Genomic DNA, 57,671 nt, shown 5'->3' on the forward strand with positions numbered 1-57,671 from the left:
TCACGACCGGGACGTGAACGCGGCCAGAAACATTCTCGCGGCCGGGCTGGTCGAGAGGTAAAACGCCTGCGGAGGGCCGGTAAGACCGGCCCCGGAGTCTTCCGGGGAGGCACGGCCCGATGAAACAGGAAACCCCTGGGGCGACCCTGGGAATCCTCTCCCTGCAGGGAGGGGAGAAGGTCGAATCAATCCGGCGCGTGGGCGCGCTCGCCGTCGCGCTGGCCGTGGCCCTCGCCGTCGCGCCGGGTCTCGCCGGATGCGGGAGCGGGGGAGGGAGCCGGGGAGCCGGGACGCCGGGCGGGCCCGTCCCGGCGGTGAGGGCCTACGACATCAACCCGGTCGCCCGTGACCGGGTCGCGGACGGGGGCGTGCTCCGCTGGGGACTCAACGAGTATCCGTCCAACTGGAACCTCAACCACATCGACGGCAACCTGGCGACGGTCAAGCGGGTCATGGACGCCATGATGCCCTCCCCCTTCCGCTCCGACGCCAAGGGGAAGATCTCTCCGAACACCGACTATCTGATCGAGGGCAGGGTCACCTCGCGCCGGCCCCGGCAGGTCGTCACGCTCACCCTCAACCCACGCGCCAGATGGTCCGACGGCACCCCGATCACCTGGGAGGACTACCGTGCCCAGTGGCAGGCGCTGAACGGCCGCGACGCCGGCTACCGGGTGGCGAGCACCACCGGCTACCAGGACATCGAGAAGGTCGTCAGGGGCGGGGACGACCACCAGGTCGTGGTGACCTTCGCCAAGCCCTTCGGCGACTGGCGCTCGCTGTTCGCGCCGCTGTACCCCCGGAGCACCAACGCCACCCCGGAGGCGTTCAACACCGCCTGGCTGAACCGCGTCTCGGTCACCGCGGGCCCGTTCGCGTTCGTCGCGTTCGACCCGACCGCCAAGACCGTCACCATCAAGAGGGACGACCGCTGGTGGGGGGACCGGGCCAAGCTGGACCAGATCATCTACCGGTCCCTGGAGAGCGACGCGCTGGTCGGCGCCTTCAGCAACGGCGAGCTCGACACCTTCGACGTCGGCCCGTCCGCGCCCGACTACGCGCGGGCCAGGAGCACCCCGGACGCGATCGTGCGGCAGGCGGCCGGACCCGACTTCCGGCACATCACGATGAACGGCGAGAGCGCCGTCCTGTCCGACCCGAGGGTCCGCAGGGCCGTCGCGATGGGCATCGACCGCCAGGCCATCGCGCAGTCGGACCTCCAGGGCCTCGACTGGCCGATCGTCCTGCTCAACAACCACTTCTTCATGAACACCCAGGAGGGCTACCAGGACAACGCCGGTGAGATCGGTACCTACGACCCCGGCAGGGCCGGGCGGGAGCTGGACGCCGCGGGCTGGAAGCTGGAGGGCCGGACCCGCAGGAAGGACGGCAGGGAGCTGAACCTGCGCTTCGTCCTGCCGTCCGGCCTGCAGGTCGCCAAATCCGAGGCCGAGCTCGTCCAGGACATGCTCGGCCGGATCGGTGTCGGGGTCACCCTGCAGTCGGTGCCCGGGGACGACTACTTCACCAAATACATAATTCCCGGTAATTACGACATCACCGCGTTCGCGTACGTGGGCACGCCCTTCCCCGTCTCCAGCTCCTACGGCCAGTACGCCGACGCCGTCAGGCGCCCCGACGGCACCAGGCAGTGGAACGCCAACCTCGGGCGCATCGGCTCCCCGCGGATCGACGCCGCGATGAGAAAGGCGACCGCCGACCTCGACGACGCCAGGGCCGTCGCCGACACCAACGCGGCGGACAAGCTCATCTGGCAGGCGGTCAACGTGGTGACGCTCTACCAGCGACCACAGAACATCGCGGTCAAGAGCAACCTCGCCAACTTCGGCGCCCGCGGCTTCTACGACCTGAGATACCAGGACATCGGCTTCGTCAGGTAGTCCCGGTAGTCCTCAGCGGGCCGCGTTCTGTCGGGGAGGCGGTGTAGAAAGTCGGTCATGGCTATCTCGGTGACCTGGCCCCAGGTGCTCGCCTGGCGGCTGAGGCGGCAGTTCGTCGACCCGGCCGACGGGCCCGACGCGGTGTCCGTGGTGCGGAGACTCGCCGGGGTGCAGGCGCAGGTGGCCTCCTCCGCCGCCCTCGCGGTGGCCGTGCGGAGCGCGCGGCCGGATCCCGGCGAGATCGACCGCGCGCTGTGGCGAGATCGCGACCTGGTCAAGACCTGGACGGCGCGCGGCACCCTGCACCTCGTCCCCGCCGACGAGCTGGCCTGCTACGCGGCCGTCCTCGGCTCGTTCCGCCTCTGGGACAAGGGCTCCTGGCAGCGCGGCCACGGCGTCACCGCCGCCGAGGTCGCCGCCATCCTCGACGCCGCGCCCAAGGCGCTCGCGGGCCGGGTCCTCACCCGTGAGGAGCTGGTCGACGGGGTGATCGAGGTGACCGGCGACGGCCACCTGCGGGAGGCGCTCACCTCCGGCTGGGGCGCCCTGCTCAAGCCGCTGAGCTTCCTCGGCGAGCTCTGCCAGGGCCCGCCGCGCGAGGGCCGGGTGACCTTCGCCAGTCCCCGGGACCAGGTGCCCGGCTGGCCTGCGGAGCTTCCCTCCGCGGAGGAGGCCGGGGTGCGCCTGCTCCGTTCCTTCCTCGGCGCCCACGGCCCCGGCACCCCCGAGACGTTCGACGGCTGGCTCTACCGGGGGGCCGGCCGCAAGGCGACGCTGCGCGGCTGGTTCCGCGACCTCACCCCCGAGCTGGCCGAGATCGAGGTGGACGGCCGGCCGATGGTCGTGCTCGCCGAGCACCTCGACGACCTGGCCGCGACCCGGCCCGCCACCGGGGTCCATCTCCTGCCCGGCTTCGACCAGTACATCCTGGCCGCCCCGCGCGACCTGGAGCCCCTCCTGCCCGCCGAGGCGAGGGCGAAGGTCAGCCGGGCCGCGGGCTGGATCTCCCCGGTCGTGATCCACCAGGGCCGGGTGGCCGGGGTCTGGGAGGCGAAGGAGGGGAAGATCACGGTCGATCTCCTGGAGGAGGTCCCCGCCGCCGCCCTCGCCGCCGAGGCAGAACGGGTCTCCGCGCTCCTGCGCTGACCCGGTCCGCCGGGCGAGGAGGGCGATCCCTGCGCTGACCCGGTCCGCGGGCGAGGAGAGCGATCCCTACAGCGGTTCCGCGAACTCCCAGCCCCGCTCCAGCAGGGCGTCCACCGCCCGTACGGCCCGCGACAGCCGGACCTCGGGCGGCCCGGTGACGATCAGGTGGGGCAGCCCGCCCGCGGCCAGTTCCTCGCGGAGGCGGGCGTCCATCCGGTGCCGGATCGCCTCGCCGTCGCGCCAGCCGTCCTGCTCGAAGGGCACGCCCTCCACCGAGGTGTGGATCCACAGGTCGTGCCGGGCACGGCGATGCACGGCGGAGACCTCCTCGGAGAGCTCGCCGAGATAGCGCTCGTGCCACAGCGAGGTGGTGAAGGCGTCGGTGTCGCACACCAGCAGCGGCGACCCCGTCCTGGCCGCGGCGTCCTCCCACGCGAGCTGGCGCTCGGCGATCACCCCGAACTCCGGCGGCTCCCACCCCAGGTCGTCCAGCCACGGCTCGGGAAGCCCGCCGAGCTTGGCGCGCCGGCGGGCCAGGGCGAGCTTCTCCTCGCAGTACGTCCTGCCGTACTCGGGCACCCAGCGCGTCGCCGCCCACGGCCCGCCGCGAGCCGCGTAGTGGGCGGCCAGGGACCTGGCCAGCGTGGTCGTTCCGCTGGACTCCGCGCCGACGACCACCACGCGCCGCGCCAGGTGGCCGCGTACGGCCGGGGAGAGATGCTCCCAGCACGACACCGGGTCGTTCCTGACCATCGTCCCGCTGACCGGGAACCGCTCCCGGTCCGCGTCGACGCCGACATGCGCGGCGCCGAACCGGTGGGCCAGCTCGGGTCCGTACGCCTCGGAGGAGAACACCGCGTCGATCTCCGGCACCTGGCCGTGCGCCTGGGCGAGGCCGTACCGGAACACCTCGACGTGCGCCGACCAGATCTCCGGATCGTCGTAGTCGATCTCGACGTCGTCGACCACCGGGGCGATCGTCACGTGGGCCTGGGGGTGCGCCTCGCGCAGCCAGGCGGCGCGCAGCGCCAGCGGGAGGGTCTCCGCGGTCGACGCGGCGACCACGACGCTCACCCGGGCGCACCGCGCGGCGGCGGTGTCGATCAGGTGGTGGTGGCCCGCGTGCGGCGGGTAGAACTTGCCGATCACCAGCCCGTGGGCGAAGGTCCCGCCGCTCACCGGCACACCCTCCCCTCCGTTGTGCCCGCTCACCGGCCCACTCCCCGTCCGACATGCCCGCTCACCGGCACATTCTCCCGTCCGGCACACCCGCTCAGCGGCACGCCCTCCCGCCGGGCACGTCCGCTCACACCGCGACCGGGACGGAACGGGACGCGAGCTCCGCGCGCCAGGCCCGCAGACCGGCGGCGCACAGCGCCAGGAAGACCACGTACAGGACGGCGGTCAGGTGGAGTCCCTTGTAGGCGTAAAGAGGTATGTAGACGACGTCGGCCGCGATCCACAGCCACCACGACTCGACCAGTTTCCGGCTCTGCCCGTAGGTCGCGGCCAGGGACAGGGCGGTGGTCAGGGCGTCCCAGACCGGTACGGTCGAGTCGGTCCAGGTGGCGAGGGCGAAGGAGAGGCCGACGGTGGCCGCGATCCCGAAGGCGGCGAGCGCCGCCCACTCGGCGCGCCCGGTGCGCCGGATCGCGAGCGGGGTCCGGCCGGCCCCGCCGTACAGCCACTGCCACCATCCGTACAGGCCCAGCACGACGTAGACGATCTGCAGCGCGGCGTCCGCGTAGAGCCCGGCGACCAGGAAGACCGCTCCGAGCAGGATCACGTTGGCGATCCCGATCGGCCAGTTCCAGATGTTCCTGCGGACCACCAGCCAGACCGTGAGGGCGCCGGTGGCGAAGCCCAGGAGCTCCGCCCAGCTGGTCGGGGTCCCCGCGACGGTGAACGCCGGTCGCAGGAGGGGGGCCAGTATCTCGGCGAGCGACATGGGATCTCCTCAATCGTCGCGATGACGATAATGGGTCGCCCCGGTCCGGTCACGCCCGGGGCGCCCGCACGAGGCCCGCCGGTCGCCCCTGGCCAGGCCACGCGCGGGCCGCCCGTACGCGCCGGTGCCCGTCCTCACGCGGGGAGCGGTGGACGGCTCGGTACCGTACCCCGGATCGCCGCCCGCGGGGTCCGGCCGCCGGGCGGTCAGGCGAGGCGGAAGCGCACCCGGTCGCCGGGGCGGAGCTGGGCGGCCCCGGCGAGGCTCGCCGAGGTCAGGACGGCGATGACCGGGTAGCCGCCGGTCGGCGGATGGTCGGCGAGGAACACGATCGGCTGGCCGCTGGGCGGCACCTGCACGGCCCCGGCCACCATGCCCTCGCTGGGCAGCTCCCCCTCCCGGGCCCGCTCCAGGCGGGGACCGCGCACCCGCACGCCCACCCGGTTGCTGTCCTGGCTGACCTCGTACGGCTCCGCGCACAGCGTGGCCAGGGCTCCGGGGACGAACCAGTCGTCCCGGGGGCCGGGCAGGACCCGCAGGACACCCGTCCCCGGCCGGGGACGGGGCGCCGCGTCCACGGTGATCGGCGGCAGTCCGCCGGTCGGCCCCACCGGCAGGACCGTCCCGGCGGCGAGCGGGGCGGGGCCGAGCCCGGAGAGCGAGTCGGTCGAGCGGCTGCCCATCGTGACGGGCGCCTCCACACCGCCCCGGACGGCGACGTAGGTGCGCAGGCCGGTCCCGGGCATGCCCAGCCGCAGCTCGCCGCCCGCCGGGACCCAGAAGGGCGCGCACATCCCCTGCGGGACCGTCACACGCCGGATCGTCTCGCCGGGGGAGGCGTCGCCGGTGGACGCCCCGCCCACGGAGCCCACAGAGCCCACAGAGCCCACAGAACTCACAGAACTCACGGACATCCTGCTCACGGAGCTCACGGACACCCCGCCCGCGGCGGCCGGGACCGTCCCGCCCGGGAGCGCCGCACGCGGTCGTACGAGGTCCAGAGGGCAGGCGGCGCCGGTGACGGCGGCCCAGGCGCCGGTGGTGAAGCGCAGCCGGGCACCGCCGAGGGTCAGCTCGATCCCCGCGGCCCCCTCGGGGTTGCCGACCAGGCGGTTGGCCAGCCGCAGGCTCGGCTCGTCCGCGGCACCCGAGCGGGGCACCCCGAGATGGGCGTACCCCGGCCGGCCGAGATCCTGCACGGTGGCGTACGGCCCCGGCGCGATCACCTCGATCATGGCGCGCCGACCGCCTGGAACCGCACCCGCGTCCCCGGGGTGAGCAGGGCGGGCGGCTCCGCGGCCACGTCCCACACCGCCGTCGCGGAGCGGCCGAGCAGCCGCCAGCCACCGGGGGAGGCCGAGGGGTAGACCGCCGAGTAGGGGCCGGCGACCGCCACCGCCCCGGCGGGCACCGAGGTCCGGGGGGTGTCCAGCCGGGGGACGTGCAGCGCCGGGTCCAGGCCGGTGAGGTAGGCGAACCCGGGGGCGAAGCCCAGCCAGCCCACCACCAGCTCCCGGCCGGTGTGCCGCTCGACCACCTCCCCGGGGGAGAGCCCGCTCAGCGCGGCGACGTCGTCGAGGTCGGCGCCGTCGTACACGACGGGAAGGACCACCTCGGGCGCGTCCGCGGTCACCGTCGCCTCCGCGGCGGACGCCGTGTCCAGCAGGCGGGAGAGCGCGTCCCGCAGGCGCGCCGGGTCGGCTCCGGGCGCGGTGACGAGGACCGTGACGGGGCCGGGCACGATCTCGGTCACCCCGGCGGGCCGGTCGGCCCGCAGCAGGGAGTCCAGGCGGTGGGAGACCTCCAGCGAGCCGGTCTCCACCAGCAGCGCGTGCTCCCCGGCCCGCCGGATCCTCACCTGGGGGACCTCCCGGATCCTCACGTGAAGGACCTCAGCGTCACTCCGGCCTCCACCAGGCGGTCCCGGACGGCGCGGGCCATCAGCACGGCCCCGGGGGTGTCGCCGTGCACGCAGATCGAACGCGCCTCGACGGGGACCCGCGAGCCGTCCACCGCCTCGACCACCCACTCGGTCGCCATCAGCACGGCCCGGTCCGCGACCGTGCCGGCGTCGTGCAGCACCGCGCCGGGGGAGCGGCGGGAGACCAGCGTTCCCGCGCCGGTGTACGCCCGGTCGGCGAAGGCCTCGACGACGGTGGTGACCCCCTCCCCGGCGGCGATCTCGTGGACGACGGAGCCGGGCAGGGTCAGCAGGGGCAGGCTCCGGTCGTAGTCGGCGACCGCCGCCACGACGGCCCCGGCCTGCTCGGGGTCGCGGCAGATCCGGTTGTACAGCGCGCCGTGCGGCTTGACGTAGGAGACCCGGCCGCCCATCGCCCTGGCGATGCCGTCCACCGCCCCCAGCTGGTAGAGGATCTCGGCGCAGAGCTCCTCGGGATCGACGTCCATCTCCCGGCGGCCGAACCCGGCCAGGTCCCGGTAGGAGACCTGGGCGCCGATCGCCACTCCCCGGTCGACCGCCGCCGCGCACGTGCGCCGGATGTTCAGCGGGTCGCCCGCGTGGAACCCGCAGGCGACGTTGGCGCTGGTCACGACGTCGAGGAGGGCCTCGTCGTCGCCCAGCCGCCAGATCCCGAAGCCCTCACCCAGGTCGGCGTTGAGATCGATCACCATGGCTCACCTACACCGGGGGTTCGTCGGGAATGTCCGCGATGTCATCGAGGGCGATGGCCAGTTCCTCGGGGTCGTCCCCGATGCGCTCGGCGATCTCGATCAGCACGTGCAGCACGTCGTGCCGGTCGTGCCCCAGGTCCAGCAGCCGCTGCGCCGCCTCCCAGAGCTGGGGCGGGTCGCCCTCCCAGAGCCGGGCGGCGATCTCCTCGTGCCAGGCGAGGTGCTCGTCGTAGTCGCGCCGGTCGAGCTCACCGGCGTGGTCGATGCCCAGCAGGATCCGCCGGTCGGTGTCGTCGGCCGGGTTGAGCAGGCTGAGCTTGATCTCGCCGTGCGTGCCCTGCAGGAAGGGGAACGCGAAGACCCGCCTGGCCAGAGCCGACAGGTCGCCGTCCGGCAGCAGCCGGTCGAGCAGGTCGCGGTCGAGCCCGAAGGTCGTCGGGTCGCGGTAGGACTCCGCGAACTTGCCCGTCGCCTCCCAGACCGCGTCGAGCGTGGCCCGCAGCCCCTCGTCGGGCAGCCCGGTCCGGCCGGCGGCGAACCGCGCCCACGCGCCCAGCACGTGCGGCACCGCCTCCTGCTCGGCGGTGGTCAGCATCACCTTGCGGGGCAGCCAGTCGAGGAGGAACGTCTCGCACTTGGTCGGGCTCACCCGGAGCGGGCGGCCGAAGTCCTGGTCGCAGCCGTAGTCGATGATGTGGTCGGCGCACCGGGAGGCCGCAGAAGGGTCGGACAGGTGCTCGGCCGCGTCCGAGGAGAGGAACTCGGCCGCCAGCATCGCCCGGCGGTCGCGGCTGTAGGGGGCCTCGCTGTGCAGCGGGGCCGGTCGCTTCCTGCCGGGCGGCAGCGCCTTGATCCGGGACCTGGCGAAGGCGTGGTAGGCGCTGTAGCTGTCGCTGACCGGCGCGGCCGTCCTGCGCTGGCCGTACTCGTCGGTGGCCTTCATGGCCGATTCGAGCAGCGCCCTGGCCTGCTGCGGCTCGATCTCCCCGAACCTGAGCATCGGGTTGCCCTCGGCCTCGGCCCTGGCCTGCTCCAGCAGCTTGTCGACGTGCGAGGAGACCCAGGCGTCACGGGCGATGCCGCGCATGTTGTAGTCGACGATCACCACCAGCGCGTGCCGGTCCTCGACGCTGTCGGCGCCCCGGTAGCCGAAGGTGCACACCACGGTGTCCTGGTCGCCGTAGGCGTCGCGGGAGACGAAGCAGCCGTTCGTCTTGACCACGCCCAGCCGGTCGGCCCAGCGGGGCCTGGCCACGTCGCGCTCCATGAGCGCCAGCGCGGCGCCCTCGGCCTTGGCGGCCTGGCGGGCCGTGCCGAGGTAGGCCAGCGCGATCAGCAGGGTGAGCGCGGCGGGCGAGCCGGCCTTGGCCGCGTAGTCGACCAGGCCCTCGCCGAGGACCTGCTCGGCGTCCCCGCGGCGCAGCCGGCGGCCCCACCAGGCCCCGACCATGTCGGAGACCATGAGCTCGGCGTCCAGCGGGCTGCGCACGGCCAGCAGCTCGCGAGCGGCGAGCAACATCTCGGAGAAGACCGCCTCGGGGGACTGGCTCTCCCTGGGGTCTCGACGATGTCGCCGGCTCAAGCAGCCTCCCCCGTCGGGCGCGCGAGCCCATCGCGGACGCCGCCGCCGTGTCGATTGGCCCGCTCGCTTCCCTCGCTCACGCCCCAACCTTCTCGCATTCCCGGTCCAAACGGTGCGTAGAAGACGGCCGGGTGCCCCCGATGCTACCGGGGACCGCGGGGCGGCGGCGCGGAGTTGACGAGGGCGAGCAGATGCTCGCGGGCGACGCGCTCGACGATCTCGGCCGTCGCCTCGATGCCGAGATGCTCGGCACAGGCGCAGACATCGGCCACGCATCTGTCGACGGTGTCGACCGGAACCGTCAGGAACTCGGCGGCCAGGTGGGAGGTCACCGGCTCGCGGAGGACCGCCGAGGGCGTCGGGGACGCCGAGGACGCCGAGGACGCGGCGAGGGTCGGAGAAGGCCCGGCGAAGCGGGTAGTTAGAACGGGCATGGATGTCGCATTCCTCCGGAGTTTCCCGGGGGCATCCCCCGGATGTGTCGGCGAGGACGTGCGTTTTCATTCCACAACTTATCTCGGGAGTGTCAACCCTCGGCGCCGTGATATGGAAAGCTGGCCCCGTGTCTTGACTGAATCCTGCAACAGGGGAGTAAGTGAGTGTCCCCGAACAGGGAGCCGAATTGACGGCGAGTCAGTAGCCTGATCTCGCCTGCAAGCCCGACGGAGATGAGGTGGGCAGTTGCCGGGACGGTCCGGCCCGATCCTGCTATGGTCCTGGCCGCAAACGTTCGGAGGCACAACGCCGGCCGGTCGGCGCCCGTGCGGGAGCCCCCTCGCGCCGGCGCGAGGGTTCCGGTCATCGGAGCGGCGGGATTCCCAGGGTTCCCGGGGTGCGCGGACCGCATCCTGGGCGGGGCTTCCGTCCGCACCTGCCCATCGCCGATGATGTACTCCAGGATCCGGTCCCCCGGAGCCGCGCTACGCCAATTCGCAAGTTTGGAGATGTGCCTCGTGGGAGACCCTGGCACGCGACGGAGGTGCCGACCATGAGCGCCGAAACCTCCGTGCCCCGTCCCCGGGAGTCGGGTGTGGACATCTCAGACTCCGGCCTGCTGCAGGGCCTGCTGTCACAGTCACCGTTCGCCTTCGCGTTCTTCGACCCCGGTGGCCGTTTCGAGCGCGTCGACGAGGTCTTCGCCGACGTGGTCGGCCTGCCCGCCGAGCGCCTGGTCGGCCGCGCCCCCGGCGAGCTGCTCTCAGCCGACCTGACCGCCCTGATCGAGGGTTCGGTACGCGGCATCGTCGCGGGCTCCGAGGTCGAGGGCGACCAGCGGATCCGCGTGCGCACCGCCGGCGGCGAGACCCACCACTGGTCGCTGACCTTCTCCCCGATCCACGACGACAAGGGCGCGCTTCGCGCGATCTGCCTGGTCGGCGTCGACATCACCGACAGCAGGCAGGTCGAGGAGGACCTCAGGCGCAGCGAGGAGCGCTACCGCTCGCTGGTCGAGGCCCAGTCCCAGCTCGTGTGGATCACCGCGCCCAACGGCGTCGTGGAGGAGGACGCGCCGCAGTGGCGGGCGATCACCGGCCAGGGGCTGGAGGAATACCTCACCCACGGCTGGCTGGAGGCCGTCCACCCCGACGGCCGCCCGCACACCGAGGAGGCGTGGCGCGAGGCGCTGCGCGGCCGGATCATGTTCGAGTGGAGCTACCGGGTCCGCACCCGGGCCAGCGGCTACCGGCACTTCGAGGTGCGCGCCGTCCCGATCATCCGGCACAACCGGGTCGTCGAGTGGGTGGGCGCCAACACCGACGTCACCCCGCAGCGCGAGGCCGAGGAGATGCGCGGCCGCCTCACCGACCAGCTCGGCGCCGCGGCCCTGCGGACCGCGCGCCTGCAGGGCGCCACGGCGATGCTCGCCGAGGCGCTCACCGTCGAGCAGGTGGTCCAGGTCATCATCGACGTGGGCCGTACGGCACTGGCGGCCGACCGCTCGGCCGTGGCGCTGCTCGACGTCGACCGGGCCGCGCTGAAGCTGGTCAACAGCGGCGGCATCCCCGACGTTCCCGGCGCGCCGGGCGAGGAGATCCCGCTGTCGCACTCCAGCGTGATGACCATGGCGGTCAACAGCCGGCGCCCGGTCTTCGCCGAGTCGCCGGAGAGCCTGCGCTCCCAGCTGGTCGACGCGGGCGGCGACAACGAGGCCATCACCGGATTCATCGCCCACAGCGACGAGCGGGCCTGGGTGGGCCTGCCGCTGCTGGCCGCCGGTCGCGCGCTCGGCGCGCTGAGGTTCTCCTTCACCCGCCCGCAGAAGATCTCCCAGGAGGACGGGGTGTTCCTGGAGGCTCTCGCGGGGCAGTGCGCCCTCGCCGTGGAGCGGGCCACCCTGTTCGAGCGCGAGCACCGCACGGCCGAGACGCTCCAGCGCAGCCTGCTGCCCGACCGCCTGCCGGTGGTCCGGGGCCTGGTCCTCGCCCAGCGGTTCCGCTCGGGAAGCCGCCACGTGCAGGTCGGCGGCGACTGGTACGACGCGTTCGTCCTCCAGGACGGCCGGGTCGCGGCGGTGGTCGGCGACGTCATGGGCAAGGGCGTCAAGGCGGCCGCCGGGATGGGCCGCATCCGCAACGCCATGCGGGCCCTGGCGCTGACCAACCCGCCGCCCGCGGCGGTTCTCACCGGCCTCGACAGGGTCTTCGAGGCCACCGAGGAGGAGGAGCAGGTCACGACCCTCGCCTACATGGTCGTCGAGCCGGGCACCGGAGAGGGCACGCTGGCGCTCGCCGGTCACCCGCCGCCCCTGCTGGTCTCCCCGCAGGGCGTGCCGCTGCTGTGCGACGGCGAGCCGGGCACCCCGCTGGGCTGGCCCACGAGCCGCAGGCAGTTCAGGTTCTGCGTCCCGCCGGGCCACACCGCTGTCCTGTATTCGGACGGTCTGGTGGAGAACCGGAAGCGTGGCCTCGATGCCGGACTTGCCGATCTTTGCTCGGTTGTGACCGAAGCGCCGGCCGAAGTGGTGGGAAGTCCCCACATGTTGCTAGATTTTCTTGTCGACCGCATGCTGTCCGGATATGAGCAGGACGACGACGTCACGGTGCTCGCGATTCACGTGCCCCTCGCCACGAAGAGTGACTGAATGAAACAGTCATAACGGTTGCTTTCGGGTATCGGTGCCTCGCTTCCGTACGCACTACTCTCTTGGTCGGCCTAGGGTGGAGGGCAACCGCCAGGAGGCGGCCGTATGGATCACGGTGTCATGCCACAATGCTGGACAGGTGCGTCGCGGTTCGCGCGGCCTCGTTAATCACAACTAGAGGTAAAACTGCCCCTAGTTGGGCATCTGGGTCCATTCTCGTCACGCTTTCCTTCGAGAGGTGTTCGTGTCGCCTGCAAGTTCGACTCGCTCGAAGCCATCCGAGCTGAACGAGCCCGTCATTCAGCAGCTGATGGAGCGGGGGCGCTCGCAGGGGTTCCTCGAGTCCGAGGATGTCCGCAAGGCCGTCGAGGAAGCGGACATTCCGATGGCGCAGGTCGCTGGAATCCTGCGAAGCCTCAGCAAAGAGGGCATCACAGTACGACTGACCGCCGAGGACTCCGCGGCTCCCAAGAAGCCCCGCACTCCCGCCAAGCGCCGCACTGCCCCGGCCGCGCCGGCCGCGGTCAAGAAGACCAAGACCGCCGCGGCGGCCAAGGAGCAGCCGGAGACCGTCACCGCGGTCGTCAGCGGCTCCGAGCCCGCCACGGCCGCGGCCAAGAAGCCGGCGGCTCCGGCCAAGGCCGCCCCGGCCAAGAAGGTCGCTCCGGCGGCCAAGAAGCCGGTTCCCGCCCCGCCGCCGAAGAAGGCCGGTCCCGCCGGGGCCGCCGTTCCGGCTCCCGCGTCCGCGCCGAAGCCGGTCACCGGTGACGACGACGAGGTCATCGACCTCGAGGACGTCGAGATCGAGGACTTCGACCTGGAGGCCGTGGCCGAGGTCGAGGTCGAGGTGGAGGTCGAAGCCGAGGTCGAGGTGGAAGCCGAGGCCGAGGAGGAGCCCAAGGTCGAGGCCGTCGAGGTGAACGAGGACGAGGTCCTCATCCTCACCGACGACGACGATGACGCCCCGGTTCCCCAGGTCGCCGCCGCCGGTGCCACCGCCGACCCGGTCAAGGACTACCTCAAGCAGATCGGCAAGGTTCCCCTGCTCAACGCCGAGCAGGAGGTCGAGCTCGCCAAGCGCATCGAGGCCGGCCTGTTCGCCGAGGAGCAGCTCGGCACCGACGGCGAGAAGCTCCCGGTCGACGTCCGCGCCGAGCTGGAGTGGATCGCCGAGGACGGCCGCCGGGCCAAGAACCACCTGCTGGAGGCGAACCTCCGCCTCGTGGTCTCGCTCGCCAAGCGCTACACGGGGCGCGGCATGCTCTTCCTGGACCTGATCCAGGAGGGCAACCTGGGCCTGATCCGCGCGGTCGAGAAGTTCGACTACACCAAGGGTTACAAGTTCTCCACCTACGCCACGTGGTGGATCCGGCAGGCGATCACCCGCGCCATGGCCGACCAGGCGCGGACCATCCGCATCCCGGTCCACATGGTCGAAGTGATCAACAAGCTGGCCCGCGTCCAGCGGCAGATGCTCCAGGATCTGGGCCGCGAGCCCACCCCGGAGGAGCTGGCGCGCGAGCTCGACATGACCCCCGAGAAGGTCGTCGAGGTCCAGAAGTACGGTCGCGAGCCGATCTCCCTGCACACCCCGCTGGGTGAGGAGGGCGACAGCGAGTTCGGCGACCTCATCGAGGACTCCGAGGCCATCGTTCCCGCGGACGCGGTCAGTTTCACGCTTCTGCAGGAGCAGCTCCACTCCGTTCTGGACACGCTGTCCGAGCGCGAGGCGGGCGTGGTCTCGATGCGGTTCGGCCTGACCGACGGTCAGCCGAAGACGCTGGACGAGATCGGCAAGGTCTACGGGGTGACGCGCGAGCGCATCCGGCAGATCGAGTCCAAGACGATGTCCAAGCTCCGCCACCCGTCCCGGTCGCAGGTGCTGCGCGACTACCTCGACTGAGGTTCGATGACGGCTTGATGACAGAGGGCCCGCGCCATGTGGTGCGGGCCCTCTGTCATTAACGCGGGCGTAACAGGTCGGTAGCACGCGGAGTGAAACGGACTTCTAGGCTGCCGCCTCATGGGTGTGGCCGAAGCTGACAGGATTCGCGCCCGAGGGCTGCGCGTGATCGTCGATCGTCCGTGGGCGGACACGATGCTCGACGAGGCGGTCGCCGCGGTGCGCCGGAGCGTGTTCGAGGCCGGCCCGATCGCGATCGGCGCGGCCCGCGGTGATCCGGAGAGCCGGGCGCTCAGGATCGAGGCGCTGGCCAAGGCGGCCGTCGGCCACAGCCGTGCCATAGAGGCGCTGGCGGCCCGCGACCGGGCCAACCCCGACATCTGGCTCTGGCTCGGGCGCACCCGCATCGAGGAAGCCTGGACGATCAAGCCGGACGTCAAGGCGCGGGCCGTGCAGGCGCAGCGCGTGCAGGCGTTCCAGGGGGCGATGGAGTCGGCCAGGATGCCGCTGTTCACCGCGGCGTCGCTCGCGCCGTCCGATCCGGTGCCCTGGGAATCGATCATGTGGCTCTATCTCGGCCTCGACCGGCCGCGTCAGGAGAAGGACGCGGTCTGGTACGAGGCCGTTCGCCGTTATCCGACGCTGTTCCCGGCCCACGTGGCCCGGCTCATGACGTTGTCCCCCGCCTGGGGCGGCAGTGCCCAGGAGATGCTGGAGTTCGCCAGGCAGGCCGTCTCGCGGGCGCCGGACGGCGACCCGATGGCGTCCCTGGTCCCGTTGGCCCACTTCGAGCGGGTGGCCGCCGAGCGGTCGCCGATGTCGCGCGGCGGCTGGTTCTCCGACGAGGCGCTGCGCGAGGTCGTCTCGCACTCGGGCCGCTGGCTGGGCCGGGACACCCATCCTCGGTCCGTCGAGGCGCACAACCTGTTCGGGGCCGCCTTCTACCTCGCCGACCTGCGGCGGCCCGCGCGGGGGCACCTGGTGCGGACGGGAGGCAGGGTGAGCCGGTTGCCGTGGTCCTATCTCGGTGATCCCGCCCAGCAGTTCCAGCGGGCCTGCGGGCGGCTCCACCTCGTCGCGGCGTGAACCCGGCCGTGGTCCTCCGGCGCGCCGGGGACACGCCACGTCCCTTACCCGGCGCGTCCGCGGGATCCGTGAGACCTCCGGGACCTGCGGGACCTCCGGGACCTCCGGGACCTGGGGGAGGGGAACACGCGGAGGATCACACCATGACGTCGAGCGTCCACGGGCGTCTTCCCGTGGGCGGCGCCCCGAGGGTGACGGAGTGGCCCAGATGATCCAGGACCTTGGCGAGCTCCTCCGGGCTCCCCGGATCGACGCCCCCCTCCAGCAGGGAGCGGGCGATCACCCCGCGGGTGGCCTTGGCCATGTGGCTCACCACCTTCCCGTCCCTGAACACCCGTACCGCCACCGCCCGGCCGCCCGGTTGCCACGCCGCCGCGTACGTGCTGGAGCGCAGGTCCACGACCAGGCCGGGTTCGGCGTCGAGCAGCGGTGTGACCGACCGGCGCCAGAAGGCGCCCAGGCCGCCGAGCGGCGGCAGCCGCACCCCCATCGACAGCCGGTACGGCGGCACGCGGTCGCCGATCCGCAGCAGGCCCCACAGGCCGGAGAAGATCAGCAGGCTCTCCGAGGCCCGCGCCGCGGCCCCGGGGGAGAGCGAGGCGAGGCCGAGGTTGTCGTAGAGCACGCCGGTGTACAGGTCGGCCGCGGCCAGCGTCGGCGCGGTCCGCAGGATCAGGTTCCTGCCGATCTCGCCGGCCTGCCCCGGCGACAGGCCGAGCGTGTCCCGCGCGGAGGGATCCCGGCACAGCGCGGTGAGCGCGTCCAGGACGATCTCCCTGGGCGGGCCGAGGGCGGGAAAACTCAGTCCGGGCAGGTCGACGGCCGGGCCGTCGCCCCGCGCGGCCTTTCCCTCGGACGGAGGCAGCAGAATCAGCACAGTCGCCGAGCGTAGTGGGACGATCGGGGAGTTAGGATCCTTCAGCATGATCGATGAGGTCTTCGACCGGCTGGTCGACCAGGCCTGGCCGGCGCTCCAGCGGGTGGACGCCGGGGGCTGGACGCTGCGCGCCGCGGACGGGGTGACCAAGCGGGCCAACTCCGTGCTGCCGCTGGGCGAGCCGGAGGATCTTCGGACGGGCATCGAGAGAGCCGAGAAGTTCTACGCCGACCGGGGGCTGCCCTGCGTCTTCTCGGTGGGAGGCGGTGCCACGCCCGGCCTGGACGCGGCGCTGCGGGCGCGCGGTTACCGGGTGGTGGACCCCACACTGATCATGACGGCGCCTCTCGCGCCGGAGGAGCCCGGTGAGCGTGAAGGGCCTGGGGAGCCAGGAGAGAAGGTCGAGCTCGCTGAGGCGCCCTCACAGGCGTGGTTGGACACCTGGTGGAGCGTGGACGGGAGGTTCGGTGACGACGGTCTGGCGACGGCCGCGCGTATCCTCACCGGCGTGCCCGCCGTATACGCCTCGCTCGGCCGGGAGGCCGTGGGACGGGGCGTGGTCCAGGGGGAGTGGTTCGGGATCTACTCCATGGCCGTGCCGCCGCACGCGCGGCGCCGGGGTCATGGACGGAATATGTTGCGTGCCCTGCTCTCGCATGCGCGGGCGCAGGGCACACAGTGGGCATATTTAGTCGTGGTGGAGTCGAACACCGCGGCCAGGGCGCTCTACGAGCGGCAGGGCTTCACAGTGGCGGGCCGATATCACTATCGGGTCCGATGATGGCTCCATTCGTCTGGTTATCGTTCGTCGTTGCCTGCCGTGGCCGGGGCGTCGCTGAGACGAGCGGACTCGTCCTGGATGTTGGCGCCCTTGTCTCTCAGCACAGCCACGTGCTGCCGCCCGTGGTGGGCGCAGAACAGCAGCTCCCCACCTACGGGCAGGGTCGCGCGGATGTAAGCCTGGGCGCCGCACCGGTCACAGCGGTCAGCAGCTGTGAGCTGCTTGGCGGGGGCGAGGGTTCCAGTCACGTATCGCCTTTCAGGTCATCCCCTGAGGTGGAGGATCTGGCGTCAGTCACTTGAGAGAACATCTAACCCGATACGAACGTTCCCAACCGACCCCCTGCTACGCCCAGAGCGGAAAGTGTCCGAAAGTAACGATGATCACGCCGGATGTAACACCTGAGCCCCCCGGATGGCAAGCTTGTACTCGTCGTGGTGGGAAGAACGGTAAGCTGCGCACACGTGTTCGACAGAGTGGGAGTGGGCGTGACCGCAGTTAGCGCGGAGACGGGCTATACGGCCCGCCACCTGTCGGTGCTGGAGGGTCTCGAAGCCGTCCGCAAGCGTCCAGGCATGTACATCGGGTCGACCGACAGCCGCGGTCTCATGCACTGCCTCTGGGAGATCGTGGACAACGGGGTCGACGAGGCCCTGGCCGGTTACTGCAGCCGCATCGAGGTCGAGCTTCACCCCGACGGCTCCATCGAGGTCCGCGACGACGGGCGGGGCATCCCGGTCGACGTCGAGCCCAAGAGCGGCCTGGCGGGCGTGGAGCTCGTCTACACCAAGCTCCACGCGGGCGGGAAGTTCGGCGGCGGCTCCTACGGCGCCTCGGGCGGCCTGCACGGCGTCGGCGCCTCCGTCGTCAACGCCCTGTCCTCGCGGCTGGACGTCGAGGTCGACCGCGACGGCCGGGTCCACGAGATCAGCTTCCGCAGGGGCGTCCCCGGAGTCTTCGACGGCGACGGCCCCAAGGCCAAGTTCAAGAAGAAGTCCGGGCTGCGCGACGGCGGCAGCGTCGCGAAGAACGTCACCGGCACCCGCGTGCGCTTCTGGGTCGACCACCAGATCTTCCTCCCCGAGGCCGAGGTCTCCCTCGACGAGATCCACGTCCGCCTCCGCCAGACCGCGTTCCTGGTCCCCGGCCTCACCCTGGCCGTGCGCGACAGCCGTGGCGAGGAGGCCGTCGAGGAGGAGTTCCACTTCGACGGCGGCATCTCGGAGTTCACCGAGTTCCTCGCCCGCGACGAGGCCGTCTGCGAGGTGCTGCGCCTGCAGGGCGTCGGCCACTTCCACGAGACCGTGCCGGTCCTCGACGACCTGGGGCACATGACCCCGACCGAGGTCCAGCGGGAGCTCACCGTCGACGTAGCGGTGCGCTGGGGCAAGGGCTACGACAGCACCGTCCGCTCCTTCGTCAACGTGATCGCCACCCCCAAGGGCGGCACCCACGTCAACGGCTTCGAGCGCGCCCTCGTCCGCACCCTGAACGAGCAGCTGCGCGAGACCCGCCTGCTCAAGAACGGCGACGCCCCCGTGACCCGCGAGGACATCATGGAGGGCCTCACCGCCGTGGTGACCGTCCGGGTGCCCGAGCCGCAGTTCGAGGGCCAGACCAAGGAGGTCCTGGGCACCTCCGCGGCCTCCAGGATCGTCGCCCACGTCGTCTCGCGAGAGCTCAAGGAGCTGCTCGCCAACCCGTCGCGCAACGCCAAGGCGCAGCTCCGCGCGGTCCTGGAGAAGATCGTCGCGGCGGCCAAGGCCCGGATCGCCGCCCGGGAGCACCGCGACAACCAGCGCCGCAAGACCGCCCTGGAGAACTCGGCGCTCCCCGCCAAGCTGGTCGACTGCCGCAGCGACGAGGTCGACCGCAGCGAGCTGTTCATCGTCGAGGGCGACTCGGCGCTGGGCACCGCCCGCGCGGCCCGAAACTCGGAGTTCCAGGCGTTGCTGCCGATCCGGGGCAAGATCCTGAACGTGCAGAAGGCGTCCGTCGCCGACATGCTCAAGAACGCCGAGTGCGCCGCGATCATCCAGGTCATCGGCGCGGGTTCCGGCCGCTCCTTCGACATCGAGGCCGCCCGCTACGGCAAGGTCATCCTGATGGCCGACGCCGACGTCGACGGGGCGCACATCCGCTGCCTGCTGCTCACCCTCTTCCACCGCTACATGAAGCCGATGGTCGAGGCCGGGCGCGTCTTCGCCGCCGTGCCGCCGCTGCACCGCATCGAGGTCATCAACCCCACGCGCGGTCACGGCAAGTACGTCTACTGCTACTCCGACGCCGAGCTGCAGCGGGTGCTGCGCGACCTGGAGCGCCGGGGCAAGCGCTGGAAGGACCCGATCCAGCGTTACAAGGGCCTGGGCGAGATGGACGCCGACCAGCTGGCCGAGACGACCATGGAGCCCCGGCACCGCACCCTGCGCAGGGTCCGCATCGAGGACATCGAGGAGGCCGAGCGCATCTTCGCCCTCCTGATGGGCAGCGACGTGGCCCCGCGCCGGGAGTTCATCGTGAGCAGCGCGGCCGAGATCGACCGCGACCACATCGACGCGTGACCGTGCCCGTCCCCGCCGGGTGATCCTCCCCGGCGCGGACGGCTGACGGCGAGCCCCGGGGCACCTGACGGCCGGTGCCGCCGGGCGAGTGCGCCCCCGGGGCGCCCGCCGTGTTCGGTGCCGTGCCCGGCGCCTCCGGACGCCGGCGAACACGGCCGTTCGCGGACGCGTGATCCGGCTCTCGTGCCCCGGCCGGGACCGGGTCACGAGAGCCGGATCACGAGGTTCAGATCTCGACCGGCATCAGCTTGCCGGTGCGCACGTCGTAGATGGCCCCGCCGACCGGCATGCCGGCGGGCAGGAACGGGCTCGTCCTGATCCGTACGAGATCGTGGCGGAGCGCCGCGTCCTGGTCGGGGACGGTGTGGAAGTCCAGGCTGCGGGTGTCGACGCCGCGCCGGGCGGCGATCGCGTGCACCTCCTCGTCGGTCACCTTGGTCATGCCGCAGTCGGTGTGCGGCATGACCAGCACCCGCTCCACTCCCAGCAGGTTGACCGCCAGGACGAGCGTACGCAGGACGTCGTCGGTGACCCGGGCACCGGCGTTGCGGAGGATCTTGGCGTCGCCCGGCTTGAGGCCGAAGAGCCCCAGCGGGTCGATCCGTGAATCCATGCAGGTGACCAGGGCGAGGCCGCAGGCGGCCCTGCCGGTCAGTCCCGCGTTGGTGAACGTGGCGGAGAACTTCTCGTTGGCGGTCAGCAGGTCGTCAAAAGCACTCACGTGCGCATCCCTCGGTCGGTGCGATCAACGGACTAATGATGCTTCATGCCCGTTTCCGGAGCGTTGCCGGGGGCGCACCGGGTGAGGAGTTCACCAAGATCCCGCCACCGCCGCTCGCTCTGGGTCATGATGTCGTCACCCAACGTCCGGAAGTGTGGAGAGGCTGATGAGCAGGACCGAATCGCTGGCCGACTATCTTCGCGACCAGGGCAGGCGGAAGCTGGACCGGGTCGAGGTCAGGGACGGGGGGCGCAACGCGCGCTCGGCGCTGGCCCTGCTCGACGCGGCGGTCTACACGCGGTCGCTCAAGGACGACGACCCGTTCGTGGCCGTTCTCGCGGAGGCGGGGTGTTTCGGCCCCGAGGGGACCGGTGAGTTCGAGCCGACGGACCGGGTCGCCAGGGTCGTCCGCTTCTGGGAGTCGGGGGAGCCCTGGCAACTGCTGATGGCGATCAGGTTCGCGCTCCAGGGCGCGCTCACCTGAGGTCCCGGGTTTCGGCCCGCCCGCCGGGGAAACCAGGGAGAGGCGAACCCGGGCCGGGAGCGTCCCGCGTGCCCCGGGCCGATCGGCGCGGCAGCCGTTGAGGCTCCCGGTGACACCGCCGTAGGATCTTTGTCGGTGCCGAGTTTGGGAGGAAGCATGGGAATCGCGCAGCTGAGGTCGATCGTCCTCGACTGTCCAGACCCCAGGCGACTGGCCGACTTCTACAGCGCGCTCCTGGGCTGGAAGGTCGCCAGCGTCGAGGACGACTGGGTGGTGGTCACCGGGGGCAGGCCCGGACGGCTCTGCTTCCAGCTGGTTCCCGACCACCGGCCACCGGAGTGGCCCACCGGCGAGCGGCCCCAGCAGTTCCACCTCGATCTGACGGTCGAGAACCTCGACGAGGCAGAGAAGGAGGCGCTCGCGCTGGGCGCGTCCAAACACCCGTACCAGCCGGGCGAGAAAGAGGGTTTCCGGGTCTTTCTGGACCCCGCCGGGCACCCGTTCTGCCTGTGCGCCGACTGACCCTCCTGGGTGATCTCAGGGCCTCCTGGCCGGTCGGGTGTCCCAGGCGTTCCCGGGGCTGGGCGTAGGCCGGGGCGTCCCGTGTGGTTCCCGGGCCTCACGTCGGCCGGATGCCCGCGTGACGTCAGGACCTTCGTGCCGGCCGGACGCCTCGCGCGATCTCAGAGCCTCGCGGGGATCGCGACACAGGGCCCCGGGATCCCGCCGTCGTGGCGGGACCCCGGGGCCCTGTCGCGCATGAGCGTCACTCCTCGGGGGCGGGAGCCGCCGCCGAGGCCTCCTCGCCGCTCCCGGCGCCGAGGGCGCCGCCCACGGCCGACACGGTGTGGGTGAGCCGTACGCCGGAGCCGTCACGGCGGCCCAGCTCCTCGGGCAGGGGGACGGGCTTTCCGACGGCCGAGACCGCGCGGGCCGGGCCGGGACCCGCCCAGGCGAGCAGCAGGACGTCCTCGCCCTTGAGGAACCGCTGGACGCGGACCCCGCCGGTGCCCCGGCCCTTCGGCGGGTATTCGGCGAAGTCGGAGATCTTGGCGCCGCCGATCTGGGTGCCGGGCAGTGCCGTCGAGGAACCGGCGATGGTCACGACCTGCGACTCGCGGGCCGGATCGACCGCGCCGAACCAGATCACCACCGCGTCGCCGTCCAGCCGCACCCCGGCCATGCCGCCCGCGGGACGGCCCTGCGGGCGGACGACGGAGGCGGGGTAGCGCAGCAGCTGGGCCTCGGAGGTGATGAAGACGAGATCGTGCTCCTCGCTCTCCAGCTCCACCGCGCCCACCACCGTGTCGCCGTCCTTGAGGGTGATCACCTCGAAGTCGTCGCGGTTGGCCGGGTAGTCGGGGACGACCCGCTTGACCACCCCCTGCGCCGTGCCCAGCGCCAGGCCGGGCCCGTTGGGATCGAGCGAGCCGATGCCGACGACCGTCTCACCCGGGTTGAAGGTGACGTACTCGGTGACCGGGTGGCCGCCGGACAGCGACGGCGGGTTGGCCGAGCGGGGCAGCGTGGGCAGGTCGACGACCTGGACCCGGATCATCCGGCCCTGGTTGGTGACCACGCCCACCTCGCCCCTGACCGTGCTCCGCACGGCGGAGACCAGCACGTCGTGGGACGAGCGGTCGCCGTCACCGGCCAGCGGCGAGGCGTCGTAGGTGCGGGCCAGCAGGCCGGTGGAGGAGAACAGCACCAGGCAGGGGTCGTCGGCCACCTCCAGGGGGACCGAGACGTTTCTCGCCACCCCCGAGGACTCCAGCAGCACCGTGCGGCGCGGGGTGCCGAAGGTCTTGGAGACCTGGGCGAGCTCGTCGGAGACGACCTTGCGGAGCCTGTCGTCGGAGGACAGGATCGCGGTCAGCTCGGCGATCTCGTCGCGCAGGGTCTGGCTCTCGCGGTCGAGCTCCAGCTTGTCGTAGCGGGTCAGGCGGCGCAGCGGGGTGTCGAGGATGTAGTTGGCCTGGATCTCCGACAGCTCGAAGATCTCCGTCAGGCGCTCGCGGGCCTGGGCGGAGTTGTCGGAGGAACGGATGACCTGGATGACCTCGTCGATGTTGAGCAGGGCGACGACGAGGCCCTCGACGAGGTGCAGCCGCTCCTCGCGCCTGCGCCTGCGGTACAGCGAGCGGCGGCGGACCACGTCGATGCGGTGGTCGACGTAGACCTGGAGCAGCTCGCGCAGGCCCAGCGTGCGCGGCTCGCCGTCGACCAGGGCGACGTTGTTGATGCCGAAGGTCTCCTCCATCGGCGTGAGCCGGTAGAGCTCCTCCAGCACGGCCTCGGGGATGAAGCCGTTCTTGATCTCGATGACCAGGCTCAGGCCCTTGTGCCGGTCGCTGAGGTCCTTGAGGTCGGAGATGCCCTGGAGCTTCTTCGCGGTCACCAGCTCTCGGATCTTGGTGACCACGCGCTCGGGGCCGACGTTGAAGGGCAGCTCGGTGACGACGATGCCCTTGCGGCGGGGGCTGACCTGCTCGACGGCGCACTTGGCGCGCATCCGGAAGGTGCCCCGGCCCTTGGCGTACGCGTCGCGGATGCCGTCGAGGCCGATGATCGTGCCGCCGGTGGGCAGGTCGGGGCCGGGGACGAACCGCATCAGGTCGTCGAGCGTCGCGTCGGGCTTCTTGATCAGATGGCGGGCGGCGGCGACGACCTCGACGAGGTTGTGCGGCGCCATGTTGGTGGCCATCCCGACCGCGATGCCGGTGGCACCGTTGACGAGCAGGTTGGGGAAGGCCGACGGCATGACCGTGGGCTCGGTCTCCTGGCCGTCGTAGTTGGGCTTGAAGTCGACCGTGTCCTCGTCGATCGACTGGACCACGGCCATCGCCGCCGAGGCCAGCCGGGCCTCGGTGTAGCGCATCGCGGCGGGCAGGTCGTCGGGGGAGCCGAAGTTGCCGTGTCCGTCGATGAGCGGCAGGCGCATCGAGAACGGCTGGGCCATGCGGACCAGCGCGTCGTAGATGGCGGTGTCGCCGTGCGGGTGGAGCTTGCCCATCACGTCGCCGACGACGCGCGACGACTTGACGTGGCCCCGGTCGGGCCGCAGGCCCATCTCGCTCATCGAGTAGAGGATGCGGCGCTGGACCGGCTTCAGGCCGTCCCTGGCGTCCGGCAGCGCACGCTGGTAGATCACCGAATATGCGTATTCGAGGAAGCTGGTGCGCATCTCGGTGGAAACGTCGATGTCGACGATCCGCTCCTCGAAGCCCTCGTCGGTCGGGGGTGTGGTCGTCCGTCGAGCCATCTGATTTCCTGCGCGCGCGCCCGGCCGTCAGGCCGGGGGAGGCGCATCCTCCTTCTGTCTTCGTGGTCCAACCGTTGGCGCGGGCCCCCGGGGGAGCCTTGGCCGGAATGTCCGGCGGGAGACCGGTGACGGGGGCGACCGGGCATCATACCGAGACTCGATACCATACCCAGCCCATCCGACACTTCCGGGCCTTCCCCGGCCTGCCCGGGGGTGCTAGGGCCGTTCCGGCGAGGCGCCGGGGACGGCCGGGGTGCCCGGGACGGCAGGGGCCCCGGGGAGAGCGCGGGTCCGGGGGCCCGCTCCCGGCCAGGGGCCGGGGGTCTCGCCCTCGTACTCGTCGCCCGGCGCGTTCACCTTGGTGTCGTAGACCCTGAAGCCGCGCGCCCGGTAGTTGGCGAGCGCCACCGGGCTGTCGAGGGAGCAGGTGTGCAGCCACACCCGCCGGGTCGGCTCCCGCTCCGGCTGCCGCTCGGCCAGGTCCCAGGCCCTGGCGGCGCCGATCTCCAGCAGGTGACCGCCGATGCCCCTGCCGATCGCCCACGCCAGGAGACCGAAGGAGGTGATCTCGACGGCCCCGCCGTCCTGGGGGTCGAGCTCGACGAAGCCCGCGGGGGTGCCGCGGTGGTAGGCCACCCAGGTCTCCACGCCGCCGGCCAGCCAGTCGGCCCACTCGTCCCAGGTCCACGGCAGCTTGTTGGTCCAGTGCCAGTCTCCGCCGACGGCCGTGGTGAGGAACCGGCTGAACTCGGGCGAGGGCAGCTCGGCGCGCACGACGTCGACCTCGACCGACGGGGGCTTGGCGGGCAGCAGGTCCGAGCGTGAGGTCTGTTCGAGGTACCAGGTGGTGACGTCCATAGTGGATGCATCAAATCACGGCTCGGAGCCCGTCAGGTCCGCAGCTCCCGGCGCCGCGGGGTCCGGTGGCGCCGCCGGAACGGGCCGCGGCCTCCCAGCGGCCTCACAGCGGCCACCCGGAGGGGCTCCCAGCAGCCCCTCCGCGGCCTCCCGGCGGCCTCTCGGCGCCGCCCGCGCGGCGCCCCGCCGGACGCGCGGAAGCCCGCCGATCACTCCCCCGGCCTCCCGTCCGGTAGGGCGTGCGCCGGGCCCCGCATCCCCCTCGGGCACGGCATGTGCCGCCCGTGTATGCCGTACCGGGGAAAAACAGTCGGCGAGACCTGGTACCAATGACCGGGTGAGCGAAGAGCTGATGCTGCGCGAAGAGGCCGAGGAGCGGCTGCGGGCGCTCGCCGGGGAGCACGCCCGGTTGCGCGAGGACCAGTGGGCGGCCATCAAGGCACTGGTCATGGACCGGCGCCGGGTGCTCGTGGTGCAGCGCACCGGCTGGGGCAAGTCGGCCGTTTACTTCATCGCCACCGCGCTCCTGCGCGAGCTGGGCGAGGGGCCGACCGTGATCGTGTCGCCGCTGCTGGCCCTGATGCGCAACCAGATCGCCGCCGCCGAGCGCGCCGGGATCACCGCGGTCACCGTCAACTCGGCCAACCCCGAGGAGTGGGAGCAGGTCTACAACCAGGTCGCCGAGGGCGAGGTCGACGTGCTGCTCGTCAGCCCCGAGCGGCTCAACAACCCCGACTTCCGCGACCACGTGCTGCCCGAGCTCGCCGAGAGCGCGGGCCTGATCGTGGTCGACGAGGCCCACTGCATCTCCGACTGGGGCCACGACTTCCGCCCCGACTACCGGCGGCTGCGCACGATGTTCGAGGAGCTCACCGAGGGCGTGCCGATCCTCGCGACCACCGCGACGGCCAACGCCAGGGTCACCCGCGACGTCGCCGAGCAGATGGGCGAGGAGACGCTCGTGCTGCGCGGCGCGCTGGAGCGCGACAGCCTCCACCTCGGGGTCGTGCGCCTGCGCGGCGCCGAGCAGCGGCTGGCCTGGCTCGCCCAGACGCTGCACGAGCTCCCCGGTTCCGGCATCGTCTACACGCTCACCGTGGCCGCCGCCCAGGAGATCGCCGCCTACCTGCGCGAGCAGGGCCACGAGGTGATCGCCTACTCCGGGCAGACCGAGCAGGCCGAGCGGCTCGCCGCCGAGCAGGCGCTGCTCGACAACAAGATCAAGGCGTTGGTCGCGACCTCCGCGCTCGGCATGGGATACGACAAGCCCGACCTCGGCTTCGTGGTGCACGTCGGCGCCCCCCAGTCCCCGGTCGCCTACTACCAGCAGGTCGGCCGCGCGGGCCGAGGGGTCGAGCGGGCCGAGGTGATCCTGCTGCCCGGCGCGGAGGACCGCGACATCTGGGCCTACTTCGCCTCGCTGGCCTTCCCGCCCGAGCCCGTCGTGCGCGCCGTGCTCGCCGCGCTGGAGGAGGGCGGCGTGATGTCCACGGCCGCCCTGGAGAACCGGGTGGACCTCAGCCGGAGCCGTCTGGAGACCATGCTGAAGGTCCTCGACGTCGACGGCGCGGTGCACCGGGTCAAGGGCGGCTGGGAGGCCACCGGCGAGCCGTGGGCGTACGACGCCCCGCGCTACGCCAGGGTCGCCGCCGAGCGCGAGGCCGAGCAGCGGGCCATGCTCGAATACCTCGACACCACCGGCTGCCGCGAGGAGTTCCTGCGCCGCCGCCTCGACGACGACACCGCCTCCCCCTGCGGGCGCTGCGACAACTGCACCGGCGTCCACCGCTCGCCCGAGGTGGACGAGCGGGCCGTACGGTCGGCCGCCGACCGGCTGCAGCGGCCCGGGGTGGACGTCGAGGCCCGCAAGCAGTGGCCGACCGGGCTGGCCGACCTCAAGGGCCGGATCAAGCCGGAGCTGGGCGCCGAGCCCGGAAGGGTGCTGGGCAGGCTCACCGACATCGGCTGGGGAAACCGCCTGCGCGGGCTCCTCGCCGACGGCGCCCCCGACGGGCCGGTTCCCGACGACGTCTTCGCCGCCGTGATCAAGGTGCTGTCGTCCTGGGAGTGGGCCCAGCGCCCGGTCGGCGTCGTCGCGGTGCCCTCGGGCAGCCGTCCCCAGCTCGTCCGCAGCCTGGCCGAGCGGCTGGCCCAGGTGGGGCGCCTGTCCTACCTGGGCGACCTCGGCTACCGGTCGGGCCCGCCGGGACGGCAGTTCAACAGCGCGCAGCGCGTCCAGGCGATCAGGGGCACCCTCGCCATGCCCGCCGCCCTGGGCCCGGCCGTCGCCGGGGCCGGAGGCCCGGTCCTGCTCGTCGACGACCTGGTCGACACCGGCTGGACGATGACGCTGGGAGCCGCGATGCTCCGTCACGCCGGGGCCCCCGCCGTGCTGCCCCTCGCCCTCGCGGTCACGAGCTAGAAAACGGCCGGGAGCCTGGCCGGGGGAGCCCGGCCGGGAGGAGTACGACCGGGACGAGACGGCGGGCCCCGGGAGGGCACGGTCTCCGGACGGGCGTGGCCTCCCGGAAGGTGCTGCCTCTGGGAAGGTGCGGCCTCCGGGAGGGCGTGACCCTCAGGAGGAGACGCGGTCCCCGGGAGGGCGCGGCTCCCGGGAAGGTGCGGCCCCGGGAAGAGGCGTCCCTCAGGAAAGGCCGAGGTCGACGTAGTCGTAGTCGGAGAAGGCGTGGCTGACGTGCACGTTCGTCAGGCGCTCGCCGCGGAGCAGGACGCGGGTGTCCCACTGGACGGGCAGCACGACGGCCTGCTCCATGACCGCGCGGTCGACCCGCGCCCACAGCTCCTCGCGCCGGCCGGGGTCGAGCTCGGCGCCGGCCTGGTCGATGAGGTAGTCGACCTCGGGCAGGCGCACGCTCACGTTGAACGACAGGCCGTCCTCCAGGATCTCCCGGCTGTCGGCCAGATACGGCAGGTAGCTGGCGCCCTCCGGCCAGTCGGCGGTCCAGGCCCGGACGGAGAGGCCGATCTTCTCCTTTCGCAGGTACGAAGGGCTGCCGCCGTGCTGGGCCGTGTGGTCGGCCTGGGACAGGCCCCTGAGCGTGAGCCGGATCCCGACGCGTCCCAGGGCCGTCTTCAGGGCCTCGGCGGCCTTCCGTTCGGCGGGCTGTGCGGCCCGGAAGATGATCGTGGCCGCGAAGCCGCCGGGCCGCCCGCACGCGGCCAGCTGCCCGCGAGCCCCGGCCACGTCGCCCTTGCCGGTCTGGTACAGGTTCAGCGGGCGGTGCCCGGAGATGGTCGGGGGGAGCAGCCCGGTGGCGATCGTGCCCGCGCGCAGGCCGCGGCCGTAGGCGTCGCGCAGGGCCTCCCGGTCCGCCGCGGCGAACACGGCCCTGCGGCAGGCCACGTTGTCGAAGGGCAGCACCTGCGGGTTGATCGCGACGTACCGCAGCCAGCCGATCGTGGGCGCGTCGGCCCGCGCCCTGAGCGCGGGGTCGGCCGCGATCCGCTCGGGCAGGTTCGCGCTCGCGCCCGAGTCGAGGTCCAGGTCGAGGTCGCCGGAGACGAGGCCCTTGTCGACGGCGTCCTGGTCCATGTCGAAGGTGATCTCGTAGCGGTCGGGCAGCGCCCGGCGGTTCGGGTCGGTCGCCGCCGACCAGTGGGGGTTGCGGACCAGGACGAGCCGCTTGCCCCGCTCCGCGCTCTCGAACTCGTAGGGACCCGAGGAGAGCACGTGCTTCTCGTACGCCGCGCCGGTGTCCTTCGCCTCGGGGACCGGCATGGTCTGGGGGACCTGGGCGACGTGGTCGAACGCCCCGTGGGGCTTCCTGAGGTGGAACACGACGGTCCGGTCGTCCGGGGTCCGGATCGCGCCGTCGGTGTCGGCCTTCGGCGACGCGAAGTAGCCCCGATAGCCCGAGGGCAGGTTCAGCAGCTCCTCGAAGTGGTACGGGCCCCGGCTGAGCGTGTCCTTGCCGATCGCGCGGAGCACGGCGTGCTTGACGTCCGCGGCGACGATCGGCGTGCCGTCCTCGTACTTCAGGCCCGCCCTGAGCCGGTACGTCCACGTCCTGCCCCCGTCGCTGGGCACGCCGAGGCCCTCCGCGAGGTCGCCCACGAGTTCCCGGCCCCCGGCGCCGGGAGCGGGCCGGTACATCGTGAGCGAGCGTCCGTAGAGCCGCGCGACGTTCCACAGCGACGGGTAGTAGGTGTTGCCCGGGTCGAAGGAGTCGGCGACGAAGCCCGCGCCGAACCGCATCGTCCCGCCCCTGCGCGCCGAGGGGTTGACGACCGAGGCCGAGGCCGCGTCGAAGCCGGTCGGCGCGGGCTTCGTCGTGGGCTTCGGCGCCGACCGCGGGACGGCGGCCGGCGCGCCGGACGGCAGGACCAGCCAGGTGGCGACACCCAGCACGCACGCGGCCACCAGGACCGAGACGACGGTGAGGATCCGGCGGCGTCCCGCCGTACCGGCGAGCCGGGCGAACCGGTCGAGTCGGCCGAGCCGGGCGGGTGACGGCGAGGAGAACCCGGTGGAAGGCGTCGTGGGAGACGATTCCCGAGACGGAGCGGGGGACGGGAGGGAGGAGCGGGCCGGGACCGGTGCGCGGCCGGGCAGGGGAGCCGGTGCCGGGAACGCGGCGGCGGACCCCGGCGCGCGGGGTGGCGGGGGAGCCGGTGCCGGTGTCAGGTCATCGGCGGCCGACCCCGGCGCGGGGGGAGGGAACGGTCCGGCGGCCGGCGCGGGACCCCCGGCCGCGCCCAGCAGCATGTCCAGCACGTCGGACGAGCCGGGCCGGGAGCGGGGATCCTTGGTGAGGGCCGCCTCCAGCAGCGGTCGCAGCGACTCCGGCACGCCGGACAGGTCCGGTTCGGCGACGAGGATGCGGCGCATCACCACGGCCAGGTTGCCCAGCCCGAACGGCGGTCGCCCGGTCGCCGCGAACACCATGGTCCCGGCCCAGGCGAACACGTCGCCCGCCGGTCCGACCTCCTGCTCGTGGAACTGCTCGGGCGCCATGTAGGCGGGCGTGCCGACCAGGTCCGTGGTCAGGCTGTACGCGGCGTCGAGGGCCCTGGCGATGCCGAAGTCGATGACGCGGGGGCCGTCGGGCCCGAGCAGGACGTTGCTGGGCTTGAGGTCGCGGTGCACGATCCCGGCGCGGTGGATCGCGGCCAGCGCGGTGGCGGTGGCGACGGCCAGCCTGACCAGCGCGTACTCCTCGCGCGGGCCCTCCCTGGTCACCACCTGCTGCAGTGACTCGCCGTCGACGTACTCGCTCAGGATGTACGGCCGGTCGCCGGTGACGTCGGCCCGCAGCACCCGGGCGGTACAGAACGGGGCGACCCGCCGGGCGGCGTCGGCCTCCCGCTGGAAGCGCCGCTTGGCGTGCGCGTCGTCGGAGAGCCTGGCGTGCAGCACCTTGAGCGCGACGCGTTCTCCCTCGGGCGTGCGCGCCAGATAGACCACGCCCTGGCCGCCCTCGCCGATGAACCCGACCAGCCGGTGCGGGCCGATCCACTCCGGGTCACCCGGCCGCAGAGGGCGGGGCTCCGGCATGCGTCACTCCAGGGGGTCGCCGCGAACATGGTCCGGCCACAGTATTGGATCCCCGGCTGGAGCGGAAAATCCGGAAACGCCCCTCGCGGGCGGGTCAGAGACGGGGGCGGGCGCCCAGGTGCGAGATGGCCCGGGAGGCGAGGTGGCAGCCGGAGGCGAGGGCCTCGGCCGGGGGCTTGCCGCCGAGCCAGGCGGGCAGGAACCCGGCGGTGAAGGCGTCACCGGCACCGGTGCCGTCGACCACGCGCTCCACGGGCTCGGCGGGGACCTTGATCGGGTCGGGGCGGTTGTTGGCGTACCAGAGCGCGCCCTCGTCGCGGAGCTTCACGACGACCTGGGGGAACCAGGCGGTGAGGACCTTGGCCGCGGCGGCGGGGTCGTCGCGGCCGGTGAGGACCTTGGCCTGGTCGGCGTTGGCGAACAGCAGCTTGGCGCTCTGCGTCCACTCCAGGAAGGGCTCGGCGCCGGTGCGCTCCAGGGGCGCGGAGGAGGAGCAGTCGACCGAGACGGACATCCCCGAGCGGCGGGCCATCTCCAGGGCGGCCATGCCGGCGTCGCGGGAACCCTCGTTGATCAGGGTGTAGCCGGACAGGTGCAGGTGCCCGCCCTGGGCGAACAGGTCGCGGGGCAGGTCCTCGGGCGACAGGGCCGCGTTCGCGCCGGGGTCGGACAGCATGGTGCGCTCGCCCTTGTGGGTGACGAGCACGACGCAGGTGCCGGTCGGGCGCTCGGGGTCCATGACGAGGCGGGCGTCGACGCCGTAGCCCATCAGCTCCATGTCGCGGTTACGGCCCGTGATGTCGGCGCCGCGTCGTCCGATGAAGGCGACCTCGGTGCCCTCGACGGCGAGCCAGGAGGCGATGTTGGCACCCGAACCACCGCCGTGCATGGTGACGATCGCCGGTGTGTCGCTGGCCCTGGCCAGCGGGTAGCGAGCCCGCGCGACCGCGTCGGTCATGAGATCGCCCACCACGACCACCCGCGTCATGATGTCACCACCTTGCTGCCTTCGATGCCGACGTGCCTCTAGACATGCTTCAAGCCATACCTCTGGTCGTGCCTCTAACCGCGAAAAACTTAACAGCTTCCGGCCAGCGTATGGGGTCTTGACCGGACACCGGACCGCAGTCGATGCACAAGCGTTGCGTGAATCCGTCCGGGTGGTCTGTCAGACGAGATTCGCGTCTACTCTCGGGACTGTGGAGGCTGCTCAGTATCCCGCTCACTGGGAGGCGGACGTCGTTCTGTCGGACGGCGGCACCGCCCACGTACGCCCGATTCGGCCCGCCGACGCCGACCGGTTGCGTTCCTTCTACGGCCGGCTGTCCGACGAGTCGATCTACTTCCGTTTCTTCGGTCCCCGGCCGCGGCTGTCGGAGCGGGAGATCACCTGGTTCACCAACGTCGACTACGAGAGTCGCGTGGCGCTGATCGCCACGATCGGCACCGAGATGGTGGCGGTCATCCGCTACGACCGGATCGAGCCCGGTGAGGCCGAGGTCGCCTTCCTCGTCGAGGACGCCCACCAGGGCCGGGGGGTCGCCTCGGTGCTCCTCGAACACCTGGCCGCCACCGCCAGGGAGAAGGGCATCGCCCGCTTCGTCGCCGACGTGCTGCCCGCCAACCAGAAGATGATGGCGGTGCTCAAGCAGGTCGGCTACACCGCGCAGAGCCGCTTCGCCGACGGCGTGGTCAGGATGACCCTCGACCTCACCCCGACCGAGACCGCCCAGGAGGTGACCGCCTCCCGCGAGCACCGCGCCGAGTCCCGCTCCATCGAACGGCTGCTCTCACCTGGTTCGGTGGCGGTCGTGGGAGCGGGCCGCGAGCCGGGCGGCATCGGCCAGACCGTGCTGCGCAACCTGCTCGGCGCCGACTTCGCCGGCCCTGTCTACCCCGTGCACCGCGAGGCGCGCGCCCTCGCGGGGGTACGCGCCTACCCGAGCGTGACGGCCATCGACGGCGAGGTCGACCTCGCCGTGCTCGCCGTACCCGCCGACGGGGTGATCGAGGTGGTCAAGGAGTGCGCGGAGAAGGGCGTGCGCGGGCTGATCGTGGTCTCCTCCGGGTTCGGCGAGACCGGCCCCGAGGGCCGGGCCAGACAGGACGAGCTGGCACGCATCGCCCGCGCGTACGGCCTGCGGGTCGTCGGCCCCAACTGCCTCGGCATCGCCAACACCGACCCCGCGGTCAGGTTGAACGCCACCCTCGCCGCGACCCTCCCGGAGCTCGGCCGGGTCGGCTTCTTCAGCCAGTCGGGCGCCCTGGGCACCGCGCTGCTGCAGCGGGTGGCCCAGCGCGGCATGGGAATCTCCTCGTTCGTCTCGGCGGGCAACCGCGCCGACGTGTCGGGCAACGACCTGCTGCAGTACTGGGAGGAGGACCCGCGGACCGACGTGATCCTGCTCTACCTGGAGTCGCTGGGAAACCCCCGCAAGTTCGCCCGCCTCGCGCGGCGCATCTCGCGCCGCAAGCCGATCGTGGTCGTCAAGAGCGGCGGCACCACCCAGGACGTGCCCACCGGCCACGCCGCGCCCGTGCTCGGCCTGCCCGACACCGCGCTCAGCGCGCTGTTCGAGCAGGCGGGGGTGATCAGGGTCGACGACCTGATCCAGCAGTTCGACGTGGCGCAGCTGCTGGCCTACCAGCCGCTGCCCGCCGGCTCCAGGGTCGGCCTGGTCAGCAACTCCGACGCGATGGCGCTCCTCGCGGCCGACGCCTGCGTACGGGTGGGCCTGGAGCCCCGGCCACCGGTCAACCTCGGCGCGCGGGCCTGTCCGGAGGAGTTCGGCGAGGCCCTGACCTCGGTGATCCCGGACGTGGACGCCGTGGTCGCGATCTATATGCCGCCCATCCCCGGCGACGGCGCGAAGGTCGCCTCCGAGCTGCTGCGCGCCTCCCGCGACTGCGGCAAGCCGGTGCTGGCCACCTTCGAGGGCAGGATCGGCATGCTCGACGAGCTGCGGGTCGGCGCCGTGCCCGGCCGGGGCTCCATCCCCTCGTACGCGGCGCCCGAGGAGGCGGTCCGCGCGCTCGCCCACGTCGTGCGGCACGCGCGCTGGCTGGAGCGGCCCGCGGGACTGCCCGAGGAGATCGAGGGCGTCGACACCGGCGCCGCGCGCGACCTCGTGCTCGCGACGCTCGGAGACGCCCCGGCCGAGATCGACGCCTCGGAGTTGCTCGCCCGCTACGGGGTGGAGGTCTGGCCGGCGGAGACGGTGGAGTCGCCCGAGGAGGCCGTCGAGGCGGCGTCGAGGCTCGGCTGGCCGGTCGTGCTGAAGGCGGCGGGCCCCGAGGCGGCCATGCGCGCCGGGACCGTGCGCCTTGGGCTGTCCGGCCCCGACGGGGTGCGCGACGCCTACGCCGACCTGACGCGCCAGCTCGAACCGGAGGCGGTGCTCGCGGTGCAGCGGATGGCCCCGCAGCCCGCGGTGCCGACCGTGGCCGGGGTGATGGACGACCCGGCCTTCGGCGCGGTGGTCTCCTTCGGGCTGGGCGAGATCACCGCCCGGCTGCTGCGCGACGAGGCGTACCGGCTCGCCCCGCTGACCCGCGAGGACGCCGCGGCGCTGGTGAGGTCGCCCAGGGCCGCGCCCCTTCTCCTCGGCGAGTACGGCTACCCGCCGGTCGCCGTCGAGGCCCTGGAGGACCTGCTGATCCGGCTCGGGCGGCTGGCGGACGACCTCCCCGAGGTGGCGCGGCTCACCCTCGACCCGGTGCTGGTGGGGGAGTCCGGGGTGATCGTGCTGGGCGCCCGTGCCGTGCTCCGCAGCCACGAGGGCCCGCGCCCCGACGGCGGTCCCCGGCGCCTCGGCTAGGCGCGCCGGCCTGGGAGGCCGGGTACGCGGCGGGCGCGGGTCGAGCCCTCGTCTCCCGGCCGGGACGCGCCCGCCCTCCCGAAGGCGACGGCCCGCCCGCACGTGTCCCGGGGGCGGGAGCCGACGCCGCCGGGACGTCGCGCTCGTCGGCGCCCCTTACATTCCGGTACATTCCGGGCGCGAGGATCCCTTCCCGGCCCGATCGACGGTCCGGACGGGACCTCCTAGCCCGGTCGCGGGGTCGCGGGGACGATCTGGACCGAGCTGGCGACGGTGGCGGGCGCGGGACCGGTCTCCATCGCGCCCTCCGCGCCGGGGGCGGCCCTGCCCGTGCGGTCCTGGACGGCCCGGTCGGCGTGGACGGCCCTGCCGGACGCGGTCAGCGTCCCCGAGGCGTTCCGCGACACGGCCACGCCGACCGTGATCCGGGGAAGCTGGAACCCGGGGGCGGCCGGCTCCCGCGTGTCGCAGCCGACGGTCCCGGCCGCGATCCGGCACCTCCAGCCCGCGCCCGAGGCGCTCACCGGGGTCAGGCCGGAGGGGAAGAGATAGGTGACCTCGGTCGGACCGGTGATCCCGGCGAAGCCGGGGGCCGCGGTGACGTCGACGGAGAACGTGCCGACGCCGCCCGCCTCGAACGGGCCGTCGTGAACCGTGGTGAGGATCAGGTCGCGGGGGAGGTCCGCCCCCAGGGTGGGCGGGCCCATCGCGGTCGCCGTCGCGGTCGTCATGGCGGCCGTCACGACGGTCACCGGAACGGCCGCCGCGAGGCGCGAGAGCCCGGTCCGCCACGCGGGCCGGACCCGTCGTGGCGAGTCCGGCCGCGCTGTCCCGCCCTGCTTCACCGAGTCCGGTCGTACCATCCCGCCCTGCTCCACTGAATCCGGTCGCGTCACCCCGCCTCGCTTCACTGGGGCCGGTCGCGTCACCCTGCTCACCTTGCCCCGTCCCGCTGAATCCGCGCCGTCACCGGCCATATTCCCTCGCCCCCGATTTCGGTAGGGATTCACCGTTCCCGGCACGGTTTTCCGGCACGGCGAGAAGCATTCCCGGATATGTCAAACGAGGCGGGGAATACGGAGAATCGCCCGTTACCGCTGCCCGGGACGGCACGCGCACGCCACCGCTACTGCTCCCGGTAACCCCGATGCGATCACGCCAAACCGGGCGGAGGGTAAAACCGCGGGCCGGACGGGCTCCCGGCGGCCCCAGGAGCACCCCCGATGACGCCTTCCCGGCCGGAAGAAGCCGGTGGCGGGCCGCATCACGATTTGCACCGTCGGCCGAAGCTCACGTGCTCCCGGTGAAAGCGCTGCCCCGGACAGGGCAGGATGGACCCATGAGGGAAACCCGACTCTCGTCCGCCGGCCTGCGCGACGCCATCGACCGCAGTGGCTACTATCCCGACCTGGTCGCCGACGCGGTCGATTCCGCGCTCGGCAAGGAGCAGGTGGGCGCCTACGTCGTGCACCACGAGGCCACCTTCGACCCGGCCATGGAGGTGCGCAGGCACGTCACCGTGCTGGTGCTCTCCCCCACCCGGCTGCTCGTCTGCCACACCGACGAGCACCCCCCGGTGGAGGGGGTGTCGGCGTCCCACGCCTCCACGACCACCGAGGCCGTGCGCCTCAGCCGGATCCAGTCGGTCGCGGTCACCCGGGTCGTCCCCGACCCCGCCTCCTACGTGCCGGGAGTGCCGCCCACGGAGGTCACGCTCACCATCGGCTGGGGAGCCATCTCCCACGTCGACCTGGAGCCGGCCACCTGCGGCGACGAGAACTGCGACGCCGACCACGGATACACCGGCGCCATCACGGCCGACGACCTCTCCCTGCGGGTGAGCGAGGCGGCCGACGGGCCGGAGGCCGTCTCCCACGTGCTGGCCTTCGCCAAGGCGCTGTCGGAGGCCACCGCCCGCACCGCCTCGTGAACCCCCTGGTCCCCGCGTACGGGACGGCCTCGCTCGCGGACCTGTCCTCCTCGCTGCTCGCCGCGGTCGGGGCGGACGGCGACAACCCGCTGGACCTCGCCCCGGCCGGGCGGGTCCTGCTGTTCCTCGTCGACGGCATGGGCGCCGAGCTGCTTCGCGCCCACCCCGGCGTCGCGCCGTTCCTGTCCTCCCTGCCCGGCGGGGTGTCCGGCGGGGTGCTCACCGCGGGCTTCCCCGCCACGACCGTGACCAGCCTGGGCACCCTCGGCACCGGCGTCCCGCCGGGCGGGCACGGCATGCTCGGCTACCAGCTCGCCGTGCCCGGCGCCGGATACCTGCTCAACTGCCTGCGCTGGACCGCCCCGGGCCCCCTCGTCGAGCCCGGCGAGTGGCAGCCCACCCCGACCGTCTACGAGCGCGCGGTGGCGGCCGGGGTCCCGGTCAGCTACGTCGGCCCGGCCAAGTTCGAGACCACCGGTTTCAACCGGGCCGTCTACCGGGGCGTGCGTTTCGTCGGCGCCGACGAGGTCGACGACCGGATCGAGGGGGTCCGCCACGCGCTGGCCGCCGAACCCCGGGCCCATGTCTCGGTCTACTACGGCGACCTCGACTCCACCGGCCACCTCACCGGCTGGGGCTCCCCGGCCTGGCTCGACCAGCTCGCCCTGGTCGACCGGATGGCCGAGCGGCTGGCGGAGACGCTCCCCCCGAACTCGGCGATGTACGTCACCGCCGACCACGGCATGATCAACGTCGCCGACCGCGTCGACATCGACACCCTCCCCGCGCTGCGCGAGGGCGTCACCCTGCTCGGCGGGGAGGCCAGGGCCCGTCACCTCTACACCGCCCCCGGCGCCTCGGCGGCGGTCCTCGACACCTGGCGCGAGGTCCTCGCCGGAAAGGCGTGGGTGGTCTCCCGGGAGGAGGCGGTCGAGTCCGGCTGGTTCGGGCCGGAGATCCGCCCGGAGTGGCTGCCCAGGATCGGCGACGTCCTCGCGGTGCCGTACACCGACTGCGCCCTCGTCGCCTCGGTCGCCGAGCCGCACGAGGCGGGGTTCCTCGGCTGCCACGGCTCGCTCACCCCCGCCGAGCAGCACGTCCCCCTTCTAGAGGTCAGCACCCGTTGACATCCCCCCACAGCCCAAGCCGGGATCTTCACGCTGGAGGTATTCGATGAGCCCGCTGATCACCCCCGCCGAACTGGCGGGCCTGACCGGGGTGAGCGTCCTCGACGTGCGCTGGAAGCTCGCCGTCCTGCCCACCGGCCCGGCCGGGATCGACTCCTACCGCGAGGGGCACATCCCCGGCGCGGTCTTCTGTGACCTGGAGACCGACCTCGCGGCCCACCCCGGGCAGGGAGGCGAGGGGGGCCGCCATCCGCTGCCCTCCGCCGGGGCGTTCCAGGAGGCGATGCGCCGGCTCGGCGTGTCCGGCTCCCGGACCGTCGTCGTCTACGACGGGGCCGACTCCACCGCGGCCGCCGCCCGCGCCTGGTGGCTCCTGCGCTACTTCGGCCACCCCGACGTGCGGGTCCTCGACGGCGGCCTGCGCGCCTGGGTCTCCGAGGGCCTGCCGGTCTCCGCCGAGGAGGGCCGCCCCGAGCCCGGCGACTTCGAGGCGCGGCCGGGCGGGATGCCGGTGCTCGACGCCGCGCGGGCCGGAGGGCTCGCCTCCGACGGGGTGCTGCTCGACGCCCGCGCCGCCGAGCGCTACCGGGGCGAGGTCGAGCCGATCGACCCGGTCGCCGGGCACATCCCGGGCGCGGTCAGCGCCCCCACCGGCGAGAACGTCGACCCCTCCGGCCGCTTCCACCTGCCCGACTTCCTGCGCGAACGCTTCAACACCCTGGGCGTCGTCCCCGGCGTGGAGGTCGGCGCCTACTGCGGATCCGGCGTGACGGCCGCGCACGAGGTACTGGCCCTGGAGGTGGCCGGCATCCCGGCCGCGCTCTACGTCGGGTCGTGGTCCGACTGGGTGACCGACCCCTCCCGGCCGGTCGCCACCGGCTGACCGCCCCGGGGAGCCGCCCCTTTCGGAGCGGTCGTCACCCGCCGGCCGCTCCGGACGACCGGCTCATCCTCGCCGGTCGTCACCGGCTGACCGCTCCGGAGGGCCGACCTCTTCGGAGTGGTCGTCATCCATCGGCCGCTCCAGGTGACCTGCTCCTCCTGGCCGGTCGTCACCGGCTGACCGCCCCGGGGGCCGGGTCCTCCGGAGCGGTCGTCACCGGCCGGTCGCCGCACCCGAAGCAGACGAAGCCCGCCACACCGGTCTTCCCGCTCGCGACGGCCAGCGCCGCCGCGGGCGGGGCGCCCGCGGCCAGCGCCCCGTGGAAGGCGGTCATCAGCGTCAGCGTCTCCTCGTCGCGCACCGGCACCAGGCTCGCCACCACGCACCGCGTCCCCAGCGACAGGAACGTGCCCGCCAGCCCCAGGGGCGCCCCGTCCGCGGGAGCGTGCGCCATCCCCGCGTCGCACGCCGACAGCACCACCAGCGCGGGCGGGGTGCGCAGCCGCAGCAGGTCGTACGCCATCAGCGGGCCGTCGTCGAGGTCGATGCTCGACAGCAGCGGGCTGCGCGGGGAGAACATCCCGTGCGCGGCCAGGTGGGCCACGTCGGCCCGCTCCAGCGCCGCCATCACCTCCGCCCGCCGCGCCGCCACCCGCTCGGTCCCGGGATGGCACTCGCCGACCATGCGGGCCTCGGCCCGCGCGTACCGCAGCCCCGGGCCCGCCACCGCCACCGGCACCGCCGTCTCCCGGCCGTCGCGCACGGCCGGCACCCGCCACCCGGCCAGCCAGGCGGCGGCGCTGGCCGCCACGGTCACCGGCCGGTCGGCGTTCATCGGCAGCAGCGGCCAGGGCAGGGTGTGCAGCGTCCCCGTCGGCACGACCACCAGCGGCCGGTCGCCCAGCCGGTCGCGCAGCGAGCCGAAGAGGAGCCGCTCCAGCTCCGCGGCCTCCGCGCCGGGCTCGGGGGCGCTCCCGTCGAGCAGGTGCGTCCTGCGCAGCCCGTAACGGAGACGGACGGTGGCCTCGGCGACGGCGGGGAACGGGCCGAGGCGGCGCAGCGTCACGCGGTCCCCGGTGACCACGACGGCGGCCAGATCGCCCTCGTGGCGGACGAACTCCACCAGGACCGACTCCCCGAGCGCCGCCCGCAGCGCGGCCAGGCCGGGCGCGAGCGGCCGGCCCACGCCCCCGGTGACCGCCCGCCACCGCTCGGCCCAGGCCAGGACCGCGCGGCCCCGCCCGGTCCGCATGGCCAGGGCCAGCCCGAACCCGGCCAGCGGCTCACCGGCCCTGGCGGCGTGCGCGCGCACCACCGGATCCTCGAACGTCCTCGTCCCCGCGCCCACCTCCGCCAGCCCGGCCAGCACCGCGGCGAACGCCCCTTTGCGGTCTCCCGCCAGGGACCGCCGCAGCGCCGTCGCCTGGAGGGCGACCACCCCGCGGCCCGAGCGGGCCAGGAGGGCGAGCTGCTCCTCGGCGGACGGCCGGTCGCCCAGCCGGAGCGAGACCTCGGCGGCGGTGAGCCTGAGCGCCGCCGAGGTGTCCCCGTGCCCGGCGGCGTCGAGGGCGTCGGCGCACGAGAGCATCGCGGCGGGCAGCCCCGGCGAGGGCGGGTCCAGCGCGAGCCGGGTCCGCAGGATGATCTCGTCGGCGACCGGAAGCAGCACCGTCCGCCCCTGCGCGGCCAGCTCGCGGGCGGCCAGCTCCGCGCTCTCCCGGGCGCGGCGCGGATCACCGGTGCGCAGCTCGACCCTGGCGAGCAGGAGGAGGGCCTCGGCCAGGGCCGTGCCCGCGCCCGCCGCCGCCAGCTCGGGAACGGCCATCTCCAGCAGCACCCGCGCCTCGCCGGGCAGATGGGCGCCGACCAGGGCCTCGGCCAGGTCGCAGCGCACCGTCGCGAGCCGTTCCGGATAGCCGACCAGGATGCTCTCCGCGCGCCGGTAGGCGCTGAACGCGGCGGGCAGGTCACCGCGCCGCGCGGCCAGGAACGGCAGGTTGCCCTCGGCGAGCGCGAGAACGTGTTCCAGGCCGGCGTCCCTCGCCAGCTCCGCGCACCGGCTCAGGTCGGCCTCCGCCGCTCCGAACTCCCCGAGGAACACCCGGGCGAGCCCGCGGTTCAGCATCGCCCCGGCGAGGAACCTGACGTCGCCGCCGAGGACGGGAACGGCCCGGTCGCAGTGGTCGACGGCCTCGCGGTAGCGGCCGAGCCGCGCCAGGGCCACGGCACGGTGCACGCCGAGCTTGCCCACCTCGGCCGGGGTCAGACCCGGCTCGGCGTCCGCGGCGACGGCCAGTGCCTGCTCCGGGTGCCCCAGCTCCGTGCGGACGTGGACCAGCGACAGCCGCGCCTGGGCCGCCCGGTGCGGCAACCCCGCCGAGAGCGCGATCCGCACCGCCCGGCGCAGCCGCTCCTCGGCGAACGGCAGGTCGCCCAGCTCGCGCGCCGCCACCGCCAGCGCCCGGTGCGCCACCGCCTCGGCCTCGCAGTGCCCGCACCCCGCGACACCGGTCGCCTCCCGGCAGGAGGCGGGCAGCGCGGCGAGCGTGGTGAGCACGGTGCGGGCGAGGGCGAGGGCACGGGCCGGGTCGCTGCCCGAGAGGTCGACCGCGTGCTCGGCGGCGGCGAGCGCCTCGTCGGCGGTCACCTACGGGCGGATCCGGGTCCAGCTGGTGACCACGGGGGCGCCCTCGGGCCGGTGGCACACCACGCTGAACCAGCCCGGCGGCAGGCCGGTGACGGCGAACTGGCCCGTCGGGGACAGCGTGCGCGACTCGGTGAGGTGCAGGGTGCGGATCTCGACCAGCGTGCCCGCCTCGGGGCAGGGGGAGATCTGGCCCGCCAGGTCGACCAGGCCGTCCAGGGAGGTGACCTCCAGCTCCACCGTGAGCCCGCCGGCGGTGAACCTCAGCAGCCGGGGCTCCTCGGCGGACCGGACACCTCGCGGCACGGGCGTGGACACGGGGCGGGCCGTGGTGGCGTCGGGCAGCCGCAGGCCGAAGGCCGCGCGGGCGGCGGCCGTCACCCGCGCGGGCACCGGGTCGCTCCCCGAGGCCAGGCGCAGCGCGGCTATCAGGGACTCGTCGTCGATCGCCGTCGGATGTCGTGTCACGGTGTCGCCTCCCGGGCGGTGAGCAGGGTGCGGAGCCGGTTCAGGCAGCGGCCCCGGGTGGGGCCGTAGCTGCCGCTGGGCATGCCCAGGCGCCCGGCCAGCTGGTGGACGCCCGCGTCGGGGGCCGTGGCCATCAGCCGGAACAGCGAGCGGCACGGCTCCTGCATCTCGTCGACGGCCTGCCAGAGGCGGCGGCCCTCGTCGGCGCTCAGCACGGCGAGCGCGGGATCGGCGTGGGCGTGCCCGGCGCCGGCCGGGGCGAGGTGCGCGTGCTCGGCGTCCGCCGGGTCGGCGACCAGCCGCTCGCCCCGGTGCCGCCTGCTCAGCAGGGACGCCTCGCGCTTGGCCGTGGTGAACAGCCAGGGGCCGATCCTGTCGGGGTCGCGGATGGTGTGCAGGCTCTCCAGCAGCCGCAGCCAGGTGCCCTGCACCGCGTCGGCGGCGTCCGCCGGGCTCAGGTCGTAGGCACGCGCGGCCGACCACAGCAGCCCCTGGAAACGGGTGACCAGCTCGTCCCAGGCCGCCTGGTCGTCGACCAGGATGGCGTCAAGCGTGTGCTGGTCGCCCACCGGCACCTCCATGACCGCGTAGAACACTCTGGGTGTTCGCGTGAAGACTTTGGGTGAGACTTTAGCCGGGCGTGGGCACGACGACTCCCAAATCGGGGATCCGCCTGCTTCCCGACGGGTCGAGGACATGCTTCACCGCCTCCCGGGACGGCCGGTCCGCGCACGCCGCGGCGATCGCCCCGCTCACCAGGGCGGTGGCGAAGGAGGTCCCGCTCCAGCGCGCGTAGCCCTGGAACGCCCCGTGTTCGAGGAAGGTGCTGGACAGCCACTCGCCCCGGGCGCACGCGTCCACCCACGGGCCGTACGCCGAGAACGGGGCCCGCGCCTCCCCGCCGGCGTCCAGGGCCCCGACGGCGATCACCCCGGGTGAGGCGGCGGGCCAGAAGGGACGGTCGGAGGCGGTGTTGCCCGCGCAGGCCACCGTGACCGTGCCGGACAGTCCCTCCAGGGCGGCCTCCACGAGCGGGGAGGGCCGGTCGTCGAAGGTGTGCCCGCCGAAGGACAGGTTGAGCACCCGCGGCGGTTCGGCCCGCAGCCGTCCCAGGACGTGCAGCAGCCCGGCCTCGTCCCCGATCCCGTGGCCGTCCAGCACCCGGATCGGCCGCAGGTGTGCCAGCGGGGCCGATCGCAGGATCAGCCCGGCGACGAAGGTGCCGTGCCCCGCCTGGTGGTCCAGCTCGCCGTCGCCGTCCGAGTCGGGTGTCTCGGCGGCCTCCCGTCCCCGTTCCAGGAACCACGGCCTCTCCTGCCACCAGGGGTGCTCCGCCAGGCCGGTGTCGGCCAGCGCCACCGTCACGGCGCTCGCCGAGGGCCCGGCCGGGGCGGCCTCGGGCGCGGGGAGGGCGGCGCGTGGGAAGGGGCGGGAGGCCGGGCCCCCGAAGTAGAGCGGCTGGCCCGTCAGGACGTGGTTGGGGGAGGCCCGGACGCCCCGTGCCCGTACCGACGCCACGAGGTCGCAGACGTCCACGCCCGGCGAGAGCCGCACCCGGTAGATTCCTCCGGTCTCGGTGACGGCGTCGGCCCAGCGGGCGGTGGCCGCGAGGCCCGAGGCGTCGGTTAGCAGCTGGCCTTTCCTGATCAGGGCGGGCGAACCGGGGATGGGTTCGACCCGTTCGATACCGGTATTCATCTGGTCCTCCGGGGGGCGATCACCAGTTCGTGGGGTTCTTCTCATTCCCGAGGATGCCCCGGCCAATTGTCCGCGCCGCAACATCTCGGTATGACCCCCCTCTGGTGCGGCGTCACAACCGACGGTAGTCTCTCCTTCAGTCACTTGTGATCATCCTGGTATGAGGCCGTTGGGGAAGGCGCACCTCGTACGAAACGGGAGGTCCGGTGTCTGCTCGTGGCGTGCTTTACGTCCACTCGGCTCAGCCTGCGCTGTGCCCTCATATTGAATGGGCGGTCGCAGGTGTCCTTGGCGTGCCCGTGGACCTGACCTGGACGCCGCAGCCCGCCGCGCCCGGTCACGTGCGCGCGCAGGCCGAGTGGGAGGCCCGTGTCGGTACCGCGGCGGCCATCACCTCGTCGCTGATGGGCTGGCAGCGGATCCGCTTCGAGATCACCGAGGACGCCTCGCCGGGTGCCGACGGGACCCGGCACGCCTACACCCCCTCCCTAGGCGCCTTCACGGCCGTGGTCGGGGCCACCGGCGACATCCTGATCCCGGAGGACCGGCTGCGCTCGGCGATGCTGATGGCCCGCCAGGGCCGCGTGGTGCTGGAGGAGGAGCTCGACCGCCTGCTGGGCAAGCAGTGGGACGCCGAGCTGGAGTCGTTCCGCTACGCGGGCGAGGGCGCTCCGGTCCGCTGGCTGCACGCCGCCGTCTGATCGGGCCCGTCCTGACCGGTACGGTCCGCTCTCTCGCGGAGGACGGCCGCCCCGGACGCGGTTTTGGAACGTGCCCGGCGGCCGTCCCGGCGAGACATGGCGGCCACCGGGGACAACCTCGCGGCCCCTCGCGGCCTCGTGACCATTCGTGAGCCCTTACGTGGACTCGGGTGAACCTAGGCGTACTTTGGCGGACTTGAGTGGACTTGAGTGGACGGCTCCCACCGGCCGTCCGGCCACGGTCGTTCCGCTCCGGGGGACGGCGTCACCGCGCGGCGGTGCCTCCCGCCGCGGGGGAAGGGCGGCGGGAAACGGGTGAGCCCCCGCCGGCGGGACCGGCGAGGGCTCGTCGAACGACCGTCAGAGGGGGATGTTGCCGTGGGCGCCCCTGGCGGGGGTCGCCTGGGCCAGGACCCTGGCGATGGCGCCCCGGGTCTCCTCTGGCTTGACGACCTCGTCGATCACGCCGAGCTCGATGGCCCGGTCGAGGCCGCCGGCGAGGATCTCGTGCTCCTCGGCGAGCCTGGTCTCCAGGGCGGCGCGCTCCTCCTCGGGCACGGCGGCGAGCTCGCGGCGCTTGAGGACACGGACCGCGGCGATCGCGCCCATGACCGCGATCTGGGTCGTCGGCCAGCCGAACACCCTGGTCGCGCCCAGCGAGCGGGAGTTCATCGCGATGTAGGCGCCGCCGTACGCCTTCCTGGTCACCAGGGTGATCCGCGGTACGGAGGCCTCGGCGAAGGCGTGCAGGAGCTTGGCGCCGCGGCGGACCACGCCGTCGTGCTCCTGGCCGACGCCCGGCAGGTAGCCGGGGACGTCCACCAGGACGACCAGCGGCACCCCGAAGGCATCGCACATCCGGACGAACCTCGCGGCCTTCTCCGCCGAGGCGGAGTCGAGGCAGCCGCCCAGACGCATCGGGTTGTTGGCCACCACGCCCACGGTCCGGCCCCCGAGGCGGCCCAGGGTGGTGACGACGTTGGGCGCCCACTTGGCGTGCAGCTCCACGCCCGGCTCGTCGAGCAGGCCCGTGACGAGCGGCTTCACGTCGTAGGCGCGGCGCACGTTCTCGGGAAGCAGACCGGAGAAGTCGACCTCCTCGACCTCGGCGCGCACCCGGCCCTGGTGACCGAGGAGCACCGCCAGGCGGCGGGCCTGCGCGTAGGCGTCCGTCTCGGTCTTGGTGACCACGTGGACGACGCCGCTTCGCCTGCTGTGCGGCTCGGGACCGCCCAGGCCGGCCATGTCGATCTGCTCGCCGGTGACGCTGCGGACCACGTCGGGGCCGGTGACGAAGATGCGCCCCTCGTCGGCCAGGATCACGATGTCGGTCAGCGCCGGGCCGTACGCGGCACCTCCGGCGGCGGGACCGACGACCACGGACAGCTGCGGCACCACGCCGGAGGCGCGGGTCATCGTGGCGAAGACGCGGCCGACCGCGTGCAGCGACTCCACGCCCTCGGCGAGGCGGGCGCCGCCGGAGTGCCAGACGCCGATGACGGGAACCCGCTCGCGGACCGCGACGTCGTAGGCGTGCACGATGTGCTCGCACCCCTCGGCGCCCATCGCGCCGCCCTGGACACGGGCGTCGCTGGCGAACGCGACGACCGGCACACCCTCCACGCGGCCCGTCGCGGCGAGGACGCCGCTGCGGTCGACCGGCGAGATCAGGCGCACCGAGCCCTCGTCGAGCAGGGCGGACAGACGCGCGTGGGGGTCACGGGGATCGGGAGGGTCCTGTCCGGCCTCCTCGCTCACCACCCTGTTGTCGAGCGCGGTCATCAGCTACCTCCAGCATGGAGACCCCGGATGTCAGTCCCGGGCGGGAAACGCGGCGCGTCGCCGCACGATGGTGGCAGGGGCGCGGCCTCCCGGCATCGAGAGCCGGGCGGCCGGACCTGCCGCTGGGCCGGCGGGATGTGAAGCCTGTGGAGGCCGGGTGAGACCGTCGGCCGGTTTCCCGTCCCCCCCCCGCCGCGACCGGGACGACGAACGGAACAGCGGTCGCCCGCGAGGCGGGAAGGCCGGCCTGTGAGGGCCGAGACTCCCCGGCTCGCGTCGCGGGAGGGGGCGGCACGAGCTCCCTGTCAGAGGGAGGTCGACATGAACTCCCTGTCAGAGGGAGGTCGGCACGAGCTCCCTGTCAGAGGGTGGTGAAGGCGACGGCGACGTCGTGTCCGCCGAACCCGAAGGAGTTGTTGATGGCGGCGATCTGGCCGTCGGGCAGAGCGCGCGGCTCGTCGCGCACGATGTCGACCTCCACGCCGTCGTCGAGGTCGTCCACGTTGATCGTTCCAGGGGCGCGACGCTCGTGCAGGGCGAGGACGGTGAAGACGGACTCGATGCCGCCGGCGCCGCCGAGCAGGTGACCGGTCATCGACTTGGTGCCGCTGACCAGGGGGTGGTCGCCGATGACCTCCTTGATCGCCATCGTCTCCACCACGTCGCCCGCCGGGGTGGAGGTGGCGTGCGCGTTCACGTGCTTGATGTCCTGGCCCGTGATGCCGGCGTCCTCCAGGACGCGGCGCATGGCCAGCATGACCCCGGCGCCGGTGGGCTCGGGCTGCGCGATGTGGTGGGCGTCGGCCGAGTAGCCGACACCGGCGGCCACGGCGTAGATCGTGGCGCCGCGCGCGAGGGCGTGCTCCTCGGACTCCAGCACCAGGATGCCCGCGCCCTCGCCGAGGACGAAGCCGTCGCGGCCCTTGTCCCACGGCCTGGAGGCGCGCTGCGGCTCGTCGTTGCGGGTGGACATGGCGCGCATGGCGGCGAAGGACCCGATGTTCAGCGGGTGGATGGCCGCCTCGGTGCCGCCGGCCACGACCACGTCGGCCCGGCCGGAGCGGATCATCTCGATGGCGTACCCGATCGACTCGGCGCCGGTGGCGCAGGCGCTCACCGTGGCGTGGACGCCGGCGCGCGCGCCGACCTCGATGCCGATCCAGCCCGCCGAGCCGTTCGGCATCAGCATGGGGACGGTGAACGGTGAGAGCCGCTGCCAGCCCTTCTCCTTGAAGGTGTCGTAGGCGGCGAGGATCGTGGTGATGCCCCCGATACCGCTGCCCACGACAACGCCGAGCCGCTCGGGGTCGACCTTGTCGATCGCGGCGTGCGCCCACGCCTCGCGGGCCGCCACCAGTGCGAACTGCTCGGCCCGGTCAAGTCGCCGTGACTCCGGCCGGGGCAGGACCTCGGTCGGGTCCACGGCGGAGAAGGCGGCGAACTTCACCGGGACGGAGTCGACCCAGTCGGCGGTGATGGTGCTTACCCCCGACTGACCGGCGAGGAGCGCCGACCAGGTCGAGGCGACGTCTCCACCGAGGGGCGTGGTCGCGCCGAGCCCGGTGACGACGACACGTACCTGGTCTGTACTCACTGCTGCGCTCCTTGTGAATCGCTGGTCATGTAGGTCGGAGGGAGAAGCCGGGACGTCTCAGCTCTGGATGAAGTTGATGACGTCCTTGACGGTCTTGAGGTGCTTGAGCTGGTCGTCCGGGATCTCGACGCCGAACTCGTCCTGGGCGGCGACGGCGATCTCGACCATGGACAGCGAGTCGATGTCGAGGTCGTCGACGAAGCTCTTCTCCGGGGTGACCTCGGCGGCCGGGATCCCGGTGATCTCATTGATGATCTTGCCGATGCCGGCGAGGATCTCCTGCTCGGTCAGAGCCATGTCGGGTGTTCTCCTTGCGATCGGTTTCTTCTTGTTTCCCGTGCGGTGGGGCCGCGCGGAAGCTTCTGAGGGTGCCTCAGGGGATCTCGACGACCTGGCCCGCGTAGGTCAGGCCCGCGCCGAAGCCCAGCAGCAGGGCGAGCCCGCCCGACCGCACCTCGCCGCGCTCGATCATCCGGGACAGGGCCAGCGGGATCGACGCGGCGGAGGTGTTGCCCGCCAGGACGATGTCCTTGGCGACGACGGCGTTGTCCGCGCCGAGCTTGCGGGCGATCGTCTCGATGATGCGCAGGTTGGCCTGGTGGGGTACGAAGGCGGCGAGGTCGGCCGGGTCCACCCCGGCACGCTCGCAGATCTCCTTGGCGATGGGGTGAAGCGCGGTGGTCGCCCAGCGGAACACGGTCTGGCCCTCCTGGTGCAGGAAGGAGTCACGGTCCTTGATGATGATCGCGTCGAACTTGTCACCGGCGCTGCCCCAGACCACCGGGCTGATCCCCGGGGTGTCGGAGGGGCCGACGACCGCGGCGCCCGCGCCGTCGGCGAAGATCACCGCGGTGGCCCGGTCGGTCCAGTCGATCCACTGGGAGAGCTTCTCGGTGCCGACGACGAGCACGTGGGTGGCCGAGCCCGCGCGGATCGCGTCGTTGGCGACCGCGAGCGCGTAGCAGAAGCCCGAGCAGGCGGTGTTGACGTCGAACGCGCCGGGGGCGTCGATGCCGAGCCGCGTGGCCACCCGGCCCGCGGCGTTGGGGATCTGCGTCTCCAGCGTGCAGGTGGCGACGATCACCAGGTCGATGTCGGAGGCCGCCAGGCCGCTCGCGGCGAGGGCCTTGCCGCCGGCCTGCACGGCCAGGTCGATCTCGGACTCGCTGTCCGGGGCGATCCGGCGCTCCTTGATGCCGACGCGGCTCTGGATCCAGGCGTCGTCGGTCTCCATGGTCGCCGACAGGTCGTCGTTGGTGACCACGTTGGAGGGCTGGTAGTGGCCGAAGGCCAGGATCTTCGCGCCGGGCGCGCCCTGTGAGATCTTCATGCGGCGATCACCGTTCCTCATGCGACTCAAGGGCTGCTCTCGCGGCCTCCAGGTCGTCGGGGGTCTTCAGGGCGACGGTCGTCACCCCGCGCAGAGCACGCTTGGCCAGGCCGGTGAGCGTGCCGCCGGGGACAAGTTCGATCATCGTGGTGACGCCGCGCTCGATCATCGTGGCCATGCAGGCGTCCCAGCGCACCGGATTGGCGACCTGGGTGACCAGGCGCTCCATGAACTCGGCGCCGCTCGCGACCGCCGCGCCGTCGCTGTTGGACAGCAGCGTGACGGAGGGGTCGGCGGGCGTGATGTCCGCGGTGGCCTCGCGCAGGCGGCTCGCCGCGGAGGCCATGTGCTCGGTGTGGAACGCGCCGGCGACCGACAGCGCGATCACCCGGGCGCGGGCGGGCGGCTCGGCCTTGAAGGCGGCCAGCTGCTCCAGCGTGCCGCCGATCACGATCTGCCCGGCGCCGTTGATGTTGGCGGGGGTGAGCCCCTTGTCGGCGATGGCCGCGAGGACCTCCTCCTCGACGCCGCCGAGGACGGCCGACATGCCGGTCTCGGTGATCGTCGCGGCCTTGGCCATGGCCTGGCCGCGCTCGCGGACGAGGGCGACGGCCTGCTCGGGGGTGATCACTCCGGCGAGGGCGGCGGCGGTGAACTCGCCCACGCTGTGCCCGGCGACGATGTCGGGGGAGGCTCCGAGAACCTCGGCGACGGCCAGCCCGGCGGCCACGAGGAGTGGCTGCGCGACGGCGGTGTCGCGGATCTCGTCCGCGTCGGCGGTGGTCCCGTAGGCGATCAGATCGAGGCCGGCCAGCTCCGACCAAGCGGTCAGCCGATCGGCCACGCCCGGGAGTTCGAGCCATGGACTGAGAAAGCCTGGAGTCTGGGCACCCTGGCCCGGAGCGACGATGACGAGCACAAAATCCAGCCTGCCCTGTAGGGGTTCACTACATGGATAGAGATCCAGACGAAGTTTGTCCCTACTTCTTTGTAGGGAAGCTACAGCGAGAGTTTCGCAAAGGTTAAGTAAAGAGCTTCAGGTTACCGGTGTTTCGGACAGACGCCCAAGAATCAGCCCCACCTGGAGGGTGAAGGCGGACCGCCCCTCGGTCGGCTGGTAGCCGGTCAACTCCGTGATCTTGCGAAGACGGTAGCGCACCGTGTTCGGATGGACGAACAGCAGCCGGGCCGTCGCCTCCAGGGAGGTGCCCTGCTCCAGATAGGTCGCGAGGGTGTCGAGGAGCGGCGTGCCGATCAGCGGCAGGTAGACGTTCTCGATCAACTGTGCCCTGGCGTCGCCGTCGCCGTCGATGGCCCGTTCGGCCAGCAGGTCCTCGGCGTGGACCGGCCTGGGCGCGTCCGGCCATCCCGCGGCGGCCCGCAGCCCGGCCATCGCCGCCCGCGCCGAGCTGGCGGCCGAGTGCAGGTCGGCCACCTCGGGCCCGATCACGATCGGGCCGGCGCCGAAGCGCGGCACCACGTGCCTGGCCGCCGCGGCGACGCTGTCGGCCCCGCCCACGATCACGATCAGCCGGTCGCCCTGCACCCCGGCCAGCATGTCCAGGCCCGACCTGCGGCCCCGGTCGCGCAGCGCGTCGATGACCGCCTGCGGGTCGTCGTCCGGGGTCTGCCCGGCCAGCACCACGACGGGGGCCGAGGTCCAGCCGAGCGCGGCTGCCCACGAGTGCAGGCCGTCGTCGACCTCGCCCCTGACCAGGGCGTCCACGATCAGCGCCTCCAGCCGCGCGTCCCAGGCCCCGCGGGCCTCGGCCTCCCGCGCGTACACCTGCGCGGCGGCGAACGCGACGTCACGGGTGTAGCGGAGCATCGCCTGCTGGAGCTGGTCCTCCCCGCCGGGCGCGGCCAGCTCCCCGGTCTGCGCCTCGACCACCTCGACCACGACCCGCACGATGTCGACGGTCTGCTGCAGCGAGATGGACCGCTTCAGCTCCCGGGGCGCGGTGCCGAAGAACTCGATGCTGGGCGTCGGGCGGCCCTCGCCGGCGTGCTGGAACCACTCCACGAACGCGGCGATCCCGGCCTGGGCCACCAGCCCGACCCAGGACCTGTCCTCGGCCGACAGGGCGCGGAACCACATGAGCCGGTCGTCCATCCGGGACATGGCGGCCGTGCCCAGCGTGCCCATGGCCCGCTCCAACCGGCGGGTGGTGTCCTCCCGTATCCGGTCGGAGTCGAGATCGCTCCCGTCCTCGCCGGTCACGACGCCGCTGTGCCTGAACCCTCGCTCGCTCCGCTCCCTCACGCCACTAAGAGTGCCAGGTCGCGCGAGATGCGCCAGCCGCGGTTACGGACAGCGTGTGCTCCCCGATCTTGTACGTCCCGCACGAGCGGGCCCCGTACAGTCTTTTGCGCGTCCCGCACGAGCGGGCCCGTACGTCTCCAGTGGTCCCGCACGAGCGGGCCCGTACGTCTTCCTGTGGTCCCGCACGAGCGGGCCCGTACGTCCCGCCGCGCCCGCGTTCCGCGTGTCCGCGCGCAGCGTGTTCCGTACGTCCGCCGGGGCGCGGACGTACGGACGAGAGGCACGGCGAGGCGGCGGGGGAGGGGGCGGTGAGGGGGCTCAGATGACCGCGACGGCGGTGATCAGCCCGATGGCCAGGTGGGTGACCGCCAGCAGCCGGGAGCCCGGCTGGAGCTCCGGCTCCGTGACCAGATCGCGCACCGAGATGCCGGCCACCTTGTCGAACGCGACCATCGCCACGGTCTGCACGGCGATGCCGACCAGGCCGAAGACGAACGTCGCGAGCAGGCCCTCGTGCAGGGCGCCGCCCGAGGACCAGATGGAGGCCGCCACGATCAGCCCGACGGCGGCCAGTCCCGAGCCGGTGAGCAGGGTGGCGTTGGGGTTGCGCTCCTCCTTGATGAGCCTGCTGAGCTTGCCGGGGATGACCAGGTCGATCACGTAGAAGCCGATGATCAGCAGGATCACGCCGAGCGCGGCGTACGAGACGATCGCGAGCGCGCCGCGCCCGAGGGTCTCGGCGAGCGAGACCGTCACGTCGGGCACGCTGGGTACGGACGTCAGGGCCGGCGCGGGGGTGGGACTCATGTGTCGTTTCTCTTTCCGGGACTCAGAGCTCGATGCGGTGCGGGACGAATGACGACGTGTCGTCGGTGATGAACCCCGAGGTCTCGCGGATGCCGACACCCGCCGCCTCGTCGTGGACGACCCAGGCGCCGAGCACGGGGCGCCAGCCCTCGAAGACGGGCAGCGCCTGGAACTCCTGGTAGACGTAACCCTCGGCGCCGTAGCCGCCGGGGGTCTCGACGTGCTCGCCGGGGGTGACGATCCGCATGCCGGCGCCCTCGCGGCCGAGCAGCGGCTTGACGATGTACGAGGACATGTCGCGGGGGCCGTCGAGGTAGGCGGGCAGCAGGTTCGGGTGCTGCGGGTACAGCTCCCAGAGCACCGCGAGCAGCGCCTTGTTGGACAGCAGCATCTTCCACAGCGGCTCGATCCAGGTCGTCGAGACCTGCTGGCGCACCGCCCGCGCGCCGAACGGGTCGGCGACGGCCCACTCCCACGGGTACAGCTTGCAGAGCGAGCGGATCACCCTGCGCTCCATGTCGACGAAGCGGAGGTTGAGGTCGTCCCAGCCGATGTCCTCCATGGCCACCGCGACGGTCTTGAGCCCCGCCTGGTCGGCGGTCTCCTGCAGGTAGGCGAGGGTCATCACCTCCTCGCCCGACTCGTCCATGTTGGTCCAGGCGAAGTGTGTGGGCCCGGTGGGCAGGCCGGTCGAGATCTGCTGCCATCTGGCGATCAGCCGCTCGTGGATGGAGTTCCACTGGTCGTCGTCCGGGTAGCGGTCGCGCAGCCAGAACCACTGCACCACCGAGCTCTCCAGGAGGCTGGTGGGGGTGTCGGCGTTGTACTCCAGCATCTTGGCGGGGCCGGTCCCGTCGTAGCGCAGGTCGAAGCGGCCGAACAGGTGCGGGTCGTTCCGCTCCCAGGAGGCGGCGATCTCCGGGGCGAGCCACTCGGGGATCGCGAAGTCGGCGTAGCGGCCCTTGGCGACGACGTGCTCCACGGCGTGCAGGCACATCCGGTGCAGTTCCTCGACCTGGTTCTCCAGGTCGAGGACCTCGTCCATGGAGAAGACGTACTGGACGGCCTCGTCCCAGTACGGGCGGTCGAGGCCCGGGGGATGGGCCGAGCGGTGGTAGGCCAGGCCGTGGCCCTCGATGACGCTCTCCCAGTCGTCGCGGGGGAGCGAGGTCTCGCGTCTCATCTCCTGCTCACCTGCTGCTCATCGGGCCGGATCAGCTTCCGCCGCCCGACCCGCCGCGCCCGCCGAACCCGCCCCGCTGGATCACCGTGCCCTTACGGCTGGTGATGTGGACGTCCGAGGGCCGCACGGTGGTGCCCTTCCGGATGTGGGTGCCGGACCTGATGCCGCCGTAGTACCAGCCGTAGGCGCCCCGTGACCCGTAGTAGTGCCTGTCGTCGTCGCAGTAGTCCTCGTCCACGACCGCGTAGGTGCCGTCGGGCTGGCGGCTGTTGAGGTCGACGCACTCGGCGCCCACCTCCTCGTAGTCCTCCTGCGCGGAGCAGTAGCCGATCAGGAGCAGGGAGACGACACCGATCCCGGTGATGGTGACCGCTTTCGAGGCCTTGAAACCCGAGGACTTGGCGGGCGTTCTGCCCGGAGGATTCTGGGGTGAGGCCAGTGGGTGTTTTGGTCGTGCGGCCATCGAGCTCCAATGAGATGCGTCGCCACAGGCTATCGATGTGGTTTTGTCTGTTCAACCGTGGCCCGGATCTTTCGCGGGAAATCGCCTTCGCGAGAAACCGCAGGTGCCCGCGCGGAGCGGCGGTGAGCCGCACGGGCCCGGCGGGCCGGGTGCGGGCCGGGTGCGGGCCTGGTCCGGCCTGGTCCGGCCTGGAAACGGGCGGCGGGCGGCGGGGGGCGCGGCCGAGGGCTCGGTCGGCCGGGGCCGGGGCCGGTGATGGGCCGGAGCCGGTGAGGGGCCTCGGCGCGGGCACCGCCGGGATCACAGCCGTACGGTGACCACCAGCCCCCCGCCGGGGCGGGGGCGGGCCTCGGCGGAGCCGCGGTGGGCCTGGGCGATCGCGCGGACGATCGACAGGCCGAGGCCGGCACCCCCGGCCGAGCCGGTGCGGTCGCGGTCGAGACGGCGGAACGGCTCGAAGAGGTCCTCGACCCGGCCCGAGGGGACGACGCGGCCGGTGTTCTCCACGGTGACGACACTTCCCCAGCGGTCGCTGTGGGTGCGCAGGACGACCAGGGCGCGCTCGTCGTTGTACTTCACGGCGTTGTCCAGCAGGTTGCCGATCATCCGCTCCAGGAGCACCGGGTCACCCTCCGCCGGAGCCGGCCGCAGGTCGGCGGTCGTCTCGGGAACCGAGGTCATCGCGCTCCCCGCGAGCTCGGCGAGGTCCACGGGCAGGCGTTCCGCGGGCTCGCGCTCGCTCTGCGCCAGCAGGAGCAGACCCTCGATCAGCCGCTCCTGGCGGGCGTTGGCGTTCAGCAGCTCGGTGCCGACCGTCCTGACCTGCCGGGGCAGTTCGGGGTCGGTCATGGAGACCTGGAGCAGCGCCCGGTTGATCGCCAGGGGGGTGCGCAGCTCGTGGGAGGCGTTGGCGACGAACCTGCGCTGGCTGTCGAAGGCGCGGCTGAGGCGTTCCAGCATCGAGTCGAAGGTGTCGGCCAGGTCTCGGATCTCGTCGCGGGGGCCTCCCAGCGCGATCCGCTCGTGCAGGGTGCTCTCCGACAGGCGGCGGGCCGCCTCGGTCATCGTCTGCAGCGGGGCCATCGCCCGGCGGGCCACGATCCAGCCGATCGCGAGCCCGGCCACCCCGACGACGGCGACCGCGAGCAGGGACCACTGGAGCATCGACCCCATCACGTCCTCGCGGTACTGGGTCCGCGCGTCGCTGATGGCCCGAAGGAAGAGCGTGTCCTTGGGGATCGACACCGCCACGGACGGCTGCGACGGGTTCAGGGAGGCGAGCGCCTCCGGGATCCCCTGGACGGTCATCTTCGCGGGCCGCGAGAGCACATCCCGCACGAACAGGTAGTTGACCCCGACGAGCACGACCCCCACCCCGAAGAACAGGCTGCCGTAGACGAGGGTCAGGCGCAGCCGAACCGAGACGCGCCGCGAGGTCAAAGCCGGTATCCCGACCCCGTCACCGTCTCCACCACCGGCGGGCTGCCGAGCTTCTTGCGCAGGGTCATCACGGTGACCCTGACCGAGTTGGTGAAGTAGCTGATGTTCTCGTCCCATGCCTTCTCCAGGAGGTCCTCGGCGCTGACCAGGCCGCCGTCTGCGCGCATCAGGATTTCCAGTACCGCGAACTCCTTGGGGCTCAGCGCCACGTACCGGCCGTCGCGGAAGACCTCGCGGCGGCCGGGGTCCAGGGTGATGCCCGCCCTGCTCAGCACCGGCGGCACCGACTGGGGAGAGCGGCGGGCCAGCGCGCGCAGCCGGGCGACCAGCTCGGGGAAGTCGAAGGGCTTGGTGAGGTAGTCGTCGGCGCCGATCGACAGGCCCTCGACCTTCGAGCCCAGGTCACCGGCGGCGGTCAGCATGATGATCCTGGCGGGGACCCGGCCGGCCACGAGGCGGCGGCAGACCTCGTCCCCGTGCAGCACCGGCAGGTCCCGGTCCAGCACGATCACGTCGTAGTCGTTGACCGCCGCCCGCTCCAGCGCCGCGTCGCCGTCGTAGACGACGTCCACGGCCATGGTCTCCCGGCGCAGGCCGGTCGCCACGATGTCGGCGAGCACCCGCTCGTCCTCCGCAATGAGCACTCGCATGGGCGTCATCCTGCTTTCCAGCGGCTAAACAGCGGATAAAGGTCCCCGGCCCGCGCGGTTCGGGCGGTGCCGAGGCGGTTCGGGCGGTGCCGAGACGGTTCAGGCGGTGCTGAGGGCGAGGGTCGGCGACATGCGGGCCGCGCGCATCGCGGGGTAGATCCCCGCGACGGTCCCGACCAGCAGGGTCGCCCCGACACCGCCCGCCAGGGCCCAGAGGGGGATCACGGCGGGCAGGCCGCCCACGGCCGCGTACCCGACCGTCACCAGGGTCCCCAGCACCGCCCCCGCCGCGCCGCCCGCGCCGGACAGCAACAGCGACTCGGCCAGGAACTGCGCGCGCACCTGGCCCCTGGTGGCGCCGAGCGAGCGCCGCAGGCCGATCTCCCCCCGGCGTTCCAGTACCGAGATGACCATGGTGTTGGCCACCCCCACCCCGCCGACCAGCAGCGCCACCCCGCCGAGACCGAGCAGCAGGCCGGTGAGGGCCCCGTCGGCCGCGGCCCTGGCCACCAGCGCGTCGGACGGCCGGCTGACCTCCACCTCCTCGGGGTTCTCCGGGTTGACGGTCCTGGGCAGCACCTCCCGTACGTCGCCGACGGCCTCGTCGGCCGAGCGGGTGTAGAGCGTGGTCGGGTGGCCGTCGAAGCCCAGGTGGGTACGGGCGGCCTCGAACCCGGTCAGCACGGAACGGTCGATCTCCGGGGCGAGCGGCGAGGGGGCCAGGACGCCGACGACCGTCCACCACTGGCTGCCGATCCAGACCTGGTCGCCCACGTCCCGCAGGCCCAGCCGCGAAGCGGCCACCGCTCCGAGTACCACCGCCCGCTGCTCTCCCGTCGCGCGGTTGAGCCAGGCACCTCGCTCGACCCGGGTCTGGAGCGTGGCCGGCAGGTCCAGCGAGGCCGCCCGGACGGCGATCCCGCCGGTGCGCTCCCGGGGGATCGCGGCGGTCCGCCGCACGCTCTCGCCGGTGTCGCCCGTGGCGCTCGCGCTCGTCACGGGGCCGATCCCGGCGGCCATGGCGACCGAGCTCTCGGGCAGCGCGGCCTTGTCGCCGAAGAGGGTCTGGCCGGGGGTGACGGTGAGCAGGTTCGTACCGAGCCGGTCGAGCTCGTCGAGGAGCCTGGCCTTGCTGGAGGAGGAGATCCCGACGACCGAGACCATGGTGGCGATGCCGAGCGCGATGCCGAGCGCCGACAGCACCACCCGTCCCGTCCGGGTCCGCAGCCCTGACGCCCCCACCCGCAGCAGGTCCGCCCAGCCGAGCCGCCCCGGCACCAGGTCACGCCCGGTCCCGGCGCTCATGCCCTGCTCCCGGCGTCGCCCGTGCTCCCGGCGTCGCCCGTGCTCCCGGCGTCGCCCGTGCTCCCGGCGTCGCCCGTGCTCCCGGCGTCGCCCGTGCTCCCGGTGCTGCCCCTGATCCCCGAGCTCGCCGGACTCCCCGCGTTCCCCGCGTTCCCTGTGCTTCCCACGCTTCCCACGCGGGTCGCGCCGAGAGGCCGCTCGTCGGCGACGATCACGCCGTCGCGCAGCCTGACGCGGCGCGGGGCGGCGGCGGCCACCTCCTCGTCGTGGGTGATGATCGCCACGGTGGTGCCGGAGGCGTTGAGCTCGCGCAGGATCGCCAGCACGTCCTGGCCCGAGGAGCTGTCGAGGTTCCCCGTCGGCTCGTCGGCCAGCAGCAGCGACGGCCCTCCGGCCACCGCCCTGGCCACCGCGACCCGCTGGCACTCGCCGCCGGACAGCTCGTGCGGCCGGTGGGCCAGCCGGTGCCCGAGACCGACGCGCCCGAGCGCGTCGGCGGCCCGTTCCCGCCGCTCCCGGCGCGGGGTGCCGCCGTACAGCATCCCGTCGGCGACGTTGTCGAGCGCGCTGACCCCGGCGGCCAGGTGGAACCGCTGGAAGACGAAGCCGATGTGCCGGGCGCGCAGCGCGGACAGCTCCCTGTCGGGGAGTGTTCCCGCGTCGTGCCCGGCGATGCGGACGGTTCCGGCCGAGGGACGGTCGAGAGTGCCGATCAGGTGGAGCATGGTCGACTTTCCCGACCCCGAGGGGCCGACGATGGCGACGAGCTCGCCCGCGTCCACCCGCAGGTCCACCCCCCGCAGGGCGCGTACCCCGCCCGGATAGCTCTTCTCCGCCCCCGACAGCTCGATCACCGGCCGTCGCCCGGCCCGTACGGCGGGGTCCTGCGCGGTGGAGTGCTGTGCGGTGGAGTGCTGTGCGGTGGAGTGAGATGGTCTGTCGAGGTTCCGGCTCATGACTGGGGGACCTCGACCTTCATGCCCTCGGCGAGACCGTTCCCCGAGACCTCGACGCGGCCCGCGGCGAACAGGCCGGTCTCGACCGGGACGATCCGGCCGCCCGCCAGGCGCAGGCCGTACCCGCCCTCGCGCAGGGCGAGCAGGGCCTCGACCGGCACCGACAGCACGTCCGCGTGCCGCTCGCTGCGGAGGTTCACCGTCACGGGGGCCTGGTCGAGGCGGCCGAGATCGCCGGGGTCGTCCAGCGTGACGTCGAGGTCGATCGTGGACTCGCCGGTCGGCTGC

At 72.9% G+C, this 57,671-nt stretch carries 48 protein-coding genes (1 of these 48 running past the window's edge); 15 read left to right on the forward strand and 33 right to left on the reverse strand.

Annotated features, from left to right (window positions below; genetic code table 11):
* Positions 1-119 precede the first annotated feature (119 nt).
* A complete protein-coding gene (locus tag ACFFRH_RS38825; RefSeq protein WP_344748875.1) occupies positions 120-1,901 on the forward strand; it encodes an ABC transporter family substrate-binding protein in 1,782 nt (593 codons plus the stop codon).
* A 57-nt stretch (positions 1,902-1,958) separates the two neighbouring features.
* Positions 1,959-3,047, forward strand: a complete 1,089-nt coding sequence (locus ACFFRH_RS38830; RefSeq protein ID WP_386162528.1) for a winged helix DNA-binding domain-containing protein — start codon at positions 1,959-1,961, stop codon at positions 3,045-3,047.
* 66 nt (positions 3,048-3,113) lie between these two features.
* Here ACFFRH_RS38830 and ACFFRH_RS38835 read toward each other — a convergent pair whose 3' ends face one another.
* From ACFFRH_RS38835 to ACFFRH_RS38865, 7 genes are all read right to left on the reverse strand, one after another.
* The gene (locus tag ACFFRH_RS38835) at positions 3,114-4,259 is read right to left on the reverse strand and encodes an AAA family ATPase (RefSeq protein ID WP_344748873.1); all 1,146 of its coding nucleotides are present in this window, start codon (positions 4,257-4,259) and stop codon (positions 3,114-3,116) included.
* A 94-nt stretch (positions 4,260-4,353) separates the two neighbouring features.
* The gene (gene pnuC, locus ACFFRH_RS38840) at positions 4,354-4,995 is read right to left on the reverse strand and encodes a nicotinamide riboside transporter PnuC (RefSeq protein WP_344748872.1); all 642 of its coding nucleotides are present in this window, start codon (positions 4,993-4,995) and stop codon (positions 4,354-4,356) included.
* A 206-nt stretch (positions 4,996-5,201) separates the two neighbouring features.
* Positions 5,202-6,230 carry a 5-oxoprolinase subunit C family protein gene (locus tag ACFFRH_RS38845; RefSeq protein WP_386162533.1) on the reverse strand — a complete coding sequence of 343 codons (1,029 nt, stop codon included), beginning with the start codon at positions 6,228-6,230 and terminating at the stop codon, positions 5,202-5,204.
* Complete coding sequence (locus ACFFRH_RS38850) at positions 6,227-6,877, reverse strand: 5-oxoprolinase subunit B family protein (protein WP_386162536.1); 651 nt, start codon at positions 6,875-6,877, stop codon at positions 6,227-6,229. The genes ACFFRH_RS38845 and ACFFRH_RS38850 overlap by 4 nt, the downstream gene beginning before the upstream one ends.
* The gene (locus ACFFRH_RS38855) at positions 6,874-7,629 is read right to left on the reverse strand and encodes a LamB/YcsF family protein (protein ID WP_386162538.1); all 756 of its coding nucleotides are present in this window, start codon (positions 7,627-7,629) and stop codon (positions 6,874-6,876) included. The genes ACFFRH_RS38850 and ACFFRH_RS38855 overlap by 4 nt, the downstream gene beginning before the upstream one ends.
* A 7-nt stretch (positions 7,630-7,636) precedes the next feature.
* Complete coding sequence (locus ACFFRH_RS38860) at positions 7,637-9,148, reverse strand: hypothetical protein (protein WP_344747934.1); 1,512 nt, start codon at positions 9,146-9,148, stop codon at positions 7,637-7,639.
* A gap of 206 nt (positions 9,149-9,354) precedes the next feature.
* Positions 9,355-9,645, reverse strand: coding sequence for a hypothetical protein (locus tag ACFFRH_RS38865; RefSeq protein ID WP_344747928.1), 291 nt, complete (start codon positions 9,643-9,645; stop codon positions 9,355-9,357).
* A 554-nt stretch (positions 9,646-10,199) separates the two neighbouring features.
* On the opposite strand from ACFFRH_RS38865, the gene ACFFRH_RS38870 reads away from it, so the two are divergent.
* From ACFFRH_RS38870 to ACFFRH_RS38880, 3 genes are all read left to right on the forward strand, one after another.
* Complete coding sequence (locus ACFFRH_RS38870) at positions 10,200-12,293, forward strand: SpoIIE family protein phosphatase (RefSeq protein WP_344747926.1); 2,094 nt, start codon at positions 10,200-10,202, stop codon at positions 12,291-12,293.
* A 244-nt stretch (positions 12,294-12,537) separates the two neighbouring features.
* Positions 12,538-14,196 carry an RNA polymerase sigma factor gene (locus tag ACFFRH_RS38875; RefSeq protein ID WP_344747924.1) on the forward strand — a complete coding sequence of 553 codons (1,659 nt, stop codon included), beginning with the start codon at positions 12,538-12,540 and terminating at the stop codon, positions 14,194-14,196.
* Positions 14,197-14,361: 165 nt separating this feature from the next.
* Complete coding sequence (locus ACFFRH_RS38880; protein WP_344747923.1) at positions 14,362-15,282, forward strand: hypothetical protein; 921 nt, start codon at positions 14,362-14,364, stop codon at positions 15,280-15,282.
* 136 nt (positions 15,283-15,418) lie between these two features.
* Here ACFFRH_RS38880 and ACFFRH_RS38885 read toward each other — a convergent pair whose 3' ends face one another.
* Positions 15,419-16,159, reverse strand: coding sequence for a YaaA family protein (locus ACFFRH_RS38885; RefSeq protein ID WP_344747922.1), 741 nt, complete (start codon positions 16,157-16,159; stop codon positions 15,419-15,421).
* Between the two features lie 46 nt (positions 16,160-16,205).
* On the opposite strand from ACFFRH_RS38885, the gene ACFFRH_RS38890 reads away from it, so the two are divergent.
* A complete protein-coding gene (locus ACFFRH_RS38890; protein ID WP_344747921.1) occupies positions 16,206-16,940 on the forward strand; it encodes a GNAT family N-acetyltransferase in 735 nt (244 codons plus the stop codon).
* 17 nt (positions 16,941-16,957) lie between these two features.
* On the opposite strand, the gene ACFFRH_RS38895 is transcribed toward ACFFRH_RS38890, so the two are convergent.
* Entirely contained in the window at positions 16,958-17,188 is a 231-nt protein-coding gene (locus ACFFRH_RS38895; RefSeq protein ID WP_030920243.1) for a DUF7455 domain-containing protein, read from the reverse strand.
* Positions 17,189-17,428: 240 nt separating this feature from the next.
* Here ACFFRH_RS38895 and ACFFRH_RS38900 point away from each other — a divergent pair, with 240 nt between their 5' ends.
* A complete protein-coding gene (locus ACFFRH_RS38900; RefSeq protein ID WP_344747920.1) occupies positions 17,429-19,501 on the forward strand; it encodes a DNA gyrase/topoisomerase IV subunit B in 2,073 nt (690 codons plus the stop codon).
* A 226-nt stretch (positions 19,502-19,727) separates the two neighbouring features.
* Here ACFFRH_RS38900 and ACFFRH_RS38905 read toward each other — a convergent pair whose 3' ends face one another.
* Positions 19,728-20,222, reverse strand: coding sequence for a beta-class carbonic anhydrase (locus tag ACFFRH_RS38905; protein WP_344747919.1), 495 nt, complete (start codon positions 20,220-20,222; stop codon positions 19,728-19,730).
* A gap of 166 nt (positions 20,223-20,388) precedes the next feature.
* Between ACFFRH_RS38905 and ACFFRH_RS38910 the strand changes: the two genes are divergently transcribed.
* Together ACFFRH_RS38910 and ACFFRH_RS38915 are read left to right on the forward strand one after the other, a co-directional pair.
* Positions 20,389-20,706, forward strand: a complete 318-nt coding sequence (locus ACFFRH_RS38910; RefSeq protein WP_344747918.1) for a hypothetical protein — start codon at positions 20,389-20,391, stop codon at positions 20,704-20,706.
* 156 nt (positions 20,707-20,862) lie between these two features.
* Positions 20,863-21,228: a VOC family protein gene (locus tag ACFFRH_RS38915; RefSeq protein ID WP_344747917.1), complete on the forward strand. Its 366-nt coding sequence runs from the start codon at positions 20,863-20,865 to the stop codon at positions 21,226-21,228.
* A gap of 244 nt (positions 21,229-21,472) precedes the next feature.
* Here ACFFRH_RS38915 and ACFFRH_RS38920 read toward each other — a convergent pair whose 3' ends face one another.
* Together ACFFRH_RS38920 and ACFFRH_RS38925 are read right to left on the reverse strand one after the other, a co-directional pair.
* Positions 21,473-23,968, reverse strand: coding sequence for a DNA gyrase/topoisomerase IV subunit A (locus ACFFRH_RS38920; RefSeq protein ID WP_344747915.1), 2,496 nt, complete (start codon positions 23,966-23,968; stop codon positions 21,473-21,475).
* Positions 23,969-24,184: 216 nt separating this feature from the next.
* Positions 24,185-24,826 carry a GNAT family N-acetyltransferase gene (locus ACFFRH_RS38925; RefSeq protein WP_344747914.1) on the reverse strand — a complete coding sequence of 214 codons (642 nt, stop codon included), beginning with the start codon at positions 24,824-24,826 and terminating at the stop codon, positions 24,185-24,187.
* Positions 24,827-25,178: 352 nt separating this feature from the next.
* On the opposite strand from ACFFRH_RS38925, the gene ACFFRH_RS38930 reads away from it, so the two are divergent.
* Positions 25,179-27,248, forward strand: coding sequence for a RecQ family ATP-dependent DNA helicase (locus ACFFRH_RS38930; RefSeq protein WP_344747933.1), 2,070 nt, complete (start codon positions 25,179-25,181; stop codon positions 27,246-27,248).
* Between the two features lie 222 nt (positions 27,249-27,470).
* Here ACFFRH_RS38930 and ACFFRH_RS38935 read toward each other — a convergent pair whose 3' ends face one another.
* Positions 27,471-30,341, reverse strand: a complete 2,871-nt coding sequence (locus tag ACFFRH_RS38935; protein ID WP_386162546.1) for an ABC transporter substrate-binding protein — start codon at positions 30,339-30,341, stop codon at positions 27,471-27,473.
* A gap of 94 nt (positions 30,342-30,435) precedes the next feature.
* Positions 30,436-31,329: a carbohydrate kinase family protein gene (locus tag ACFFRH_RS38940; RefSeq protein WP_344747912.1), complete on the reverse strand. Its 894-nt coding sequence runs from the start codon at positions 31,327-31,329 to the stop codon at positions 30,436-30,438.
* A gap of 211 nt (positions 31,330-31,540) precedes the next feature.
* Here ACFFRH_RS38940 and ACFFRH_RS38945 point away from each other — a divergent pair, with 211 nt between their 5' ends.
* Positions 31,541-34,159 (forward strand): bifunctional acetate--CoA ligase family protein/GNAT family N-acetyltransferase, encoded by a 2,619-nt coding sequence (locus tag ACFFRH_RS38945; RefSeq protein WP_344747910.1) that lies wholly within the window; start codon positions 31,541-31,543, stop codon positions 34,157-34,159.
* A 224-nt stretch (positions 34,160-34,383) separates the two neighbouring features.
* Here the strand turns inward: ACFFRH_RS38945 and ACFFRH_RS38950 are convergent, their stop codons facing one another.
* Positions 34,384-34,902 carry a hypothetical protein gene (locus ACFFRH_RS38950; protein WP_386162550.1) on the reverse strand — a complete coding sequence of 173 codons (519 nt, stop codon included), beginning with the start codon at positions 34,900-34,902 and terminating at the stop codon, positions 34,384-34,386.
* Positions 34,903-35,498: 596 nt separating this feature from the next.
* On the opposite strand from ACFFRH_RS38950, the gene ACFFRH_RS38955 reads away from it, so the two are divergent.
* Genes ACFFRH_RS38955 through ACFFRH_RS38965 form a run of 3 tightly spaced genes read left to right on the forward strand, consistent with a single transcriptional unit; the run spans position 35,499 to position 38,099 of the window.
* A complete protein-coding gene (locus ACFFRH_RS38955) occupies positions 35,499-36,089 on the forward strand; it encodes a DUF5998 family protein (protein ID WP_344747908.1) in 591 nt (196 codons plus the stop codon).
* Positions 36,086-37,216 (forward strand): alkaline phosphatase family protein, encoded by a 1,131-nt coding sequence (locus ACFFRH_RS38960; RefSeq protein WP_344747907.1) that lies wholly within the window; start codon positions 36,086-36,088, stop codon positions 37,214-37,216. Before ACFFRH_RS38955 ends, ACFFRH_RS38960 begins: the two co-directional genes overlap by 4 nt.
* A 46-nt stretch (positions 37,217-37,262) precedes the next feature.
* Complete coding sequence (locus tag ACFFRH_RS38965; protein WP_344747906.1) at positions 37,263-38,099, forward strand: sulfurtransferase; 837 nt, start codon at positions 37,263-37,265, stop codon at positions 38,097-38,099.
* Between the two features lie 169 nt (positions 38,100-38,268).
* Here ACFFRH_RS38965 and ACFFRH_RS38970 read toward each other — a convergent pair whose 3' ends face one another.
* From ACFFRH_RS38970 to ACFFRH_RS38985, 4 genes are all read right to left on the reverse strand, one after another.
* Positions 38,269-40,746: a CHAT domain-containing protein gene (locus ACFFRH_RS38970; protein WP_386162555.1), complete on the reverse strand. Its 2,478-nt coding sequence runs from the start codon at positions 40,744-40,746 to the stop codon at positions 38,269-38,271.
* On the reverse strand, positions 40,747-41,211 hold the full coding sequence (locus ACFFRH_RS38975) for a hypothetical protein (protein ID WP_344747904.1): 465 nt from the start codon (positions 41,209-41,211) through the stop codon (positions 40,747-40,749).
* Entirely contained in the window at positions 41,208-41,780 is a 573-nt protein-coding gene (locus tag ACFFRH_RS38980) for an RNA polymerase sigma factor (RefSeq protein ID WP_344747903.1), read from the reverse strand. The genes ACFFRH_RS38975 and ACFFRH_RS38980 overlap by 4 nt, the downstream gene beginning before the upstream one ends.
* A gap of 61 nt (positions 41,781-41,841) precedes the next feature.
* Positions 41,842-42,909, reverse strand: coding sequence for a S8 family peptidase (locus ACFFRH_RS38985; protein ID WP_344747902.1), 1,068 nt, complete (start codon positions 42,907-42,909; stop codon positions 41,842-41,844).
* Positions 42,910-43,115: 206 nt separating this feature from the next.
* Here ACFFRH_RS38985 and ACFFRH_RS38990 point away from each other — a divergent pair, with 206 nt between their 5' ends.
* On the forward strand, positions 43,116-43,610 hold the full coding sequence (locus ACFFRH_RS38990) for a DUF3145 domain-containing protein (RefSeq protein WP_344747901.1): 495 nt from the start codon (positions 43,116-43,118) through the stop codon (positions 43,608-43,610).
* Positions 43,611-43,970: 360 nt separating this feature from the next.
* Here ACFFRH_RS38990 and ACFFRH_RS38995 read toward each other — a convergent pair whose 3' ends face one another.
* The 14 genes from ACFFRH_RS38995 to ACFFRH_RS39060 form a co-directional block, all read right to left on the reverse strand.
* The gene (locus tag ACFFRH_RS38995; RefSeq protein ID WP_344747899.1) at positions 43,971-45,392 is read right to left on the reverse strand and encodes an acyl-CoA carboxylase subunit beta; all 1,422 of its coding nucleotides are present in this window, start codon (positions 45,390-45,392) and stop codon (positions 43,971-43,973) included.
* A gap of 361 nt (positions 45,393-45,753) precedes the next feature.
* A complete protein-coding gene (gene fabF, locus ACFFRH_RS39000) occupies positions 45,754-46,986 on the reverse strand; it encodes a beta-ketoacyl-ACP synthase II (RefSeq protein WP_344747898.1) in 1,233 nt (410 codons plus the stop codon).
* A gap of 57 nt (positions 46,987-47,043) precedes the next feature.
* A complete protein-coding gene (locus ACFFRH_RS39005) occupies positions 47,044-47,283 on the reverse strand; it encodes an acyl carrier protein (RefSeq protein WP_344747897.1) in 240 nt (79 codons plus the stop codon).
* A gap of 76 nt (positions 47,284-47,359) precedes the next feature.
* Complete coding sequence (locus ACFFRH_RS39010) at positions 47,360-48,316, reverse strand: beta-ketoacyl-ACP synthase III (protein ID WP_344747896.1); 957 nt, start codon at positions 48,314-48,316, stop codon at positions 47,360-47,362.
* 7 nt (positions 48,317-48,323) lie between these two features.
* Positions 48,324-49,235, reverse strand: a complete 912-nt coding sequence (locus ACFFRH_RS39015; RefSeq protein ID WP_344747895.1) for an ACP S-malonyltransferase — start codon at positions 49,233-49,235, stop codon at positions 48,324-48,326.
* A 117-nt stretch (positions 49,236-49,352) separates the two neighbouring features.
* Positions 49,353-50,462 (reverse strand): PucR family transcriptional regulator, encoded by a 1,110-nt coding sequence (locus tag ACFFRH_RS39020; protein WP_329094158.1) that lies wholly within the window; start codon positions 50,460-50,462, stop codon positions 49,353-49,355.
* Positions 50,463-50,897: 435 nt separating this feature from the next.
* Complete coding sequence (locus ACFFRH_RS39025) at positions 50,898-51,386, reverse strand: DUF350 domain-containing protein (RefSeq protein ID WP_344747894.1); 489 nt, start codon at positions 51,384-51,386, stop codon at positions 50,898-50,900.
* Positions 51,387-51,408: 22 nt separating this feature from the next.
* Entirely contained in the window at positions 51,409-52,569 is a 1,161-nt protein-coding gene (locus tag ACFFRH_RS39030; RefSeq protein ID WP_344747893.1) for a glutathionylspermidine synthase family protein, read from the reverse strand.
* Between the two features lie 31 nt (positions 52,570-52,600).
* Positions 52,601-53,032, reverse strand: coding sequence for a hypothetical protein (locus ACFFRH_RS39035; RefSeq protein ID WP_344747892.1), 432 nt, complete (start codon positions 53,030-53,032; stop codon positions 52,601-52,603).
* A 300-nt stretch (positions 53,033-53,332) separates the two neighbouring features.
* A complete protein-coding gene (locus ACFFRH_RS39040; RefSeq protein WP_344747891.1) occupies positions 53,333-54,472 on the reverse strand; it encodes a sensor histidine kinase in 1,140 nt (379 codons plus the stop codon).
* Complete coding sequence (locus ACFFRH_RS39045) at positions 54,469-55,122, reverse strand: response regulator transcription factor (RefSeq protein ID WP_344747890.1); 654 nt, start codon at positions 55,120-55,122, stop codon at positions 54,469-54,471. Before ACFFRH_RS39045 ends, ACFFRH_RS39040 begins: the two co-directional genes overlap by 4 nt.
* 99 nt (positions 55,123-55,221) lie before the next feature.
* The gene (locus tag ACFFRH_RS39050; protein ID WP_386162565.1) at positions 55,222-56,427 is read right to left on the reverse strand and encodes an ABC transporter permease; all 1,206 of its coding nucleotides are present in this window, start codon (positions 56,425-56,427) and stop codon (positions 55,222-55,224) included.
* Entirely contained in the window at positions 56,424-57,383 is a 960-nt protein-coding gene (locus tag ACFFRH_RS39055) for an ABC transporter ATP-binding protein (protein ID WP_386162568.1), read from the reverse strand. The genes ACFFRH_RS39050 and ACFFRH_RS39055 overlap by 4 nt, the downstream gene beginning before the upstream one ends.
* On the reverse strand, positions 57,380-57,671 hold the final stretch of the coding sequence (locus tag ACFFRH_RS39060; RefSeq protein WP_386162571.1) for a peptidoglycan-binding protein. The gene runs 755 nt beyond the window's last position; only the last 292 of its 1,047 coding nucleotides appear in the window; the start codon falls outside the window, past its right edge — the gene reads right to left on this strand; the stop codon is at positions 57,380-57,382. The genes ACFFRH_RS39055 and ACFFRH_RS39060 overlap by 4 nt, the downstream gene beginning before the upstream one ends.

This window comes from Streptosporangium vulgare (genome assembly GCF_042428775.1).
GTDB lineage: Bacteria > Actinomycetota > Actinomycetes > Streptosporangiales > Streptosporangiaceae > Streptosporangium > Streptosporangium vulgare.

Bases quoted from the DNA above. Each gene is read 5' to 3' on its own strand.
- ACFFRH_RS39030 (WP_344747893.1), bottom strand. From the start codon at position 52,569: ATGAGACGCGAGACCTCGCTCCCCCGCGACGACTGGGAGAGCGTCATC.
- ACFFRH_RS39035 (WP_344747892.1), bottom strand. From the start codon at position 53,032: ATGGCCGCACGACCAAAACACCCACTGGCCTCACCCCAGAATCCTCCG.
- ACFFRH_RS38860 (WP_344747934.1), bottom strand. From the start codon at position 9,148: ATGTTGCTCGCCGCTCGCGAGCTGCTGGCCGTGCGCAGCCCGCTGGAC.
- ACFFRH_RS39005 (WP_344747897.1), bottom strand. From the start codon at position 47,283: ATGGCTCTGACCGAGCAGGAGATCCTCGCCGGCATCGGCAAGATCATC.
- ACFFRH_RS38925 (WP_344747914.1), bottom strand. From the start codon at position 24,826: ATGGACGTCACCACCTGGTACCTCGAACAGACCTCACGCTCGGACCTG.
- ACFFRH_RS39020 (WP_329094158.1), bottom strand. From the start codon at position 50,462: ATGGGCACGCTGGGCACGGCCGCCATGTCCCGGATGGACGACCGGCTC.
- ACFFRH_RS38870 (WP_344747926.1), top strand. From the start codon at position 10,200: ATGAGCGCCGAAACCTCCGTGCCCCGTCCCCGGGAGTCGGGTGTGGAC.
- ACFFRH_RS38855 (WP_386162538.1), bottom strand. From the start codon at position 7,629: ATGGTGATCGATCTCAACGCCGACCTGGGTGAGGGCTTCGGGATCTGG.
- ACFFRH_RS38920 (WP_344747915.1), bottom strand. From the start codon at position 23,968: ATGGCTCGACGGACGACCACACCCCCGACCGACGAGGGCTTCGAGGAG.
- ACFFRH_RS38845 (WP_386162533.1), bottom strand. From the start codon at position 6,230: ATGATCGAGGTGATCGCGCCGGGGCCGTACGCCACCGTGCAGGATCTC.
- pnuC (WP_344748872.1), bottom strand. From the start codon at position 4,995: ATGTCGCTCGCCGAGATACTGGCCCCCCTCCTGCGACCGGCGTTCACC.
- ACFFRH_RS39010 (WP_344747896.1), bottom strand. From the start codon at position 48,316: ATGAAGATCTCACAGGGCGCGCCCGGCGCGAAGATCCTGGCCTTCGGC.
- ACFFRH_RS38965 (WP_344747906.1), top strand. From the start codon at position 37,263: ATGAGCCCGCTGATCACCCCCGCCGAACTGGCGGGCCTGACCGGGGTG.
- ACFFRH_RS38935 (WP_386162546.1), bottom strand. From the start codon at position 30,341: ATGCCGGAGCCCCGCCCTCTGCGGCCGGGTGACCCGGAGTGGATCGGC.
- ACFFRH_RS38995 (WP_344747899.1), bottom strand. From the start codon at position 45,392: ATGACCGCGCTCGACAACAGGGTGGTGAGCGAGGAGGCCGGACAGGAC.
- ACFFRH_RS39050 (WP_386162565.1), bottom strand. From the start codon at position 56,427: ATGAGCGCCGGGACCGGGCGTGACCTGGTGCCGGGGCGGCTCGGCTGG.
- ACFFRH_RS38830 (WP_386162528.1), top strand. From the start codon at position 1,959: ATGGCTATCTCGGTGACCTGGCCCCAGGTGCTCGCCTGGCGGCTGAGG.
- ACFFRH_RS39055 (WP_386162568.1), bottom strand. From the start codon at position 57,383: ATGAGCCGGAACCTCGACAGACCATCTCACTCCACCGCACAGCACTCC.
- ACFFRH_RS38865 (WP_344747928.1), bottom strand. From the start codon at position 9,645: ATGCCCGTTCTAACTACCCGCTTCGCCGGGCCTTCTCCGACCCTCGCC.
- ACFFRH_RS38915 (WP_344747917.1), top strand. From the start codon at position 20,863: ATGGGAATCGCGCAGCTGAGGTCGATCGTCCTCGACTGTCCAGACCCC.
- ACFFRH_RS39045 (WP_344747890.1), bottom strand. From the start codon at position 55,122: ATGCGAGTGCTCATTGCGGAGGACGAGCGGGTGCTCGCCGACATCGTG.
- ACFFRH_RS38955 (WP_344747908.1), top strand. From the start codon at position 35,499: ATGAGGGAAACCCGACTCTCGTCCGCCGGCCTGCGCGACGCCATCGAC.
- ACFFRH_RS38930 (WP_344747933.1), top strand. From the start codon at position 25,179: ATGCTGCGCGAAGAGGCCGAGGAGCGGCTGCGGGCGCTCGCCGGGGAG.
- ACFFRH_RS38825 (WP_344748875.1), top strand. From the start codon at position 120: ATGAAACAGGAAACCCCTGGGGCGACCCTGGGAATCCTCTCCCTGCAG.
- ACFFRH_RS38890 (WP_344747921.1), top strand. From the start codon at position 16,206: ATGATCGATGAGGTCTTCGACCGGCTGGTCGACCAGGCCTGGCCGGCG.
- ACFFRH_RS38910 (WP_344747918.1), top strand. From the start codon at position 20,389: ATGAGCAGGACCGAATCGCTGGCCGACTATCTTCGCGACCAGGGCAGG.
- ACFFRH_RS38940 (WP_344747912.1), bottom strand. From the start codon at position 31,329: ATGACGCGGGTGGTCGTGGTGGGCGATCTCATGACCGACGCGGTCGCG.
- ACFFRH_RS39025 (WP_344747894.1), bottom strand. From the start codon at position 51,386: ATGAGTCCCACCCCCGCGCCGGCCCTGACGTCCGTACCCAGCGTGCCC.
- ACFFRH_RS38985 (WP_344747902.1), bottom strand. From the start codon at position 42,909: ATGAATACCGGTATCGAACGGGTCGAACCCATCCCCGGTTCGCCCGCC.